Origin of the sequence: Enterococcus sp. AZ170 (assembly GCF_050545135.1) — a bacterium.
GTDB lineage: Bacteria > Bacillota > Bacilli > Lactobacillales > Enterococcaceae > Enterococcus_L > Enterococcus_L ureilyticus.
The window spans coordinates 173,015-230,685 of the sequence record NZ_CP172947.1; the positions used below are offsets into that span (position 1 = coordinate 173,015).

Consider the following 57,671-nt stretch of genomic DNA (forward strand, 5'->3'; position numbering starts at 1 on the left):
ACGGTCTGCAAGGGAAGATGAGGGAGTAATCGAACGCCGCCGTAAAACCGCTCGATCATCTTTTTCTTTTCTAAAAACAATAAATCACGTCTGATTGTGACTGTAGAAACGTTAAAAAAATCTGCCAACTCGTTAATGGTTAAGTACTCTGCTTCTTTTAACCGTTCGAGCAAATTTTCTCTTCTTCTAAACACATCGCCCTGACTTGTTTTCATAATTAGCCTCCCAATTTAAAAGGTTTTATCTTTGAAATTACTCATAGTATAGACAATGTGGCGGTAAAAGTACAACCTGGTTCAAGTAAGAGTTAGCGTTCCATTTTCTTGAAAACTATTGCTTAAAAAGGGGCCCGCATTAATGCAATAGCCCAGTCACCAATTTCTATACAAAAAGATATAAATGAAAAGAAGAAAAACGGTCATGCTCCCTTCCGTCCTTCTTCCTTTTTTATTATTGATTGATCAATTGTTCTATCCTTAACTCAGTCATCGATGCAACGTGTAAGTCAGCATCGTTTAAGGTTTCGGTTGTGGAAATTCCTACAGCATACATTCCAGCTGCTTTGATTCCGTCAATTCCTGCTTGAGCATCTTCAAAACCAATTGCATCCTGTGGTTCAACATGGATACTTTCTGCTGCTTTTACGAAAATTTCAGGATCAGGTTTTCCTTTTTTTAGCGTTTCTGGATCAACGATATGTCCGAAGAAATCGAGTACGCCTAATTTTTCTAGAATCATTGGAGCGTTTTTAGAAGCAGAAGCAATTGCACAAGGAATTGCTTCTGCTTTCGCTTGGACGAGAAAATCATGAACGCCAGGTAATAAGTCTTTTTCTGAAAGATCTGCTAAAAGCTGAACATATGCGTCATTTTTCTTTTGAGCTAGAACTTCTTTTTCTTCTATGCTGAACTCATCGTCCCGCTGTCCGTAAGCTAAAATTTTATCCAACGAATCCATACGGCTAATGCCTTTTAACGTTTCGTTGAATGTTTCATCAATTGTAATACCTAAATCCATTGCTAAGTCTTTCCAAGCAATATAATGAAATTTTGCCGTATCTGTAATGACGCCGTCTAAGTCAAAAATAAACCCTTTTTTCATGGGAATTCTCCTATCTTGTGATTAGTAAGGGATCGTTGTTTTTGTGTCTGCTTGAATATGGTAAGGCTGGTTTTTGATAATGATCATTGTATCTTGTGATGCATAAATTTGAACAGAATGGTTTGAAATAGTCAGTTGATAATGGATACCCTTGTGCTCCACAGTAAAGGTCATATCCGTCCAGTTTTTTGGTAAATTGGGCTGAATCATTAGGTTTTTCTTCTTGATATCGATCCCAGCATACGTGGTCAGTGTGACATAAATCGTCGCAGCCATTACGCCGGTGTGAATACCTTCAGCAGTTGTTCCGCCCTGGATGTCACGATAGTCAGAGTAAAGTGCTTCTTGGTATAGCTCCCAAGACAAGTCATGAAAAGCAACTTCTTCAGCAAGTTGGGCATGGACGATTCTTGAAAGGGTAGAACCATGAGAGGTTCTATTTAAGTAATATAAAAGATTTTTTTCAAGATAATCTGTAGGTAGCGTATAGCCGAGTTCTTCGAAAATTTCATCGATCTTTTCTTTATTTAAATTATAAAAGAGCATCAACGTATCAGCTTGCTTAGACACTTTGTACTCATCAGGTGAGCGGCCTTCCGCTTTTAAGATACGGTCCATTCGATAAATGTTTCCGTATTTGGCTTTTGCTTGCGCCCAATCAATTTCTTTTAAGTTAAAATACCCTTCATATTGAGCAATGATTCCATCTTCGTTGATTTCGATCGACAGGCGCTTACGCATATCGTTCATTTGCTCAAGATTTTCTTTCGTGATTCCTGTTTTATTAAATAATATATCTCGTTCTTGCGTATTTAAAAGTGAGAGGATATTTTCTAGTTCTTCAAATAGCCAAACGACCATTAGATTGGTGTAAGCATTATTTTTCAAACCACTCTCTGAACAGTTAGGATAGCCTTCATGGAATTCATCTGGCCCCATGACTTTATCTATAGAATAGCGATTGCTAATTGGATCAAAGGTTGCTGCACTGCGCCAAAAATTGGCGATTTCTAAAAGCATTTCAGCACCATATTCTTTGATAAATTGGTCATCGTTAGAGTTATTCCAGTACATCCAGATATTATATGCAATCGCTAATGAAACATGCCGTTGCAAAATACTGTGATCTTCTCCCCATTCCCCATTTAAGGGATTTAAGTGAAGCTTTTGTGTATCTTCGCTGCCGTCTAAGCCAGATTGCCAAGGATACATTGCACCTTCGTAGTGATTTTCTTTCGCATTTTCTTTTGCTTTACCCAAACGATTATAACGATACATCAATAGCTGTTTGGCTGTTTCAGGAAAATGAATAATATAAAACGGTAAGATGAAAATTTCATCCCAGAAAATATGACCGCGATAAGCTTCACCATGTAAGCCACGAGCTGTGACTGAAACATCTAATTCATTGTTATTAAAAGGTGAAGCAGAGACAAACAAATGATAGGTATGGATTCTTAGTAATTTTTGTGACATTAAATCACCTGTCACTTGAATATCCGCTTTTTTCCAAAGGGCAGCCCAAGCTTTTTTACTTTCAGAAAATTCTGTTTCAAAGGAAATCGCTGGAACAGATGGACTTGCCCAATTTTTTTCGGCAATAGAGGTTTTGACTTGAACCTGTTTTTCCATAGTATAGGTGTTATTTTGTTTAGCATTAAACGTTATTTTTTGTTCAATAAGTTCTTCACTAATCGAATTTTTGACAACATTTGCTTCAAAAAAATCACCTGTAATCGTCGTGTTTTGTTGAATAGTGATGTTTGATTGGTTGGTTTGGACTTCAATCATTGTTTTATTTTTATCTGCAATCAGCTGAGTTACGTGGAAATGCTTAGCGGTTAAATTGCGATAACGTTCCACGTTAAAGTTGTAAACGGAGCCGTCTGTTGCTGTTTTTACGGTTATTGATTTAGAAAAGTTCAAGGGTGTGATCGAATACTTAATGCAGTAATTATTCATTTGCGCCATGTTGACTATTTTTTGCGCTGTTATTTTTATTTGGTGCTGCTTGCTGTCTTCAATAATCACATGAGAAGTAAATAGCCCTGACTTTAAGTCGAGATTTCTGTGCAAGTAATGCAAAGTGGACTGTTCAAGCGATAGCCACTTATCTGTTCCTGCTACTTGGATGTTGATATATTGGTTGTTTGGTGTGTTAACGAAATCTTCATTTTCCACAATTTGGCCTGCGACTTCTGATTGCTCTTCATTGTAGAGTCCAGCAATGTAAGTAGCTGGGTAATGGTCTTTTGTCAGTGTCATTTCAGGTATCGTACCACGTAAGCCCATAAAGCCATTTCCAATTGTTAACAAGGATTCAGTGGAATACTCTTCCTTACCTGGAGTGTAGCCAAAATAGTCTAGATTCCATGTTAAATATTCAGCTTTTTTCTTAAAAGCTGCTATTAAATCAGAGGTTGCGTTTGCTTCAAACGAGGTTAGAATCGGTAAGTTTAGAATTTCTGAAAACTGCTTAATTAGATTTTCTACATTGACGTTCAAAGGTGTTACTTTGGTGTTTTCAGTGTAAAAATCAGTAGGAATATCGTTAAAAATAGCACCGTTAGCAGCAGAGAATTGCTCTTTTATTTGGTTGGCTAAAGCGTCAACGGTTTTCGGAAACTCAAAGTCTGAGAAGGTGAATGTCTGCTCTGCGATTAGGTTTTGTTGCTCTTTTTCTTGGATATGTAGGGTATTTTTAGTAATGGTGAGAGATAGGAATTTCATGATAACGGCTCCTGACTAATAGTTATTTTGAAACTTGTATAGACATGTTGTGTTTTCGGTTTCATTATAGTATGGATTGCTTGTAAATACAAGTGTAATCACTGAAAAGAATTCTTTTGGGTTATGGTTTTACTTATTGAGAATGCTATTTTTTTAGGGGAGAATGTGCTATCATTTTCTTTGAGTATCCTAAGGTGGAGGGATGGACATGAATAAATTTCATGATATATTTTTGGAACTTGAAAAAGGTATTTTAGAAGGGGATTATCAACCAGGAACACTGTTGCCAAGTGAAAACCAATTGGTTGAGCAATATTCAGTATCAAGAGAAACGATACGTAAAGCACTGAATTTATTGATCAATGCTGGATACATCCAGAAGAAACAAGGTAAAGGATCAATTGTTCTGAATGTTAGAAAATTTGATTTACCAATTTCTGGTGTCATCAGCTATAAAGAACTGCAAAGCGCCCAACAAATACATAGTATAACGAGAGTTGTGGAGCTTGAAGAAGAACGTGTCAGTGAATCCTTGGCACGATTGACTGGCTGGAAAAAAGATGCAGCAGTTTGGCGCTTAGTTCGCCAAAGAGAAATCGATGGAGAGGTAGTTATTATCGATATCGACTATTTGTTAAAAGAAATCATTCATGAATTGCCAAAAGAACGAGCAGCCGACTCTATTTACGATTATTTTGAAAACGATTTAGGTCTGGCGATTAGCTATGCTCAAAAAGAGATCACCGTTGAGGCGGTAACAGATGCGGACCAGAAATTGATGACTATTCAGGATGATACACATGTAGTAGTGGTCCGTAGTGTGGTAAGTTTGGAAGATACGCGTTGTTTTGAATACACAGAGTCCAGACATAGATTAGATAAATTCAAGTTTGTCGATTTTGCCAGAAGAAGAAAAGTATAGAGCAAAAGCGGTTATTTTGAGGAGATGAAAACTGTGTATATAGGAATCATTTATTTTATTGTGATTATTTTAGCAAATACAGTTGGTGCAATTTCAGGAATGGGCGGCGGAGTGATCATTAAACCGGTACTGGATACACTACATTTTCATCCATTAGCGGCGATCTCATTTTATTCTAGTGTGGCTGTGTTTACCATGTCGATCGTTTCAACGTTGAGGCAGATGAGGAATGGGTTAAAATTACGAGTACCGATCGCAGTCTTTGTGTCTTTAGGTTCGGTGATCGGTGGAGTTTTAGGGAATACTGTATTTGAATTATTATTAAGACTATTTTCAGATGAAAAATATGTACAGTTGCTCCAGATTGTATTAACGATTGTCACATTATTATTTGCGTATTTTTATACAAAAGTTGGGAATGAACGCTCCATTGATTTATCTCATCCTGTTTGGTATGTGGTGGTTGGACTATTTTTGGGCTTCATTTCCACATTGTTGGGAATTGGTGGTGGACCAATCAACGTGGCCTTATTGATGCTGTGTTTTGGGATTCCGATCAAAGAGGCAACAGTTTACTCGATCATTACGATTTTCTTTTCACAAGCAGCAAAATTAGTGACGATTGCACAAACTACTGGCTTTGGGCGTTTTGATCTGTCTATTTTGGTGTATGTGATTCCAGCCGCTATTGTTGGTGGCTTTGTAGGAGCTTTAATCAGCGGGAAAATTTCTTCTGAACGAGTAACTCAGGTATATCAAGTAGTCATTCTTTTAGTCTTGCTACTGAATCTTTGGAATGGTGTCCAATTATTTATTTGATCTGTATAAACTGCTAAGACGTGGCAAAATTGTAGGAGTAGATGCTTTCATTTGTGCTATAATAAAAGCTTTAAATGGAGAAAAAGGAGAATAAAATGAAAAAAATAGTGTCAGTTGGGTTATTGGTTATATTCAGTGTATTGCTTGTCAGTTGTGCGTCTAGTACAGCTGCAGAAATTGAAATCAATGAGGATAAGGTTCCGTCGATTTATTCCGTCATTGGCGAGAAAAAAATTGTTGGTACGAGTAGTGAAATAAAAAATAAAGTTCGATCAACAACCTTGACGTATAAAGCTGGTAGCATCAGTGAAAAAGATATACATAAATATATTGACTACTTACAAGAAGAAGAGTTTATTCATACTCTTGATTCCAAACAAACATCAGACGGAACGCTAGTTCAATTAGGGAAAGACTCTGTGACAACAGGTGATATCGTGCTGGTCGATTTGATCTATCCGACAATGGATAGTGAAAGTGTGAAAATCATGTATCGTTCTGGTCCTGGCACGCTGAAAATGAAGTAAGCGAAAATTTTTATTCGCATTTGTTTTATTGAGGAGGGCGATAAAATGGACTATCATATTAAAAAATTGACAGAGCTGACGACGAAAGAGTTTCTTGAAATCGTAAAACTGCGAATTGCTGTATTCGTAGTGGAACAGAATTGTCCTTATCAAGAAGTCGATGATGCAGATGAAGTTGCTTGGCATACTTGGCTGCAGGAGGGAACAGATATTGTTGGCTATACTCGAATCATCGATCAAGGCGATACGGTAACGTTTGGTAGAGTGTTGATCAATCCTAAGTACCGTAACCAAAAATTAGGGAATAAGCTTTTAAAAGAGACATTAAAAGTAGTCGAGGAGAACTATCCAAATCGCCCAATCGTGATTGGTGCTCAAGCACATCTTACTAAATTTTATGGTGCTTTTGGATTCGAAGCTGTTTCAGAAGTTTATTTAGAAGATGATATTCCTCATGTTCAGATGAGAAGAAACTAAATGGAAAGTTGGTAGGCATTTTGGTGTTTACCAACTTTTTAGGAGTAGAACTGAGCATCAAGAATGATTAAACTAGAAAGCTTAAGGATTCAGAAAATCAAAAGTTAGAGTTAGTTATTCTCACTGTTCGATTCTTCGATTTCTGAAGAAGATGTGAAGGATACCATTGAAATTTCAGCAACTAATGATCAACGATTAGTAAAAGAACGAAAGCTGTGATACTATTTTACTATAGAAATTTTGATAGAATAGAGGTGGTCTGATGGATGAAAAAGAACAGCAAAAAGAACAAATACGTAAGCTAGGACAGGAAGCTGTTGCACAAAGTAAACAAAAGCAACTAGAAGTAGAAGAAAAAGTCAGCCAAAGGTTAGCAAATATTCAAGAAATAATGCTAGAAACACAAAAACTAGTAGAACAATGGACAAAAAAAATGCCCGCTGAGCCACCAGTAAAAGAGAATCATTTAAAGCTAGTTCCTCCAATCAAAAAAAGAGAAGAAGAGGAAACTACATCAAAGAGTTCACTTGATAAACCAGACGAGATTAGAGAATAAACATATTCAGCAATGAGTGTGCTGTCTAATCTCGTCTGGTTTTGTTATGAAAATCAAAATTGAGGATTGTTAAACCCGGTTACATAATATAAAAATAAGTATAAAAACCAAAGCACACCTAATGCAAAAATAATTCGAGCGATCCAACTTTGCTTTATTTTAAGTTGCCAACCACCAACGATAAGCGCAAGCCCCAAAGCACAATTGAAAACAAGCGTTCCTAGGCGAGGATCGATTATCCCGGCAAGAAACCCAAAAATTAATATGTAAGCACTAGCTACAGTCCATTTTCTTCTCATCCTATTTCCTCCCTGATATGGTACAGACTGTCTTTAGTATAGCGCAATCACTGGTAAAATGTTGTTTTTTTAAGAATTGTTCATCAATCAAAAAAACTTTTCCAACAAATGGAGAGCCATTTGTTGGAAAAGTTTTCAGGTGACTAAATAGTTATTATTGCTAATTATTCTTTATGATTCTCAGCATGATCTTTCGTAGCATTCAGTGTTGTCGCAGTATTTTGTGCTGCTAACAAATCACGGATTTGTTCTAATAAATCATCTGTTGTAGGACCCGCAACTTCTTCTTCCTCAGGTTGTGGTTTCTTTTTCATCTTATTGACAGCTTTTACGATTAGGAATAAAACAAAGGCTGTAATTAAAAAGGTAATAAGAGCACTGATCACATCCCCAATGTTGAATGCCACGCCTTTAATGTTAAAAACAAGTGCGCCTAACGCGTCATCTGCACTTTTTTCTCCAGTGGTCAGCACGAAAACTAAGCTAACGAGCGGCGTAATCAATCCATTGACGATTTGTGTCACAATCGCAGTAAAAGCAGAACCAATAACAACCCCAACAGCTAAATCAAGGACATTGCCACGCATAATAAATTCTTTAAATTCTTTGATCATAAGTTTAACCTCCCTTTCTCAAATTTAGTATACAGAAAAAATGAAAAAAATTGAAATGAAAGACTCTTCCAGCAAGGAAAGACTGATGAGCTGTGCTATAATTAAATGGATGTAGAAAATCTTAAAAAAACATTTAAAAACGTCCAGATGATTGTATTTCAGACTGGGCTTTATTATGATGAAAAGCAAAGAGGAGCTGACAAGATGCCGATCACATTAGCACAAGGGGTCAATTTACATGTTGTACCAACAGAAAAATATAAAACGGTGCGTATTTTAGTTCGTTTTAATACGCGTTTGAATAAAGAAACAATAACGAAGCGGACGCTGCTATCTAGCTTACTTGAAACAAATAGTTTAAATTACCCAGATCAAGTGAAACTAAGTGAGAAATTAGCAGAATTATATGGTGCTAGCTTTGGCATCAATGTTAACAAAAAAGGCAATTTGCATTGGTTGAATCTCTCAATCAATTTGGTCAATGATAAGTACTTGGAGCATAGTCATGTTTTGGCGGATGCAGTTGATTTTGTCAAAGAAATCTTATTTTATCCCAATATCATTGATGGGAAATTTGAGGAAGAAACATTCCAGCGTGAAAAAGAAAATTTAAAAGCCTACTATGAAAGCATTTCTGAAGATAAGCAAGTCTATTCTTCTTTGGCATTACAAAACCTATATTTTAGTCAGTCAGAAGATCAAAAAATCCCAAGTTTCGGCAATAGTACCGATTTGGAAAAGGAAACGTCAACTAGTATTGCTGCATATCATCAACAAATGTTACGTGAAGACCAAGTGGATATTTTTGTCCTTGGAGATGTCGAAGCAGCAGCAGTTACTGCGCTATTCAGTAAATTGCCCTTTGAAGACCGCGCATCAGGAATCGCTGATATTTTTTATGCACAACCCTCAAGAAATGTCATTGAAGAACGTTCTGAACAAGAGCCATTAGCGCAATCTAAGTTGAATTTAGGCTATCATACTGATGTTTATTATGGTGATGAGAATTATTTTGCCTTGCAAATATTTAATGGAGTTTTCGGTGGATTTCCGCATTCTAAATTATTTATGAACGTCCGGGAGAAAGAAAATCTAGCGTATTATGCGTCTAGTAGTATTGATACATTCCGCGGCTTCCTAAGTGTTCAGACAGGAATTGACGGAAGTAATCGTAATCAAGTGCTGCATTTGATTGCAACGGAATTAGAAAATATCCGTCAAGGAAAAGTCACAGATTTAGAAATCAAACAAACCAAAGCAATGTTAAAAAATCAATATTTACTTTCTTTAGATAATGCGGGAGCAGTTTTAGAAAATGAATACTTGAATGATTTGATTCCCCACCTACGTTTAAAAGATGATGAGTGGCTTCGTCGGATGGAGGCTGTCACAGTGGCAGATGTTCAACGAGTAGCTAAATTGGTCCAATTACAAGCCATTTTCTTTTTGGAAGGAGAAAAAATCGATGAATAAAAAAGAATATCCACAAATCAACGAAGTTCTCTATACAGAAGTCCTAGAAAATGGATTGACTGTTTATTTATTGCCGAAAGAAGACTATAACAAGACCTATGGCTTGTTCACTACAAACTACGGTTCGATCGATAATGAATTTGTACCAATCGGTGAAAAAGATTTTATTAAGGTGCCTGATGGAATCGCTCATTTCCTAGAACATAAAATGTTTGAAAAAGAAGACGGCGATGTTTTTCAACAATTCGGACGTCAAGGTGCTTCTGCTAATGCATTTACAAGTTTTACAAAAACAAGCTATCTTTTTTCAACAACAGATCAAGTGGAACAAAATTTAGAAACCTTATTAGATTTTGTTCAAGATCCGTATTTTACAAAAGAAACAGTTGAGAAAGAAAAAGGAATCATTGGACAAGAGATTCAAATGTATTTGGATGATTCAAACTGGCGCTTATTTTTTGGCACGTTGGGCAACCTTTATCCAAAGCATCCGCTACACATTGATATTGCTGGGACAGTTGAAAGTATTGGGGAAATTACCGCAGAAGATCTGTATACCTGCTACAACACATTTTATCATCCGAGCAATATGACATTATTTGTTGTTGGAAAAATGAAACCAGAAGAAATGATGACGTTTATCCGAAATAATCAATCGGCCAAAACATTTACGAAAGCAATGCCGATCAAACGCCATTTTCCAAAAGAAACAGCAGCAGATATCATTAAAGAAAGTTCAATCGAGATGCCAATCAGCCGTTCTAAAGTGATCGTGGGCTTGAAGGGTCTGGATGAAGTGCCAACAGATGGGAAAGAATTACTTAAATATAAAACGACTGCCAATCTTTTATTGCAATTATTATTCGGTAACACCTCTCAAAATTATTTGAATTTGTATAATGAAGGGTTATTGGATGATAGTTTTGGTTATGAATTTAATTTAGATCGCAGTTTTCATTTTGCAGATTTTGGCGGTGACAGTGATCAGCCGGAACTATTGGCACAACGGATTGAAGAAATTCTTCTAACGGTAGATGGAAACCCTGAATTGACAGAAGCCAACTTATCTTTATTGAAGAAAAAAATGATTGGCAAATACTTCCAATCTTTAAATTCACTAGAATATATCGCCAATCAATTTTCACAATCACTTTTTGGGGAAACAACGTTGTTTGATACACCAGAAGTAATCGAGAGTGTTCAATTAGCGGACGTGAAAAACGTAGCAAAAGTATTCATCAATCAAGAAGGATTGAGTCGCTTTTATATGTATCCTAAAAAATAAGGATCGAACTAGTGAGAGAGCAAGCCTTTGAAGTATGTTGTATGTGATGTAGCCAAGATGATAAGGCTTGCTTGAACTCTGAATAGCAGAAACAAAAAAAGTCCGAAATTTAGTTGAAAACTTTCAAAAATGTTACCCTCATCAGTAATTTTTTATGGTATGCTTAGATAAGTAGAGTAAAGTAAATCTATCAGCTCTTTGAATAGCTTAATCTAAGGATTTACCCAAAGATTTTACAGAGCACTGTGAGATAGGAATCGATACAAAGATAGACTATCTAACTCTTACAGAGACAGATGCGAGAACGGATTACTGAATGAAAGCCTGCTTTAAATAGGCAAAATTGATAAATTAGAGAGACTGGAGAAGATGGACGAGTGGCCAGCGTAAATATAGGAAAAAAATTAAGAGATGCACGACTGCAGCAAAACATGTCATTAGACGAATTGCAGCAAATTACTAAGACACAAAAGCGTTATTTGATCGCTATCGAAGAGAATGACTTTGATTCTATGCCGGGAACTTTTTATGTGCGTGCGTTTATTCGTCAATACGCAAGTGCAGTAGGACTAGATGGCAATGAATTAGTGGAAATTTATGATGGGATCGAGGAACCAGAAGATATAGAAACAGCGATCCAATACCAAACATTAGATGAATCACGAACGCAAATGTATGATGAAAACAGTCAGGGCAAACGTTTCATGCAAAGTTTACCTGCGGTTATTTTTTCTTTGATTGGATTAGCCATTGCAATTGTTGTTTTTTATATTACATGGCAAGATCGTCAAGCAAATCCAATCATTCAAACGCCAGCCTCTGAGATAATCAGAGAATCAGATTCGACGCCTAGTTCTGAATCAAGTCAATCGTTGGCTTCAAGTACAAGCACGACAGAATCGTCAACATCAAGTTCTTCATCAGAGCCTAAAGCACCAACTGAAGTGAATTTTGTTAGTGAATCAGGTGTGACAGTGAATATGAATGCAATCAATGTTTCAGAGCCTGCTAAGCTTGAATTTAGTGCTGTAACTGGGCCTTGTTGGGTTGGTGTTTATATTGCGACAGCTGCTAATAATGATAATGGCTATTTTTATCAAGAGACGATTCAGCCAGGGCAACCTAAATCTGTTGAAATTCCAGCAGGTACAACGCAGATTGTTGTTAGTCTAGGTGCATCTGAGTACATGGAATTTAAATTAGATGGTCAAAAAGCGGAATTCAATCCGAATGGTACAGGAATTGGACCGAGAAATATCAATATGTCATTAGCTTATGCACAAACACAACAATCTGAGCACTCACAACCAGCACAATAAAGATCCGCAATTAAGGACACAAGAAATAAGCGAAGGACAACGAAACACTGTTCATCGCTTATTTTTTGAGAACTTACGTGAGTATTCCATTTTTGAATAAAAAAAATATCATTTTTCGTGACACCTTCTATAAGATAACGTAAAATAGGTAAATAGAAGAGAGGGGCAACAGGCATTGAACTTACCAAATAAATTAACAGTTATTAGAATATTCATGATTCCAATTTTTATCGCTGTCGTTAGCATACCGATGGATTGGGGTACACTTACCATAGCGGGTACATCTCTAGCAGTTACGCAATTAGTTGGAGCGATCATTTTTGCAGTAGCAAGTATTACCGACTGGTTGGACGGAAAAATTGCTCGTGCACGTGGTTTAGTAACAAATTTCGGTAAATTCGCTGATCCATTGGCAGATAAAATGTTGGTGATGACTGCTTTTATCATTTTAGTAGGACAACAAAAAGCACCAACTTGGGTCGTTGCGATTATTGTATGTAGAGAACTAGCTGTAACTGGATTACGCTTGTTATTAGTTGAAGGCGGCGAAGTAATGGCTGCTGCTTGGCCAGGAAAAGTAAAAACGGCAACGCAGATGGTGGCAATCATCTTATTGTTTATCAATAATATTCCGTTTACAGCAATTGGTTTTCCTGTTGATCAAATCATGTTGTATATTTGTCTGCTGTTTACGATCTATTCAGGAGTCGATTATTTTGTGAAAAATGCAGATGTATTTAAAGGCTCAATGTAACGATTATTTCCTCTAATGATGAAAAAAATATCCTTTTTACTTGATCTCATGTAAAAAGGGTATTTTTTTAACCTTTTTTATTTAAAAAAAAGAGCATAAATCCTTGATATAACAGTCTTTTTAAACTTTTTCGATCAAAGTGGAAATAATCAACACTACTATTTATAAAATAATAGTTTACTTTTTTTGAAACAGTGGGTATAATCTGTGTATCGGGACTATTATCATATAAACAGTAGTATTCGAACAAAAAAATAAATTGGAGGAATTTAGAATGAACAAATTTGTAAAAGGTGCAGTAGTTGCTGGTTTAGCTTTATCAATCGGAGGAACAGGATTTTTAGCAAGTGCGACTCAAGTACAGGCAAACTCAACTCAATTTGTAGATAATACTGAAAAAATCAATGAGTTGATTCAAGAAAAACAAGAAGCGATCAATAAGAAAAAAGTTAGTCGTGATTGGCAAGAACAAAAAGCTTTAGGCATCCGTATCGGTGAAATCGAACGTGAAATCCAAGCATTAAAAATAGGCGGATCAACAGGCGGTTCAACTGGAAATACAACACCACCACCAACGTCAGGCGAAGATACAACTTCAAAAATCAATGCCTTGATCCAAGAAAAACAGGAAGCAATCAACAAGAAAAAAGTTAGTCGTGATCCGAAAGAGCAAAAAGCCTTGGGTATCCGTATTGGTGAAATCGAACGCGAAATTCAAGCGTTGAAAAATGGTAGCACAACAGGCGGTTCAACAGAAGAGGCGACAACACCATCTACATCAGTAGAAGATAATACAGCTAAAATCAATGCCTTGATCCAAGAAAAACAAGAATTGATCAATAAGAAAAAAGTTTCACGTGATAAAAATGAACAAAAAACTTTAGGTAAACAAATTAGCCAAATCGAAAAAGAAATCAAACAACTAAAGAAAAATAAATAATTCCCTACTATCTAAATACTAATTTTTAATATTCTGACCCAATTTCTTACCCAAATTTGTGTGAATCTTATAAAGTATAGATTTGCCAAGTCATGTTGGCAAAGCAAATAAAAACAGTGAAGAAGCGATTCTTCACTGTTTTTCGTTATCAATATCATTAAAAATATAATCAAATTAAAGGTCCAAAAATCACTGTATAAATACTGAGACCAATTCCGGCAAGAATAAATAAAATCCCTATGGTTAATAACAGATTGAATTTTTTCGCCTTGTTTGCATCTGTTGCTTCTTTTTTAAACAGCTTTGATAAGACCGCAAACAAGAGACCTAGAATAATCAACAAGCCGTTAAGGAAAAAGGTTGAAAAACTATTCTTCTTCTTTGTATTTTTAAGGAGAGGCGAGTTTTGTAATGCTTTTAGCTTTTTAGCGTATTTAAATTCAGCACTTGGCGCTTTGATCGTAGGGGAGACTTGAGCAAGGCCATTATTCATTGTTAATGTATTAGCAGATAGTGTAAAAACTGGTTCGGTATTTTTTTGAATAACACCATAAAAATCTTGATCTAAGATTACTTCTTCTTTATTGATGGTCTGATTTCCTTTAGAAAGCAATTGTTTATACTCATAGGTGGCAAAAGCCTTGTCGAAAAGGGCATTACCAAATGCGTGGCGTTGAAGTTCACCTTCTTGATCTTCCCAATTTCCAACACCTAATACAATTTCGATCAAACGCGTATTTTCACGTTTAGCAGTTGCTGCATAGTTGAAACCACCAGTAGGACTGGATCCTGTTTTTAACCCATCAGCCCCTTCATAGCCATACGCTAAGCCAGGTAAAGAATAGTTATGATTTTCCAAAATCTCAGCGTAGGGTGTATTTTCCATAATGGTGATTTGGGTTGGACTAGTATACATGACTGTATCTGGATAATTTTTTAATAAGTGATAAGATAAGATCGCCAAATCTCGAGCAGTTGTTATGTTATCAGCGTTAGGATCGATTCCTTCTGGTTTGTAGTAACCGTTGAAAGAACCTGTTTCAGCACCGCTGCAATTATAAAATGTTGAATTTGTCATACCGAGTTCTTTGGCTTTATCATTCATCATATGGATAAACTTTGCTTCATCGTTTGCTGTGACTAAATTAGCTAGCATCACAGTTGCCACATTAGATGACTGAACAAGAGTTGCATAAAGCAAATCACGAACAGGATAATCGACACCTGCAACGATCGAATTGTTACTTAACTCGTAAATTTGAGAAATTGCTTGGTCGCTATCTGTCGCTTTAACTGTGGTATCCAACGTAAATTTACCTTGTTTCATCGCTTCAAAAACAAGATAAACGGACATTAACTTGGCGATACTGGCTGGATTCCATTTTAAGTCGGGATTATCTTCCCAAAGGACTTGCCCAGTTTGAGCTTCAATCACGATTGAGGCCTGAGGTTTGTATACTTCGTTTGTTTGATAGCCGGCATTTTGAGTGATCGTTAAAATATCTTCTTGGGCATAAGCGTCAGCAGCCGTAAAAATGCCTGAAAAATAACCTATAACTAATATAAGTGAGCAAATTTTCAATAAAACGTTTCTTTTCTTCATATAAACATCCTTTGTCATTAATCAGGTTCTTCTAGTAAAATCGGGATATTTTTGAAAGCTTCTCGATTAGAATAATGAATCATTTCCTCGACAACTTCTTCCCAGTTAGGTCTAAAAACGTGCGCTAATCTACCTTGTTCATCAAATGTACGTATCAATTTTTCTTCTTGGTCATTATCTTAATCAGAAACAATAAATTTTATTTGAGGTTGTTTCACGAGATATAGAGACTCTTTTGTCAATTTTAAGAAATAGGGGATTCAATTTATTTTCTATAACAGTATTCATATTTTCTGAAAGGTAGTCAGTGTATTCTAACAGATTTTGCTGTTGATTGTCAGAAAATAGGAATTTTTTTAGAATAATAGTAGTTAGACTTTCTGAATTTAGTTCAATTGATCGTAGCAAGCATTAAAATTTTTTAGGGACTCATAACCATAATCCTTTTTCTAGCTCATCTAGTTGTTGGGTGATTTCGGCCGCAGTTCGTTTCGTTAAAATTTCTTCTTGTTTTTCTAGGACATCTCTGAAATGAAAGAGTAGTAATTGAACTTGTTCTCTCATGGCTCCTGTTGTTTCTGCATAGAGACGTTCTAAACGTGCTAGTAATAAACGATTTTCAGCGCGATCTCGTGGATGAACTTTTAGTGCGTTTAATTTTGCTAAACTTTCCTGCATTTGTTTTTGTGTTAGTTTTCCAGGAGAGCTTTCAATGATCAATTGTTTAGAACGACCACTTTGATCGGTGACGAGTACTTCCAAAAGGCCATTAGAATCATAGGTGAACCGACAATCAATGGGACTATTTTCTGGTGCAGGAGGAATCTTAATATCCAATTCACCGATTTTTAAATTATCTTTTGCCATTGGATTTTCTCCTTGGTAAATTGCGAAATGAACATGATCTTGGTTATCTCTCAGTGTATAAAAAGTTTTCATTTTACTGACAGGGATCGTGGTATTTCGTTCAATAATCGGGGAAAAGACACCATCGATATAGCCTGTACTAGTTTGATTAACAGAGTCGACACCTAGGGTATGCCCGCAAACGTCTGTTAAGATCATTTCACTGACCATCGAGCGGTCTTGTTTTAAAGCAGCTTGAAGTCCTGCTCCACGACCCACTGCTTCATCCGGATTGATTTGCGTGTAAGGGATCGTTTTTAACAAACGGGCAAAATAGTTGCGAACAATCGGATTTTTTGTAGCTCCACCGATCAAAATGACTTGATCGACCTCCTGAATACTGATTCGGCCATCATTTAAAACACGACTGATCGGTTGACGCATTTTAGCAAGTAACGGCTCACAAAGTTCTTTGTAATGTTCTTGCGATAGCTGGTAAGAGTAGGTAGTATCTTCCCATTCAAAATCAAATGAGTCTAATAATTGTGTTGTTAATGTATGCTTCAATAGCTCTGCTTTTTGGTATAACACAGATTGTGTTATTGCAGGTAAAACAGTACCGGTTAATTTAAGCTCGCTTATGCAGTCTCTGACGATCACCTGAGTGAAGTCTTCTCCGCCTAAGTGGTTATCTCCAGAAATAGCTTCTACTTGCATGATACCGTCGAACATCTCCAATAAAGACACGTCAAAGGTTCCACCACCTAAATCAACGACTAAGATCGATTGATCGGCTTCTTTGTGGAAACCATAAGCTATAGCAGCTGCTGTAGGTTCGCTAATCAGATTTTGCACAGTCAAGCCTGCTAACTTCGCCGCTTCTATAGTTGCTTCACGTTGCGCATTATTAAAATAAGCTGGTACACTGATCACAACATCATTACATGGTTGCTGTAAAACTGTTTCAGCATCTTCTTTCAAACTGCGCAAAATGAAAGAAGACAATTCGATAGGTGTAAAGGAATGTCCGCCTAAATCATATGTTTTATCCGTTCCCATAAATCGTTTAAAGGTAGCTGCCGTTAATTGTGGATGACTGATCAGCCGTTCTTTAGCAATCGCTCCAATCAAAATATCACCGTTATCATCCACGCCGACGACTGACGGTGTGAGTGTTTGTCCAAATTGATTCTTAATCAGTTGAACGGTCGTGCCATCCCAAAAAGACACTAAACTATTTGATGTCCCTAAATCAATTCCGATTATCCCCATAATATTCTCCTTTTTTTACCAACTTCTATATTCTCCTATAAAAATAGGTCTATTTCATTTTACGTGAAACAAGAGTAAAAAAGTATGCTTTTTGGCTTTTTTTAATAAAAAGTAATTTTTGGATTATTTTGGTATACTTTAACTGATGGAGGTGTTTGTAATGAGAAGTGAGCAAATGGTTGCTTCAGAATGGCCGAATTTTGCTGAACGAGTAACAAGAAGTATTCAGCTACTGCCTTTTTATGAGACACACACTTTGGCGAGACAAGTATTTAGTAAAAAGGTACGAGAGAATTCTGGGGCTGGATATGTCATTTACAAAGGGAAAACCCCTTATTTATTTATGACCGTGGAAGCGGGGAGAGTCACAAATTTATTGATGCAAGAAAATCTGAAAAACAGCTGGACAGCAATTTTTTTAGCTATAGAGCGCTTATTCAAACAAACCTTTCAACCAAAAATCACCTTTTTGTTTCCGCAGTCGCTAACCCTTCATTTGCAAGAAGTGTTTTTAAACTATGGTTATGTAGTAGAATCAAATCGAGTAGTTGTCAAAGAGTTGCAGTATCATACGAGCTTGATTTTAGGTGGCGGCGGCGCAAGAGGTGCGTATCAAATTGGCGTTTGGCAAGCATTGAAAGAGCTAGAAATTCCTATTAAAATCATTACTGGGACCTCAGTAGGTGCGCTTAATGGTGCTCTGATCTTGCAAGATGATTTTGAAGCGGCTAAAAATATGTGGGAAAAAATTGAAACGAATCAAATTCTCTCTTTTCCTACACCTGACGTAACAAGTGATACGTTAGGTGGTATGATGAGTCAAATCGGCTTGTTTACTTTGAGCGCGATTCAATCCAAAGGAGTCTCGACAAAACCTTTGCAAAAGTTGATTCATGATACTTTTTCAAAAGAGCGGATACAGCAAGTCACCGCAGATTTTTACTTGGTTACGACAGAGTTGCCAACTATGCAAGAAAAGAATATTCATTTTAATGACTGTCACAGTGATCAATGGCAAAGATGGCTGTTAGCTTCGGCGTCATTTTTTCCAGCTATGGCTGCAACGAAAATCGCTGATAACTATTATATAGACGGTGGTTATCGCAATAATATACCAGTAGATATTGCGTTGCGCAAGGGTGCAACAGAATGCATTATCGTGGATGTGAAAGGTCCAGGAATCACAAAGCCTGTAAAAATACCTGCAACAACCAGTTGTCTGACCTTGCAAACACCGTGGTCGATGGGAGCAGTCCTTTTATTTGATGGGGTTCGTTCAACCCAAAATATCCAATTAGGTTATCTAGAAACGATCAAGGCAATCCGGAGAAATTATTTTGGCTACTGGTACACAGTGGATGAAACAATCGCTCGTTTAGAGAACTTTCAGCAAGATTTTTTCACTTTTATCAAAGAGACCTATCAAATAAAACTATGGACTTCTTTAGAACAACAAAATAAAATCTGCAAGAAATTGCGTAAAGTTTATAAAGACAGGGTGTATACCGAAAATCTTGGACTGGTTTTGGTAGAATTATTAGCCAAGAGTCAAGAAATCTCTGCATCGAAGTTATATACAATCCAAGAGCTAGCAGAGATGCTACAAAAAACTGGTCAAATGAAGACCGATTTTATAGAATCTAGAGGAATGATCTCGGTTCAAGAATGGTTGCTGCGGTACTATGAAGATTACTTTTTACTTTCTGATAAACAACAGTTATCATTAATGAATAATTTACTGAATGCAGATGAAAAAGAAAAAACACAGCGTGTTATCTTTTTGCTTGATAAATTACCAGCTCAAGTGTTACAAATCTTAATGAAAGAATTTATACTAAAAGGAGCGGATGAAGAATGAAACAAGAGTTTTCATATGAAATCGTAGAAGAAATTGCCATCTTATCAGAAAATACACAAGGTTGGCGGAAAGAATTTAATTTAGTAAGTTGGAATGGACGACCACCGAAATTTGACTTAAGAGACTGGTCGGCAGATCATGAAAAAATGGGCAAAGGCATTACTTTGACCAACGAAGAATTTGAAGTGTTAGCTAAAGCGATAAAATCCATGTAGAGAGGACACCCTGTCAATGAAAAGTATGACTGGTTTTGGAAAAGAAACATTCTTAAATGACACGTACCAAATTGATGTAGAAATCAAGAGTGTCAATCAACGGTTTTTAGATATTCAATTGCGGATACCAAAAGAGATCAACCCTTACGAGATGGCTATTCGTCAATTGATGAAAGAAACGTTACAGCGAGGACGAATTGAAGCGTACATCAATATTAAGCAAACCGGTAGTGGGAATAAAGAGGTATTAGTTCATTGGGATTTGATTCATCAATTGTTGGGTGAAGTCCAACAAGAGCTGACAGCCCATTATCCTGAGACGGTCTTTGATCCAGCCCAAACAACCAATCAGTTATTGAATAACTCTGATTATGTTGAGGTTACAGAAAAACAAGAAGTGGATGAAACATTTGGCTTGTTGGTTTTAGAAACTGTCAAAAAAGCAGTAGAACGAATTGATGCCAGTCGTCTACAAGAAGGCCAAAAAATCCAACAAGTTTTGACCATATATTGTCAAGATTTTATCAATCTAGTTCATGAATTAACAGACTTTGTAACGGTTTATGAGAAAGAGTATCGTGAGAAATTTGAAACAAAACTAAATGATTGGTTGGGCAGTCAAGTAGATGAAACACGATTATTGACAGAACTGGCAATTTTACTGGAAAAAGGCGACATCCACGAAGAATTAGACCGTTTGGCGATTCATGTGATTAAGCTACAGGAATTATTGTGTCAAGCTGAACCTGTTGGTCGTGAGTTAGATTTTCTGATCCAAGAGATGAATCGTGAAGTCAACACGGTGGGTTCTAAATCAAGTTCTATTGAGATTAAAAACATTGTTGTCCAATTGAAAACCATTCTTGAAAAAATTCGTGAGCAAATCCAAAATGTTGAATAATGAAAAATAGTTTGTGATTCTATTTTTTAACGTTATAATTGAACAGAAGAAAGCAAAGAGGTGAATAAGAATGTCAAACTATTATGATGTAACGTTCCATGAATTGAGTGGGAAATCTGTAGTGAAAAGAGAAGTCATTTCTGACAGAGAACCATTTGAGGTCTGGGAAGATGCTTGCGTATCATTTACCAAGGATGAACTAAATATCCGCGTGAACGAAGAGGCTTTTGTGACGTTGAATCGTCGTTTTGTTGTGCGTGTGGATGTAGAAGAAGTAGATGGTCCGGTAGATAAAAAAATCAAACGCCATGATGAAATTATGGGTGTTGTGAATACATTATCGAATATGGGCTTTTAGGCTAGTGAATAAAAACCGCACATTGCGCTTTATGCATTGTGCGGTTTTTAGTCCAATTGTTTTTTATAGAAGAAATAGGCTACCTGCTAAAAGCAGTAAAAGAATACCTAGCGTAAAGAATAGCCAAGTCATTGGTGTGGCGATTTTACGGCTACCTCGTTTAACGCCAGCGACTCGTTTTCTAAAGACGCTTGAAAAGATCAGTAACAACAAACCAAATCCAGCAAGAAGGCTGCTGGTTAAGTGTTTTTGTCCCTTTTTTAGGCGAACTGGAGTATTACTCTTTTTGTCTGATTTAGCAGGTTGAGTCTCTGTTTTTGTGGCTTCAGACTCTTGGTAGTTGACACTTTTAACAGGGATTTTTGGTGAAACTTGACCGTATTCGCTAGCCAAAGAAAGTTGTCCGTCTTCTAATGTAAAGCTTGGCTCGGTGCCCTTTTTTACAAATCCATAAAAATCTCGTTCTATATTGATTTCTTTTTGATTGATTTTGTTTGACCCTTTGGAGAGTAATTTTTGATACTCATAGGTAGTAAAGGCGTGATCTAAAATGGCGTTTCCTGCTAAATGTCGTTCATATTCACCTTCTTGATCCGACCAATCCCCTACACCTAAAATAACTTCGATTAGTCGTATATTGTCTTTTTTAGCTGTAGCAATGTAATTGAAGGCTCCTGTTGGGCTAGAACCTGTTTTTAACCCATCAACGCCTTCATAACCATATTTTGCCCCAGGTAATGAGTAGTTGTAGGTTTCAAACGTTTCTTCTTGCGGTGTATTTGCCATGGTAGTAACGACTGGTTGGTTGGTAAATTGCAGTGCTTCTGGATATTTTTTGACCAAGTTGTAAGTCAGAATAGCTAGGTCTCTCGCTGTGGACTTGTTTTCTCCGTTAGGATCGATGCCAGTAGCTTCATATAGTCCGTCAAAGGCTGCGATTTGTGCTCCGCTACAATTAAAATAAGTGGTGTTGGTCATGCCTAATTCAGCTGCTTTATCATTCATTTTACGAATAAAAGCAGCACCATCATGATCAGAAACCAGATTTGCTAACATCAAAGTAGCGACGTTTGACGACGGAACAGCGACCATAGTGAATAAGTCACTTACGGGATAATCGATTCCTAAGCTAATTTTATTGTTACTCAATGCGTAGATTTGTGAAATACGAACATCATTTTCAGTTGCTTGGACAGTTGTATCTAGCGTGAATTTCCCTTGTTCGATCGCTTCAAAGGCTAAGTACATGGTCATAACTTTAGCGATACTCGCAGGACTCCAAGACAAATCGGGCTGATCTGCCCACAAAATTTGCCCAGAATCAGCATCAATCACGATAGATGCTTTAGGGCGATAGGCTTCTTTGACAGGGAAACCAGATGTTTCTGCAAAGTCCATCAAATTTTCTTCTGCATAACTTTTTTGAATAAAACTCCCGAGAGAAAGACATGCAATTAGTAGAAGGCTACTAATTAATTTAGACAGTATGTGACCTTTTATCATAAGTTTGAGTCCCTTCATTTTTAGTACTTTTTTAAAATAAACAGGTAGTTGACCTTGTTTGAAAATAAGCAATCACTTTATTCTACTTGAAAAATAGGCGTGCTGTATACGTTTTTCGAGAATGTTTTTGTAAATAGAAGTGACAATTTTGATTGTTCAGGAAAAAAGCTAGCTATTTTAGAGGACTAGTATAAGTGAACAAATACTTCATTGACTTTTAGTGAAATAAACAGGTTTCTGAGTATCTGACTAAAAAGTATCTTATTTTCAAAGATATTAATGATAAAGTCTTGAAAGTTACAGAAAAAAAGTGCATTATAGAACTAATACTGTAATCACTTATGGTTGTTCAGACGAGTCAGTCTGTTCAGCTTTTAAATTATCTAGCTTCATGAACCAGTTCTTTGGTAAAAAGATGAAAGTTGCCTAGCGCCAAAGAGCAGCACAATCTACTTTCCCTATTTTTCAGTCAGAACTAATCAGGTTCATTCAGCTTTCAACGAAAGGAAGTCATCATGTCAGAGCGTGGATTATTAATTGTACTATCAGGTCCTTCTGGAGTTGGTAAAGGAACAGTACGAAAAGCAATTTTTGATAGTGAAGAGAATGATTTTCAGTACTCAATTTCTATGACTACCCGTAAGATGCGGGAAGGCGAAGTAGAAGGAGTCGATTACTACTTTCGCACAAAAGAAGAATTTGAAGCAATGATCGAAGCTGGTGAAATGTTAGAATATGCACAGTACGTAGGGAATTACTACGGAACGCCGCTTTCTTACGTTAACCAAACGCTTGATAAGGGAAAAGATGTCTTTTTAGAAATCGAAGTTCAAGGTGCGGAACAAGTCAAAGAGCAGGTGCCAGATGGCGTCTTCATTTTTCTAACCCCACCAGATCTAGCTGAGTTAAAATCACGAATCGTAGGGCGCGGTACAGATGATCATGAAGTGATCGAAGAACGGATGCGTGTGGCTCGCGAAGAGATCGAAATGATGGCATTATATGATTATGCGGTTGTGAATGATGAAGTTCCCTTAGCTGTGAAGAGAATCAAGGAAATTATCGCGAGTGAACATTTTCGCGTTGATCGAGTAATTGGCAACTATATTAAAATGTTGAAGGAGATGTAGCCTTATGATGCTAAAACCATCTATTGACTCATTATTAAAAGAAGTACCATCAAAATATTCACTTGTTATACTAGCAAGCAAACGCGCACACGAATTAGATGAAGGCGCGCAACCAACTCTTGAAAGCTTTGAATCTGTAAAAAGCGTGGGTCAAGCATTGGAAGAAATCGATGCAGCGACAGTCATCAATGATCCTAGACCAGAAGAAAAGCGTGAAAGAATGCGTATGGCAAAAGAAGAGAAAAAAATGAGACATGAACAAGAACAAAAAGAACTTGAAAATCGTATCCGCGACGAAAAAGGACTATAAAATAAAAAACTGGGATGAAACCATTAAGAGCTTTCATCTCAGTTTTTATGTGCTATGAAAAGAAACACGAGACGTACAGCTTAATTTTTTACAACAGAAATCAGAGGAACAAGACAAATACCTGATTCTTTAGTACAATAAGCAAAGAAAAGCTGGATGAATCCGTTTGGCATCAAAAGAAAATTTTTACAGAATGGAGGAATGTTTATGAGAAAAGCGGCACAAGTAATTGTTGATGTACCTACAATGCAGACAGACCAACCGTTTACTTATTTGATTCCTTTTAACTTAGAACAACAATTAGCAGTTGGCATGCGGGTAGAAGTCCCTTTTGGAAATGGGAATCGGCATCTGCAAGGCTTTGTCTTGGAGATTGATGAAGTAACTGATGATGTGATTGCTGCTCAAAAATTTGAATGGAAAGAGATTCTTTCTGTTTTAGATTTAAAACCAGTTTTAAACACAGAATTGCTGGAACTAGCTGATTATATGAAAGAAAAAACGTTTGCCTTTAAGATCACTTGTTTGCAAACGATGCTGCCAAGTGTGATGCGTGCAGATTATAGCAAGTACATATATTTAACAGATGAACTAGAAGCAACCGTTCAAGATGAGTTATTTTATGGATTAGACGAAATCGCTTGGGACGACGCGTTGGCTCGCAATATTTTGCCTCAGTTGATGCAGTTGAGAAAACAACAAAAAGTCGATATTCGTTATGAAGTCAATACACGAAATAGAGTCAAAACGATTCGCTATATACAAGCGCTAAAAGACTTCCAGCAATTGGAAGAAGCGCGGATGGAGCTTAGAAAAGGGTCTCAGAAAAAAGAACAATTGATTCACTATCTACAACAACTTGGCTTAGAAAAAATGACTACCGTAAAAGAAATGAAAGAGCTAGGCTTTAGTACGGCTGTTTTAAATGATGGGGCGAATAGACAGTGGTTGACGTTTGTTGAGGCAGAAGCGTATCGTGATCCATTTGCAGATCAGACCTTTGAAAAGACGACGGCTTTAGCTTTGAATAATGAACAACAAATCGCTGTGGATAACATTTTAGAATCCGTTGATCAAAAGTTGAGCCAAACCTATTTACTAGAGGGAATCACGGGAAGCGGAAAAACAGAAGTTTATCTTCAAGTAATCGCAGAAGTCTTGAATCAAGGAAAAACCGCTATGATGCTTGTGCCGGAGATTTCACTAACACCGCAGATGGTCCATCGCTTTAAGAGTCGTTTTGGTGAGCAAGTTGCAGTAATGCACAGTGCTTTATCGCAAGGGGAAAAATATGATGAGTGGCGAAAAATCGAACGTGGTGAAGCACAAGTTGTGGTTGGGGTTCGTTCTGCTATTTTTGCACCATTGGAAAATCTAGGTGTTGTGATCATCGATGAAGAGCATGAAGCGAGTTACAAGCAAGAGGAAACACCACGCTATCATGCACGTGACCTCGCTATTTGGCGAGGAGCCTACCATCATTGTCCTGTGGTTTTAGGGAGTGCGACGCCTTCATTGGAAACTAGAGCGCGAGCGCAAAAAAAGGTGTACGAACGATTAGTCCTATCTAAACGAGCTAATCAGACAGCGACGTTACCGACAATTGATGTAGTCGATATGCGTGAAGAAATTCAAAATAAAAATACCTCTTCATTTTCACTGGCGCTGCAAGAAAAAATACGAGATCGTCTAGCGAAGAAAGAACAAAGTGTTTTGATGTTAAATCGTCGCGGTTATTCCTCTTTTGTGATGTGTCGGGATTGTGGCTATGTGTTACCTTGTCCAAACTGTGATATTTCCCTAACGCTGCATATGGATACTAAAACGATGAAATGCCATTATTGTGGCCACGAAGAACGAATTCCTTATCACTGTCCTAATTGTGGTGGAGATAAGATCCGTTATTATGGAACTGGAACCCAAAAAGTCGAAGAAGAACTCAAAGCCTTGTTCCCAGAAAGCCGTGTGTTGCGGATGGACGTAGATACAACTAGACGAAAAGGGGCCCATGAGAAAATTCTGACGGCCTTTGGTCATCATGAAGCAGATATTTTACTTGGTACACAAATGATTGCTAAAGGGTTAGATTTCCCTAATGTGACACTAGTAGGTGTGTTGAATGCAGATACAGCACTTAATCTGCCTGATTTTCGTTCGAGTGAACGAACATTTCAATTGTTGACCCAAGTTAGCGGCCGAGCAGGTCGAGCAGAAAAACCTGGTGAGGTCATCATTCAGTCTTTTAATCCAGAACATTATGCAATTCAGTTAGCAAAAGCTCAGGATTATGAAGACTTTTATCAAAAGGAAATGTACGTCCGCCATCGAGGGGACTATCCGCCATTTTACTTTACGGTTCAAATTACGGCCAGCCATCCAGAGGAAAATCAAGCCGCTAAGCAAATGTTTGAAATCGTCAAAGAACTAAAAGAAGGGTTATCCGACCAAAGTATTTTACTAGGACCTACGCCAAATGCGATCATGAGGGTGAACAATCGGTACTTCTATCAAGTGATCATCAAATATAAAAACGAACCTAACTTACAAACTATCTTAAAAAAAATACTGACCGACACTCAAAGGGCCACGGCACAGGGATTGAAATTATCGATCGATGCTGAACCAATGAATTTTATTTGACTTGAAACATACCAAGAAATCACAGTGAGAGAAGAAACTGATGATGATTGGTCCAAAGAAAGGAAACCGAATGCGCTATCCTATAGTGATACACCCTAATGAACGTCTGAAACAAAAAGCAAAGCCTGTAACCATGATCACCGATGAAACCATCTCTCTTTTAGAAGATATGTATGAAACAATGGTTGCCCACGATGGGATCGGCTTAGCTGCCCCGCAAATTGGTAAAAATTTTCAGCTCGCTGTAATTGAAATAGATGACGAAACAGGCCTGTTTGAACTGATCAATCCTGAAATCATCGAACGTAAAGGCTCAGATATTGATGTAGAAGGTTGCTTAAGTATTCCAGAAACTTATGGAACGGTCGAAAGAGCAGATGAAGTGACTGTACGTTATTTTGATCGTGAAGGGGACGAGATCGAAGTTACCGCTTATGGCTATCTTGCTAGAGCGTTCCAACACGAAATCGATCATCTCAATGGTGAGCTATTTATCGATAAAATCATTGAACCAATCAAACCAGAAGATTTAGAGGCATATATGGAGGAACATTTAGATGACTAAACTAATTTTTATGGGAACACCCGCTTTTTCAGTACCTATTTTAGAAGGGCTGATCGAACATGGCTATGAAATTCAAGCAGTCGTGACGCAACCAGATCGTCCAGTTGGGCGAAAAAAAATAATCACACCAACACCTGTCAAAGAAGCTGCGATGAAACATGAGTTGCTTGTTTTACAACCTGAAAAAATTTCAGGCTCACCAGAAATGGACAAAATCATCGAGCTTGCACCGGACTTGATTGTGACAGCGGCTTTTGGCCAATTTTTACCTGAGAAAATCTTAAATGTCCCAAAATTCGGTGCGGTTAACGTCCACGCTTCATTACTGCCAAAATACCGTGGTGGTGCTCCCGTTCATTATTCGATAATCGAGGGAGAAAAAGAAACAGGTGTGACGATCATGGAAATGGTGAAAAAAATGGATGCTGGCGATATTCTTTCTCAAAAAGCAATTCCGATCACTAAAACAGATGATGTCGGTTCAATGTTCGACAAGTTAAGTATTGTCGGCAAAGAATTGTTGCTAGAGACAGTGCCTAAAATTTTAGCCAATGACATCACACCGATGCCTCAAGATGAAACGCAAGTCACCTTTTCTCCCAATATTACTAGAGAACAGGAAAAAATCGATTGGCATAAAACTGCGGAACAGGTGGACAATCAGGTCCGTGGTATGCGTCCGTGGCCAACTGCGTTCACCACCTATAACGAAACGACTTGGAAGTTATGGGATGTTACACCTTTGAGTGAAACAACAACAGCCGAAGCGGGAACGATCATTAAGCGTAGCAAAAAAGAATTATGGATTGCTTGTGGGAACGGAACCGTTCTTTCTGTGAACGTGATTCAGCCGTCCGGCAAAGGGAAATTATTGATTCAAGACTTCTTAAACGGGGTTGGCAAAACAGTTACACAAGCAGATAGGGTGGGTTAATCAATATGGGAAAAAAAATACCAGCAAGAGTGAAGAGTTCTGTTCGTTATGTCGCGTTGAGAACGATCGAACGTGTAGATAACGGTGGAGCATACTCCAATCTCTTATTAAATGAAATGATCAATAAATCCGCATTAGGAGAAAAAGATAGTCGCTTATTTACAGAACTTGTTTACGGAACAATCAGCCGTAAGTTGCTATTGGAATACTATCTAACACCATTTATCACCAATCCTAAAAAAGTGGACAGCTGGGTAAAAAATTTACTTAGCTTATCGATTTATCAATTAGTCTTTTTAGATAAAATCCCTGATCATGCAATCATTAATGAAGCCGTGGAAATAGGGAAGCACCGTGGAAATGTCGGCATCGGTAAATTTGTCAACGGCGTACTGCGGGCTTATCAACGTGAAGGTGCACCTAGTTTAGACAACATCAAAGATCCGGTGGAACGTCTTTCAGTAGAAATCAGCATGCCAAAATGGTTGACTGAAAAGCTGATCTGTCAAATGGGGATGGAAGAGACAAGAAAATTAGGGTTGTCACTTTTTGAAAAAAGTCACGTTAGCGGTCGTGTAGACACACGTGAAATCAGTATTTCTGATGCGTTAGACGTGTTACATGAAGACCATATCGAAGCAAGAGCGAGTAACGTTTCGCCTTATGGTGTAGTGGCAGATAAGGGGTTTATGGCCGGGAATTATTTATTTGATGCAGGAAAATTAACTATTCAAGATGAAAGTTCTATGCTCGTTGCACCAGCGATGCAAATCGAAAAAAATCATGTTGTATTAGATGCCTGTGCAGCTCCTGGTGGCAAAACTACTCATATCGCAACATTTCTTGATGCAGCACAAGGTGGACGTGTGAAATCTTTAGATATCCACGATCATAAAATAAAATTGATCAAACAAAATGCGGCACGCCTGCATGTAAAAGATGTTGTCGACACTGAAAAATTAGATGCACGTAAAGTAGGAGAAGAATTTCCTGCCGAATACTTCGATCGAATCTTAGTAGATGCACCTTGCTCAGGCCTGGGTTTGATGCGTCGAAAACCCGATATAAAATACAATAAATCAGCGCAAGATTTTGAGCAATTACCAGAAATTCAATTAGAAATTCTAGAAAGTGTTGCACAAACCTTGAAACAATCGGGTATAATGGTCTATAGCACATGTACAATTGCCGAAGAAGAAAATCAAGAAGTTATTGCAACATTTTTAGAAAAGCATCCAGAATTTAAAAAAATCGATGTGTGTGTCAGTGAGGCGGTCCAACCGTCTGTACAGGATCAAATGCTTACGTTATACCCACATCAGTTAGGAACGGATGGATTTTTTATTTGCTGTATGCAAAAAGTTTGTTAAACGAGGTGAAGCATAGTGGAAATCAATTTTCAAACAGATGTCGGTCGAAAACGCAATACAAATCAAGATTATGCTGGTCTATTTGAGAACCAGTCAGGTGTTTCTTTAGCTATTTTAGCCGATGGAATGGGTGGGCACCAAGCAGGAGACGTTGCCAGTCAGATGGCAGTCAATAATTTAGGTGAACGTTGGCGTGAAAGTCAAATCGACACGTCGGAAAAGGCAGCCCAATGGTTGATCAAAGAAATTCAAGATGAAAATGAAATGATTTATGACAAAGGTCAGTCTCAACCTGAATATTTAGGCATGGGAACAACGATCGTTAGTGCGGTATTGTTGGATCAGGCCTTCGTCTTAGCGAATATTGGCGATAGCCGAGCTTATTTAGTACGCAATAATCAACTGCGTCAATTGACGGAAGATCACTCTTTAGTTAATGAATTAGTAAAATCTGGCGAAATTACGCGAGAAATGGCTGCGAATCATCCACGGAAAAATGTATTGACACGTTCGCTAGGTATGCCAAGAATGGTTGAAGTCGATGTAGCAAATCATCTTTGGGTACCTGATGACTATATTTTATTATGTTCAGATGGATTAACAAACATGGTCTCAGAAGAGGATATTTTGGCTACGTTACTTTCAGAAAAAACCTTAAATGAAAAAGTTACAACACTGATCTCAGCTGCCAATGAAGCTGGTGGTGCCGATAACATCACTGTTTTAGTAATACATTTTGACGAACAGAAGGAGGAAAACCAATGATTGAAATCGGCAGAAAATTAAATGGTCGATATCATATTATTGGCAATATCGGCAGCGGCGGCATGGCAAATGTTTTTTTAGCGCATGATTTGATTTTGGATCGTGATGTTGCTGTTAAAGTGCTGCGCTTTGACTTTCAAAATGATCAAGCAGCAATTCGCCGCTTTCAAAGAGAAGCGTTAGCCGCAACTGAATTGGTTCATCCGAATATCGTCAGTGTCTATGATGTAGGGGAAGAAGACGGGTTACAATACTTAGTAATGGAGTATGTGAAAGGGATGGATCTAAAACGATTTATTCAAACACAATACCCAATTCCATATGCAAAAACAGTTGATATCATGGAACAAATTTTATCAGCAGTGTCACTTGCGCATGAACATAGAATCATTCATAGAGACTTAAAGCCGCAAAACATCCTGATGGACGAAAGCGGTGTTGTCAAAATCACTGATTTTGGGATCGCTATTGCGCTAACTGAGACATCAATCACACAAACCAATACAATGTTAGGTTCAGTTCATTATCTCTCGCCAGAACAAGCACGTGGCAGTATGGCAACCAATCAGTCAGATGTTTATGCCGTGGGAATCATTTTATACGAAATGTTGACAGGCAATGTACCATTTGATGGAGAATCAGCAGTAACGATTGCATTGAAGCATTTCCAAGAAGAAATGCCTTCTGTGAAAAACTTTGATCCGAATATTCCTCAATCATTAGAAAATGTGGTGCTACATGCAACTACGAAGGATCCAGCGGACCGTTATAAAACAGCGGAGGAAATGTCACGGGATTTATATACAGTTTTAGCTGCAAATCGTTTAAATGAACCTAAATGGCAGCCGACAGGACTAATGGGTGAAACCAAAATCTTAACACCGATCACAGATGATATGACCATGCCATCGTCTTTTAATTCAATGGAAACGCCAACGGAAGAACGAAATGAGCATGAGGAGATCGAACAACAAGAAGCAGAAGCTAAGAAGAAAAAGAAGAAAAAGAAGCCGCTGATTATTTTTTTGAGTTTATTAGCACTCGCTTTAATTATTGGTGGGATTTTCTACTTTGCAGGTCGCGGCAGCAGTGAAGTCAAGATTCCTAATGTGGAGGACCAAACAGAAGCGCAAGCACGTAAAATGCTGGAAGATGCCGGTTTGGAAGTGAAAACGGAGACCAAACAAGTACAAAGCGACACGATCGAAGAAGGAAAAGTAGTGAAGACCAATCCTGAAATAGGTTCTACTGTAAAGAAAAATCGTGAAATCGAGTTATATATTAGTTCTGGAAATAAAAAAATCAAACTACCTAAAGTGACAGGGAAAAGCTATAAAGATGCAATCGAGGAGTTAGGTGACTTAGGCTTTAAAGAAAGCCAAATCAAGATTACCAAAGAGACCGATCCTAAGGTGGATGAAGATAAAGTCATCAGTCAAACGCCAGAATCTGGTGAAGAAGTAGATCCAAAAACAGATGAAATCAGTTTGGTTGTAAGTGAAGGGCCAGAAGATGTGTATCTTGCTGACTATGCAAGCTTAGGATATAGCTACGATGATGCAGTAAACGAATTACTAAGTTACGGCATTAAAGAAGATCAAATTACGCGCGTGAATAAACCGAGTGATACAGTAGGGAAGGACCTAGTTATTGGTCAAAATCCCGCAGCAGGCAATCCATTTAATCCTAAAAAAGGGAAAATTACATTAACAGTCAGCTCTGGGCCTGAGAAAACAACAGAGACTAGTTCTGACTCAACTAAAATCTCTTTAGGTAATTATGTAGGACGTTCATATGAAAATGTCGTAACTGACTTAGTTGCACTAGGGATTAAATATGAACAAGTGGATGAAGCAAGCGATACAGTCAGTAAGGGAACCGTTATTTCTCAGGAACCTAAAGAAGGGGCGACATTTGATACTAAAACTGGCAAGGTCATCTTACGAGTTAGTTCAGGCCCTAAAGAAGTAGCCGTTCCAGACGTTACAGGGTTAACTCAAGCAGAAGCAAAGGCTAAATTAGAAAGTAGTGGCTTTACTTACGCTGCAGGTTCTGGTGACGTATCTAAAGGTACCGCCTCAAGCACTTCTCCAAGTGCAGGAAGTATGCTTGCTAAAGGGGAACCAGTTACTGTAAACTTCTCAAACGCAACAGCTCCAACAAATGGAGAAAATAATTAATAAATGAAAAAGTGATGAAGCTGTGAAATCGAGTATTCATCACTTTTTTTGTACCAAAAAAGGGTTTGCGCTATCTTCCGTTTAGCTTTCTCCCAACCTATGGTAAAATGAAACCAATAGAACGAGGAGGTGGCATTTCTGAAAGGTCAAATCAGAAAAGCATTAAGTGGGTTTTACTACATCTATGCAGAGGGTGCAACATTTCAAACGAGAGCCCGCGGCAATTTCCGTAATCGAAAAATCACCCCATTGGTTGGGGATGAAGTGATGTTTGAAAGTGATAATCCGACGGACGGTTATTTACTTGAAGTTTTCCCTAGACACAATGAACTAGTTCGTCCACCGGTTGCAAATGTCGATCAAGGCGTGGTCGTCATGAGCATGGTGGAACCGAACTTTTCCTACAATTTACTGGATCGTTTTTTAGTTACATTGGAAGAGAAAGAAATTGCTCCGATCATTTATTTGACGAAGATCGATTTATTGACTGGAACAGAAGCCGTTAGTGTGACTCAGGTAAAAAAAGTCTATGAAGAAATCGGGTATCCTGTAATTGCTGCAACAAAAGCAGATGACGATGCAGCGGTGCGTGCTTTAGAACAGTACTTCCCCGAACAGTTAACTGTTTTTATGGGTCAGTCTGGTGCAGGAAAATCGACCTTACTAAACAAGATTTCTCCGGAATTACAATTAGCGACTGATAAAATTTCTGAATCACTAGGACGAGGAAAACATACTACGCGTCACGTAGAGCTACTACCCCTGTATGAGGGATTAGTCGCAGATACACCAGGGTTTAGTTCAATCGACTTTTTAGAGATGGAAACAACAGAGCTGCCAAAACAATTTCCAGAATTTGTAGAAGCATCCTCAGCGTGTAAGTTTCGTGAGTGTATGCATCGCAAAGAACCTGGTTGCGAAGTGAAACAGCGCGTCGAGGCTGGAACAATTGCTCAAACACGTTATGATAATTATCTGCAGTTTTTACTAGAAATAGAAAATCGCAGACCAATTTATAAGAAAAAATAAAGGAGTGTCTTTAATGAAACTAGCCCCATCGATTTTAAGTGCCGATTTTGCCAATTTAGAAAGAGATATTAAATTAGTCGAAAAACTAGGAGCGGATTATATCCACGTAGATGTGATGGATGGTCAATTTGTCCCTAATATTACATTAGGACCGAATGTGGTTTCAGCAATTAGACCGGTGACTAAGCTGCCACTAGATGTTCATTTAATGATCGTTCAGCCAGAAAACTATATCGAAGCATTTGCTAAAGCTGGTGCGGACATTATCACCGTTCATGAAGAGTCTACACCGCATATCCATCGTGCTGTGCAAATGATCAAAGCATCTGGTGTAAAAGCCGGTGTGGTGATTAATCCCGGTACACCGTTATCAGCGATTGAGTATGTCTTAGATTTAGTCGATCAAGTTTTGATCATGACCGTTAATCCAGGATTTGGCGGACAATCATTTATCGAAAGTTCGTTGGATAAAATTGCCCAGTTAAAAGAGTGGAAAGAGTCCAAAGGCTATACGTACGATATCGAAGTAGACGGTGGCATTGTTCCAGAGACAGCGAAGCGTTGTAAAGAAGCTGGTGCAAATGTATTTGTAGCTGGTTCCTATATCTATAATGCAGAAAGTCCAAAAAATCAGATCGACTCGTTGAGAGCTGTGTTGGACTAATGAATATTCTTCTTGTGGCTGGCGGTTCACCAGATAAGTGGCCGCAATTAAACGCTAAAGATTTTGATTATTTTGTAGGAATTGACCGCGGAAGTTTATATATTGTGGAGCAAGATTGGTCATTAGATATAGCCGTAGGGGATTTTGATTCATTAACGATTGAAGAGCAACAGTTGATTCAAAAACACGCAAAAGAAGTAAAAAAAGCACAAGCAGAAAAAGATGATACGGATACACAACTTGCTTTGGCACTGACGCTTAAAAAGTTTCCAGAGGCTGAGATAACCATTATTGGTGCAACAGGCGGGCGTTTGGATCATTTTTTAGCCAATCTATGGCTGCCGTTGGAACCTCGTTTTCAAGCATTTGTTCAACAAATTAAATTAAAAGATCAACAAAATAGCATTTCTTATTATATGCCAGGGAAGTACAGAGTAGAAAAAGAAGCTGAGATGAACTATCTTGCTTATTGTTGTTTAACGCCAGTTGAACAACTGACGTTACTTGATAGCAAGTATACCTTGGATCATGTAGATGTAGTTGTCCCAACTTCTTATGCAAGTAATGAGTTTGTTGGAACAACGGCAACGTTCTCTTTTGCTTCAGGAATGGTCGCTGTGATTCAAAGTACAGACAAATAAGCAAGAAAAAAAGCTGAGCGGCATGCCGTTCAGCTTTTTGATGACGTTCTATTAAACACGCTCGATTTTACCAGATTTCAAAGCACGAGTTGACACCCAAACTTTTTTAGGTTTACCGTCTATTAATACACGAACTTTTTGCAAGTTAGGTTTAACAGTACGTTTAGTAGCGTTCAATGCATGTGAGCGGTTATTGCCGCTGCTTGTCTTACGACCAGTAAAGTAACATACTTTTGCCATTTTTAGTTTCCTCCTTTGCTTTGATCTCGGAGCGATAGTTTTCAGCTCATACTAAATTAATTTATCATAGAAAGTTCTTTTTTGCAAGAAGAATTTCAAATCTGTTTGACATTTTCCGTCAAACGATGTAAATTATACAATTATTGGTAAATTCGATGAGACGCTCTATAATAATCTGGCTAAGTTCCTTTTCATTAAGGTATGGCTATGTTAAAATATTATAGAAGAAAATAGGGCAATTGTGCTCTTTAAGGAGGCTTTCATCAATGGCTGTAAAAATCAAAACACCAGCAGGCACCATTGAGATTACCAATGAGGTTATCGCCACGGTTGTTGGCGGTGCTGCGACAGATATCTATGGAATCGTCGGTATGGCTAGTAAAAACCAAATCAAAGATAATTTAAATGGCATTTTGCGTAAAGAAAATTATTCTAAAGGTGTTGTCGTACGTCAAGAAGAAAATGGCGTTGCGGTCGACGTATATACAATCGTAAGTTATGGAACAAAAATTTCAGAAGTTTCTCGAAATGTACAAGAAAAAGTAAAATATAACCTTGAAACATTGCTTGGCGTAACGGCAAATTCCGTCAATGTATTTGTGCAAGGTGTTCGTGTGTTGCCTGACTAGGTAGCCAGCTGTTAAATAGATGAATGATCATTTATTTGCAGGAATCTCAAAGGAGGATTTTTTAGGTGAATGTAACAGAAATCAGTGCAAGTCAGTTCCAAGAGATGGTTCAGGCTGGTGCGAGTCGTCTGCATGTAAATGCAGAGTATGTCAACTCATTGAACGTTTTCCCTGTGCCAGATGGCGATACAGGAACAAATATGAACTTATCTATGACGAGTGGAGCGAAAGCTGTAGCAGATTCTCGTTCTGAAAAAGTTGGAGAATTAACAACCATTCTTTCAAAGGGATTGTTGATGGGCGCTAGAGGAAATTCTGGTGTTATCTTATCACAATTATTCCGTGGTTTTTCTAAACAAATTCCAGATGTTGTGACGTTGAATGCAAAAGATTTAGCCGCAGCATTTACACATGGTGTAGAAACAGCTTATAAAGCAGTAATGAAACCTGTAGAAGGTACAATTTTGACTGTTTCCCGTGAAGCTGCTCGTTCTGGAGAGCGTAAAGCCAAAGAAACCGATGACTGTATCGAAGTAATGGAAGCCGTTGTGAAAGGTGCAAAACGCGCTTTAGCGAAAACACCAGATCTTTTACCTGTATTAAAAGAGGTCGGTGTAGTCGATAGTGGTGGTCAAGGGTTGTTATTTATTTACGAAGGTTTTTTAGAAGCTTTGTCAGGTGAATTTTTAGCAACCGAAGTTTATGAGCCAAGTCCTGGTGAAATGGATGAGATGGTCAATGCTGAACATCACCGTGGAGTGAGTGGACACGTAGCAACCGAAGATATCAAGTTTGGTTATTGTACAGAAATCATGGTTCAAATCGGAGAAGGTCCAACTGTTGATAGTGACTTCGATTATGAAACATTTAGAAACTACTTAAATGAATTAGGTGATTCTTTACTTGTCGTAAATGACGATGAAATCATCAAAGTTCACGTGCATACAGAACATCCCGGTGAGGTAATGAACTATGGTCAAAAATTTGGCTCATTAGTGAAAATCAAAGTGGATAATATGCGTTTACAGCATGAGACGTTAGTTGAACATGATGCCAAAGCAGCTGTTACTAAAAAAGCGCGTGTTCCGTACGCTGTGATTGCAATTGCAGCAGGCCAAGGAGTTCAAGAATTGTTCCGTAGTCTTGGTGCAAGTTATATCATCAGCGGCGGTCAAACGATGAACCCTAGTACAGAAGATATTTTGAAAGCTGTGAAAGAAGTCAATGCTGATCAAGTAATTATCTTACCTAACAACAAAAATATCTTCATGGCCGCGGATCAAGCAGCCGAAGTGGCAGATATTCCAGTAGCGGTTGTTCCAACCAAAACAATTTCTCAAGGAATGACAGCAATGCTTGCTTACAATGATCAACAAAGCCTTGAAGAAAACAAAACGATGATGACAGAAATGATCGAAAGTGTTGTGAGTGGGCAGGTAACAACGGCTGTACGTGACACAACGATTGATAATGTTGAAATCAAAAAAGATGACTATCTAGGAATGATTGACGGCAAAATCGTAGTATCTGAACCAGATATGTTCAAAGCATCATTGGATACACTAAAACGCATGATCGATGAAGATACAGAAATCGTAACAATCATTGTCGGTGAAGGTGGCACAATGAAAGAAGCTGAAAAATTTGTAGAAGCCTTGACTGCTGAATATGAAGATCTAGAAACCGAGATTCATGAAGGTGGACAACCAGTGTATCCATACCTATTTTCAGCGGAATAACAAATGATTTATTGAAGAGGCTGGGACAGAAGCGTTTAATCCCGAGAAATAAGAAGGAATTCACGAAAATGACAAGAAACACAAAATGGTCAATTTCGATGTTGAATGATGCCTAATTAGTGTTTTTCAAATTTTAGTGACCAAGTAGGTACTGTGCAACATCAACTCATTCCTTGTTGTGTTTTACAGCAATTTCAGCTTATTTCCGAAGCTTTCAAAGCTTAGTGCTTTAGCACTTAGAATTTGATGTAATCGAAGCGAAGCGTAGTGATTGCTTCTGCTTCACCGTTTATTCGTATTTAGGGTGTGATACAAAAGTAATTTTTACTTTTGTCCCACACCCTTTTTCTTTAGAAAATAAACAAATGAAGAGTAAAACACGTATCTATTTAATGAGAGGAGGAAGAGTGGTGAACTTAGCGGATGATATCGGTGTCTTGACCGGCGTGGGTCCAAAACGTGCTGAGAATTTAAAAGAGTTAGGCATTGGTACAATCGAAGAGCTGTTGTCCTACTATCCTTTTCGCTATGATGATATCCAAGAAAAGGAATTAAATGAAATCCAAGATCAAGAAAAAGTTACGCTAAAAGGTTTAGTTGTATCTGAACCAGTCGTGAGTCGTTACGGCTATAAAAAAAGTCGCATGATGTTTCGGATGATGCAAGACCACGCGGTGATCAATGTGTCCTTCTTTAATCAACCGTATTTAAAAGACAAAATCGTGATGTCTGAAGAAATCGCAGTTTATGGGAAATGGGACGCTAAACGAAAATCGTTGAATGGTATGAAAATTTTAGCAGCCAAAAATGATGGTGAGGATTTTGCTCCGATTTATCATGTGAATAAAAAAGTTCGACAAAGCAGCTTGATTCAGCTGATTCGAACGGGCTTTGAAAAATATGGAGAACTTATTCCCGAAATTTTGCCGCAAGACTTGTTGGAGAAGTATCGTTTGATGCCGAGAAAAGAAGCGATGTTTGCGATGCATTTTCCTAGCGGTCCAGAAGACGGTCATCAAGCTAAGCGGCGTGTTGTTTTTGAAGAATTTTTCTTGTTTCAATTAAAAATGCAAGGTTTGAAAAGACAAGAAAAAGCAGAAAAAAATGGGTTGAGCATCCAATATGATGTGGAGCGCCTAAAATTATTTACACAAAAGCTTCCATTTGAACTGACAGCGGCTCAAAAGAAAGTGACGAATGAAATCTGCCGAGACTTGATGAGCCAAAACCATATGCAGCGTTTGTTACAAGGGGATGTTGGGAGCGGTAAAACAGTTGTGGCAGCAATTGCTCTTTATGCCACGATGACAGCTGGCTTTCAAGGCGCTTTAATGGTACCAACAGAGATTTTAGCACAACAGCATATGGAAAGTCTCCAGCAACTTTATGATCCTCTGGAAGTTAGGACAGCACTCTTAACGGGATCAACTAAAACAAAAGAGCGCCGAGAACTGCTTCAACAATTAGCGACAGGAGAAATCGATATTATTATCGGAACACATGCTTTGATCCAAGAAGATGTTATTTTTCATAAATTGGGCTTGGTTATTACAGATGAGCAGCATCGGTTTGGTGTGAACCAACGGCGAATTTTAAGAGAAAAAGGGTTGAAGCCAGATGTCTTATTTATGACAGCTACACCTATCCCAAGAACGTTAGCCATTACAGCGTTTGGTGAGATGGATGTCTCGATCATTGATGAAATGCCAGCTGGTCGGATTCCGATAGAAACACGCTGGATTCGGCCACCGCAATTAGATACAGTTCTAGAATGGATGGGAAAAGAGCTGGCTCGTGGACATCAAGCCTATGTGATCTGTCCGTTGATCGAAGAATCTGAAGCCTTAGATGTTAAAAATGCTACGGAGATTTTTGAGCATATGTCTGCTTTCTTTAATCCTACTTATCAGGTCGGGTTACTTCATGGCAAAATGAAAAATCAGGAAAAAGAAGAAATCATGCAGGAATTTAAAGAGAATAACTTGCAGCTTTTAGTTTCGACTACAGTAATCGAAGTAGGTGTCAATGTCCCCAATGCCACTGTTATGCTGATCATGGATGCTGATCGTTTTGGTTTAGCTCAGCTGCATCAACTACGTGGTCGTGTTGGGCGAGGATCAGAAGCCTCTTATTGTATTTTAGTCGCTAATCCCAAAAATGAAATGGGTGTAGAGCGGATGAAAATCATGACGGAAACGAATAATGGTTTTGTACTAAGTGAAAAAGATCTGGAATTGCGTGGGCCTGGTGAGGTATTTGGTGCTAGGCAATCTGGTGTTCCGCAATTTGCTGTGGGTGATATTGTAACAGATTTCAATATACTTGAAGTAGCTCGTCAAGAAGCTAGTATTATTTGGAAAAAAGAGCAGTGGTGGGTTTTACCAGAGTATCGTGGTGTTGCGGATAAAATTAAACCCAATGATGATGAGCAACAGTTTTTTGACTAATCGTATTGAGACGGTGTGAGGAGTTGAAATGAGAGTTAAACGCTTCGTTCTGCTTTTCGTGATCCAGCTACACAAAGCAACTCTCAAGGAAAATAGATAATCTGTCTATGAAACAAAAGAGCGTTTCCTAGTCAGAGTCCTAATTTTCATGAGAGCTAAACGCTTCGTTCCGCTTTTCGATGATCCAGCTGCACGAAGCAACTCTCAAGGAAAATAGATAATCTGTCTATGAAACAAAAGAGCGTTTCCTAGTCAGAGTCCTAATTTTCATGAGAGCTAAACGCTTCGTTCCGCTTTTCGATATGTTATACTATTTATTGTAATTTACCTAGGAGGGACTATTTTATGAAGATTGCAGTTGATGCAATGGGTGGCGATCATGCACCGCAGGCGATTATTGAAGGTGTGATGCTAGCCAAGCAGGATTTTCCTGAGATTGAGTTTTTACTTTATGGAAAAGAAGATGAAATTAAAAAGTATGTAACCGATGAAACGAATATTACGATTATTCATACAGATGAGAAAATCAATAGTGACGATGAGCCGGTTAAGGCGATTCGTCGTAAGAAAACCGCTTCGATGGTTCTAGCTGCTCAAGCGGTTAAGAATGGTGAGGCGGACGCGATTTTTTCTGCTGGGAATACTGGAGCATTATTAGCAGCAGGTTTGTTTATCGTGGGACGAATCAAGAATGTTGAGCGTCCTGGTTTGATGTCTACTTTGCCAGTTATCGGTCAACCAGATGGCGGCTTTGACATGTTGGATTTAGGTGCGAATGCTGATAATAAACCGGAACATCTTGTTCAGTATGCTGTGTTAGGTTCTTTTTATGCTGAAAAAGTGAGAAATATCGCGACACCTCGTGTTGCTCTTTTGAACAATGGTTCTGAAGAAACGAAGGGGAGCGAATTAACGAAAAAAGCATTTGAGTTGCTATCAGAAGAAGACAGTATCAATTTTATTGGAAACGTAGAAGCGCGTGATTTATTAAGTGGCGCTGCTGATGTTGTTGTGACCGACGGCTTTACAGGCAATGCCGTGCTAAAATCGATCGAAGGAACAGCGCTAAATATGATGGGACTCTTAAAGTCCTCGATTCTTGCAGAAGGATTTAAAGGCAAAATGGGCGCCTTACTTTTAAAAAATGCCTTACGTGGTATGAAAGATGAGATGGACTATTCTAAGCACGGTGGAGCCGTTTTATTTGGGTTGAAAGCGCCTGTTATCAAAACACACGGATCAACAGGACCAGAAGCTGTTCGCTATACTATTCGTCAAATTCAGACAATGTTAAAAACCGAAGTTGTACCCCAGCTTGTCAGCTATTATGAAACAAAAGAATAACCATTTTCGCAACCTGTTTGCAACCGTATTGTAATGTTTTTGCAAAAAAAGATGGACAAATCGATTATTTGTGAGTACAATGTATCATAGCGTTTAACTCAATCGTGAGGAACGCTTTTCAAAAGCAGTGGAGGTGAATACAGTTGAGTCGTGAAGAAGTACTTGAAAAAGTAGCGAAGATTATCTCAAACCACTTTGATATTGAAGCTGAGAAAGTGACAGATCAATTAAACATTAAAGATGACTTGAATGCAGATTCGATTAGTGTAATGGAATTTGTTTTAGAACTTGAAGACGAGTTTGGTACAGAAATTTCTGATGAAGATGCAGAACAAATTGAAACAGTTGGTGCTGCTGTAGATTATATTATGAATCACTTATAATTTAAAAAATGCAAAATGAGGTTGTGCCAAAGGTTGAGTAGGTTATTTTCAAAAACTCGACTTTTTTCACATTATCACAAAAGAGGCTGGGACAGAAGTGTTTAACTCCGAGAAATAAGAGGGATTTTACGAAAATTGCTCTTCAAATTTTTGTGGATTTCAACTTATTTCCGAAGGAGTTGCTTTTGCTCCCGCCGTTTATTCGGATTCTTTGAGTCTGAGATATAACGGCTCTTTGTCAACTAATGTTGGTGAAGAAAATCTAAAGAATTAAATCGATTAATATGATTCCTAGAGGAAATTTCCTCTAGGTTTTTCTATTTTCTTGAAAAAGAATAGTGCCAAAACATAAAGAAATTCTCAACTTAAAATTGTAAAAATTACGAAACCCATAAGCATTTCTCTTCAACACTTTAATAGGGTTGTTTAAACATTCCAATGGTCCATTAGAATAAGGCAATTCTAGCGCATTTTTAATTTCATTTTTGTACTTCTTAAAAGTACCAATAGTCGTTTGATAATAGGTAGGAAGACGACAAAAATCTTCGTCTAATAGTGCACAAAACCGAGCAAAATCTCTTGTCTGTACGGCATAAAGAAAGTCCTGATAACAGGTGTAGCCACTTTTCAATTCGTCATCATACGCAAGTAAACGATCCACGACTTCTGTTTCAGTTAAATAGGTGCGGAAGGAAGAACGCCAAAGGCGTTTTTCAAAATCAAGCTTCGACTGATTTTTTTGAAGAAGTTTCCAGTATTTCTTCAAGTGTCGATATTTTTTTGCTTCTGTATTTCCCTGATGAAGAAATGTATTCATTCTCTGAATACGGTGCTTTAAAAAGGTTCGGCTGATGAGTTGGACAATATGAAAGCGATCAAGAATAATCTGAGCCGTCGGAAATAACTTTTTAACGAGAGAAAAATAAGGAGCATACATATCGCAAACAATATACTTAACCGTTTTACGAACAGCCAAAGGAAAATGTGAAAAATACCGCTCTAGAAAAGGGAGCTGACGATTTTCAACGACATCAATTAACTGCTTTGTTTGACCATCCATCATGATAAAACTCATAGAAGCGGTGACTTGCTTAACTGATTTAAATTCATCAAAACAAAGGACTTCAGGTAAAGTGAGTCGGTTGATTTTTTTAGGTTCATAAAATCGTTTTAGGACACGATAAACAGAAGAGACAGAGACCTTCTTTTGACGCGCAATCTCACTCATAGAAGTGGTTTTTCTGAGTCTATCGGCAATGGATAGCTTCACTTTAGTTGAAATCGAACAATGTTTTTCAACAAGACTCGTTTTAGCAACGAACGATCGATTACAGGAGTAACAGAAGAAACGGCGTTTCTTCAAGCGTAAATACGTTTGATACTCCGAAACATCATTCAGTAAAATCAGACAAGTTGTAAAGCCCCAACGTATAATGGCGGCATTCTCTTTCGATTCACAATGAGGACAAACATGAGCAGCATAATCGAGCGTACCTGAGAAGACCTGACAGATTCTACCTTTGATTCGTTCTTTTTTTAAGCCATTTTCATTAAAAGTAATGTTTAAGTCTAGAATATCTAAGGTTTCTTTGATAAGATTGGTGTAGGACATCTTGATTTCCTCCTTTTTGAATGGTTTTAGACGACTTAATTCTAAAGGATATCAGGGTGTCTTTTCTATTATTTTGCATTAAAAAGATGCCGGTGATTTCTCACCAACATCAGAAAGTATAGAGCCGATATAACTCGTAGAGTTATGTCTCAGACTTTTTTTGTGTGTTTCGAAATAAATATACTTTTACCAAAATGTTGCATTTTTTGTAAATCTTATATACAATTGCATAAAAAAGATTACAATAAGGTTGTTGAAGCGTTTTTTATGTAATGGATTAGCAATTTTATTCTATGATAAATAGTTTTTAGTATGACGAACTGTAAAGTCGATAATAAGGGGTGGATTAATGTGAGTGATGGCAGTCAATTATTGGATATTCAACATCTTCACACTGGATTTAGAATCAAAGATGAGTATTATGATGCAGTAGATGATGTGTCATTTGAGCTAGAAAATAATGAAATTTTCGCAATCGTTGGTGAATCGGGTTGTGGCAAAAGCACATTAGCAACAACGATTATGGGATTACATGATGCAAACTATAGTCGTGTAACTGGGGAAATATTCTATAAAGAGCTAAACTTAACTACGTTTAACGAAGAGCTATACAACAAAATACGTGGGAATGACATTGGTATGATTTTTCAAGATCCATTGTCAGCACTCAATCCTTTAATGCGGATTGATGATCAAATCAAGGAAAGCTTAACCTATCATACTGATATGAATGCAGAACAAATGCAAGTAAGGGTAATGGAGTTGTTGCAGCAAGTTGGCATTCCAAATCCAGAACGAGTGGGCAGACAGTATCCTCATGAGTTGTCTGGAGGAATGCGTCAACGTGTCATTATCGCGATAGCAATTGCCTGTAAACCTGCTATCATCATTGCCGATGAACCCACAACGGCACTAGATGTAACGATTCAAGCACAAATTTTGGATTTACTTAAGGATCTACAAGAAGAAACGGGTTCAGGAATTATTTTGATTACTCATGATTTAGGTGTGGTAGCAGAAATGGCAGATAAGGTAGCGGTGATGTATGCGGGACAATTTGTTGAGGTTGCGACAGCTGAAGAATTATTCAGCAATCCTAAACATCCATACACACGTTCTTTACTACAATCAATTCCGCAAGAAAATTCAGATGATAGTCAATTACATGTGATCGAAGGCGTAGTCCCTTCATTGAGTAAATTACCAAGAGAAGGGTGTCGTTTTGCGCCAAGAATTCCTTGGATTCCAGAGGATGCTCATGAAGCAGAACCAACTTTGCATGAAGTGTCAGAGGGCCATTTTGTCCGCTGTACCTGTTATCAGCATTTCCATTTTAGAGACGATCAGGAGGAAGTATAATGGCAGAAATTATTCAAATCAAAGACTTGAAAGTTCATTATCCGATCCGTAGTGGTTTCTTTAACAGAGTGACTGATCATGTATTAGCCGTTGATGGAGTTGATTTTATCATTGAAAAAGGCAAAACATATGGTTTAGTCGGTGAATCAGGTTCTGGTAAATCCACTACTGGAAAAGCAATCATTGGCTTAGAGAAAGTAACGAGCGGTAGCATTTCCTATCAAGACAAGGACGTGACAAAAGCGCACAATCGAAAAGCGTTGCACTATAACAAAGACGTGCAGATGATTTTTCAAGATTCTATGTCTAGTTTAAATCCTAAAAAAAGAGTATTGGATATTATCGCAGAACCAATTCGCAATTTTGAACGTTTAAGTATTCAAGAGGAGAAGAATAAGGTTCAGGGGCTTTTAGATATCGTAGGAATGCCGGAAGATGCGTTGTACAAATATCCGCATGAGTTTTCTGGAGGTCAGCGTCAACGTTTAGGTGTTGCTCGAGCAGTCGCAACGAATCCTAAATTGATCATTGCGGATGAACCCGTGTCAGCTTTAGACCTATCTGTCCAAGCACAAGTATTGAATTTTATGAAAAATATTCAGGAAGAGTATGGATTGAGTTATTTGTTTATCTCCCATGACCTCGGAGTTGTCAAACATATGTGTGATAATATCGCGATTATGTACAAAGGTCGTTTTGTAGAAATCGGTTCCCGAAAAGATATTTACACGAACCCTCAGCATATATATACAAAACGATTACTGTCAGCTATTCCTAAAATCGATGTGGCTCATCGAGAAGAACATAAAGCGGAGCGGCGCCGAATTGAACAAGAGTATCATGCGTATCAAGAAGAGTATTATGATCAAAATGGTCGTGTCTATGATTTACATAAAATCAGTGAGACACATCAAGTGGCATTAAAAGACGGAGGTGCAAGCGAATGTGGAAAACGATTTTGCGACGAATCCTGTTGATGATTCCTCAAGTGCTGATTTTGAGCGTATTGATTTTTATTTTAGCCAAAATGATGCCAGGAGACCCTTTTTCAGGGTTGATTCAACCGGGAACAGATCCTGCCCAAATTGAAATGTTGCGGGAGAAAGCTGGATTATATGATCCTTGGTATACACAATATTTTCGTTGGTTAGTCAATGCTCTGCAAGGTGATTTTGGTGCCAGCTATCAATATAAAATTCCAGTAGCAAATTTAATTAGTGAACGGGCGATGAATACGATTTGGCTATCGCTGTTGACAGTTATTTTGACCTATGCGATTGCGTTGCCTTTAGGTGTATTATCAGGAAGATATCAAAATTCTAAATTTGATAAAGCGGTCGTGGTGTATAACTTTTTTAGTTTTGCCGTCCCTAGTTTTGTTTTTGCTTTAATTATTCTTTTCTTTTTCGGTTATCGACTAGGTTGGTTTCCAACACTAGGTTCCGTATCACCTGATGTTGAACCGGGAACGATTGCTTACTTATGGAGTCGTGCATACCACTTGATTTTACCGGCGATTACATCTGCATTATTGGCAACGGCGGTTACGATTCAATACTTAAGAAGTGAAGTGATTGACTTAAAATCGAGTGATTTTGTAAGGACAGCGCGAGCAAAAGGAGTGCCAACGAAAAAGATTTTTACACGACATATTTTTAGGAACGCATCTTTGCCGATTGCTTCGATGGCTGGCTATGAAATTACTGGTTTACTGGGTGGGTCAGTTGTGATTGAACGTATTTTTGGTTTTCCAGGAATGGGAAATTTATTTATCACTTCAATCACACAAAGAGATTATAGTGTAGTGACCGCTCTTATTTTAATTTATGGACTAGCAACCTTATTTGGGACACTTATTTCCGATATTATCATGAGCGCTATAGACCCTAGGATCAGAGTACAGTGAATGGAGAGGTGATTACATTATGATGAACAACGAGTCGATGGAAGAAATTGGCGAATCACAGGAATATACCGAAATCAGTACACCACCAATGGGGTTAAAGATGATTGCTAGGGAGTTTAAAAAAGATAAGCTAGCTCTGCTTTCACTAGTGATTTTATTGCTGATCATAGCTGTTACCTTTATAGGTGCGTTGATTATTGACCAAAACAACGTCATGACAATCGACATATTTGAAAAATATTCTCCGCCAGGAGGCAAGTTCTTTTTAGGTGCGGATGAAGGTGGTAGAGATGTTTTTGGGCAACTAATTATAGGTGCGAGAAACTCCATTGTTATTGGATTTGCGATTACGATCATTACTTCCGTTATTGGTGTTGGTATAGGGATATTAGCGGGTTATTATGGCGGAAAAGTAGATAATTTTATTATGCGCATCGTTGATTTTACGATGATCTTGCCAATGATGATGATTATTATTGTTTTTGTCACGATTATTCCTAAGTATAATGTTTGGTCATTTATTTTGATCATGAGTCTATTTTACTGGGTAGCAAAAGCAAGATTATTCAGAAGCAAAACATTATCAGAAGGACGTCGAGATTATGTAAATGCGTCCAAAACAATGGGGACGAGTAATATTAAAATCATGTTTCGAGAAATTATGCCTAATCTAAGCTCATTGATCATCACCAATTTGACAATGAATTTTGCTGGTAATATCGGTATTGAAACGACCTTAACGTTCTTAGGTTTTGGACTGCCTGCCAATGTGCCAAGCTTAGGGACATTGATCAGCTTTGCCAGTAGCGGCGATGTGTTAGTCAATAAACAATGGGTTTGGTTACCTGCGTCACTACTGATTTTAGTGCTGATGCTAAGTATAAATTATGTCGGACAAGCTTTCAAACGTACGGCAGATGCAAAACAACGATTAGGGTAAACAAAAAAATGAGGAGGATATTTTATGAAAAAGAAAATGGTCAGTGGTGTGATGTTGTTAATGTCTGTAACATTAGGACTAGCAGCCTGTGGAGGCGGCAAAAAGGAAGAGAGTACATCGTCTAATGAGGATGCAACAAAATTTGCACGAGCAGTAAAAAATGAAGAGAAAGCAATTGATGGAGGAACGCTAAAAGTAGCAATTGCAGCAGATACACAATTTCCAGGAGTATTTGATGCTAACTTTTCTTCAAATGCATTGGATACAAAAATCATGTCAGGTGCTTATGAGTCACTAATTAAATATGATGATGAGGGCAAATTGATTGATGGTGGTCCTGCGGATCTTGAAATTGACGTAGATGGTAAAAAAGCTATCATCAAGTTGCGTGAGGATTTAAAATGGAGCGATGGCAAAGCAGTCACAACAGAGGATGTTATTTTCCCATACGAAATCATAGGGCATAAAGACTATCCTGGTGTCCGCTATGGTAGTAAATTTGAATCAATTGTCGGAATGAAAGAATACCATGAAGGAAAAGCAGAAACGATTTCTGGTATCAAAGCAATCGATGATCGTTCAGTAGAAATATCCTATATTGAAATGAATCCTGCAATCAAGTTGGCTGGTGGCGTCATTTGGGGTACGGCGACACCTAAACGTCTTTTTGAAGGAATTGCTGTTAAGGATATGGAAACCAGTGATCCGGTTCGGAAAAATCCTGTAACTTTGGGTGCGTTTAAGTTAGATAAGTTTGTCAATGGAGAGTCAGCAACGTTCGTAGCAAATGAACATTATTATGGCGGCAAGCCAAAACTAGCTAAAATTGTTAAAACAATTGTCCCAACCGCAAGTGTTGTAGAGAGTATGAAGGCAAAGGAATATGATACTTTTGTGGATATGCCTGCGGATAGTTATGATACGTATAAGGATTTAGAAGGATACCAAATATTAGGTGATGTGGATAATTCTTATACGTATCTAGGGTTTAAAATGGGGAAATGGAATGCTGAACAAGAGGGAGTAGCCTATGATGAAAAGTCAAAAATGGCAAACAAAAACTTACGTCAAGCAATGGGCTATGCCATTAATACAGAAGCAATTGCCGATAAATTTTATCATGGTTTGAGAAGCACGAGTAATTCATTGATCATTCCATTTTTCAAGAGTGTCCATAATCCTGACCAAAAAGGTTACTCGTATGATCATAAAAAAGCGAAGAAATTGTTAGAAGATGCAGGCTACAAAGATACGGATGATGATGGTATCCGTGAAGATCCAAATGGGGACAAGTTAGTCATTAACTTTGCTTGCCGTAAGAATGAAGAAATCTCTCAAGCATTAGCAGACTACATGATTCAAGAGTGGGAAAAAATTGGCTTGAAAGTTGAATTATCTGGTGGTCGATTGATGGACAGTCAAGCATTTTACAAAAAATTACAAGAAGATGATCCAGAAATCGATGTTTACAACGCAGCTTGGGTAACAGGTTTAGATCCAGCACCAACAGGCTTGTATGGTCGAAACTCCGAATTCAACTATACTCGTTTTGCTTCAGAAGAAAATGATAAGTTATTAAAAGCGCTTGAATCAGAAAAAACATTCGACGATAAAGAACGTAAAAAAGCTTTTTACGCGTGGCAAGAGTATGCCAAAGAGGAGGCTTTTGCGATTCCAACGACAAATTATTATGTTATCCAACCAGTAAACAATCGTGTGAAAAATTATCTATTAAGTAATAAAGAGATGGATTGGTCTAAAGTGGAACTAACAGCAGATAAACCTAAATAAAGAATAGTATTAGAAAGAGGAGACTGAGACTAAGGTAGCTCGTGGCGAGCTGTCCCAGTCTCTCTTTTTTAAGTAGTCTATCAAAAAGGACAATGCCCAACTTTTTTTTGTCACTTATACACTAGACAGACTATGGTAAGCATGGTAACCTTCTTTTTAAGCGCTTACAAAAAAGTGGGGATTAAGGAGAGAAATCAAATGGAGCAAACATTAATCATCATCAAGCCAGACGGAGTTACTCGTAAATTAGTTGGAGAAATCATTCAGCGATTTGAAAAGAAGCAATTAAACATTCGTCGATTAAAAATAGCAAAAATGTCTCGAGAATTAGCGGAAGAACATTATGCGCATGTGAAGAAATTTGATTTTTTTGAAGACATGTTGGCCTATATGACCTCATCAGAAGTCGTTTACCTCGTTTTAGAAGGAACAAGTGTCATTAAAACTGTTCGAAAAATGATTGGCGCAACGAATTGCTTAGAAGCGGAACCTGGGACGATTCGTGGAGATTATGGTGCGAATAGTTATCAAAATATTATCCATGCCTCAGATTCATCAGAAGCAGCTGCAATTGAGATTAAACGATTTTTTACTGAAACAGATTAAACGAAAAGCGTATCGAGATTTTAAACGATCTTGAACGCTTTTTGTCTTTTGAATCAGAACGAATGCTCGAATCTTTAGAGTTTATTATAAAAAGTCTCATTCTACAAGCCGAAATCATTAGTAAAACTTGCAAATACGTTGAAACAGGCAGTCATTTTAAGTCAATTCCGCCCTAACCATTTAAAAATCCCGTAAAAAAAAGTATAATGGAGAAGGTTGTAAATAAACTTAAAGGAATGTAGCAAATGGACAATCAGTTAACTACCGAATTAAAAGAACGTTACGGCATTGTATTCCATGATGTCAACCTATTAGAACAAGCTTTTACCCATTCATCCTATGTGAATGAGCATCGATACTTAAAGCTATCTGACAATGAACGATTAGAATTTTTAGGAGATGCCGTTTTAGAATTATTGGTTTCTCAATATCTGTATAAACAATTCCCAGAAATGCCGGAAGGCAAGCTGACGAAGATGCGGGCGGCGATCGTTCGAGAAGATAGTTTATCCAAATTTGCGAAAGAATGTCATTTTGACCAATATATTCTCCTAGGAAAAGGAGAAGAAAATTCAGGCGGACGTACTAGACCAGCGTTACTGTGTGATTTATTCGAAGCATTTTTAGGTGCTTTATTCTTAGATCAAAAAGTGGATGCAGTCAAAAAATTCATTGCAGAAGTCATTTTTCCAAAAATCGATGCCGGTGCTTTTTCACATGAGATGGATCACAAAACACATTTACAAGAAGTATTACAACGACAAGGAGACGTCCATATTGACTATCGTTTAGTCAATGAAGAAGGCCCCGCTCATGATCGGATCTTTTTTGTAGAAGTCTTTGTTAACGAAAAAATGATTGGAACAGGTCAGGGGAAATCAAAGAAATTAGCAGAACAGGATGCCGCTGAACGAGCGCTGAAAAAGAATCCTGAGTAAGCTTGGAAGGAGCCGTTTTATTCGTGTATTTAAAACGAATTGAGATCGCGGGATTTAAATCCTTTGCGGATCGAACCGTAATAGAGTTTGAAAATGGCGTGACGGCTGTTGTCGGACCAAATGGCAGTGGAAAAAGTAATATCACCGAAGCGATTCGCTGGGTTTTAGGTGAGCAGTCAGCTAAAAGCCTTCGCGGAGGCAAGATGCCGGATATTATTTTTGCGGGCTCTGAAGGTCGTAAAGCGTTGAATATTGCCGAAGTAACGGTTGTCTTAGATAATAGTGATCATTTTTTACCGTTAGATTTTACTGAAATCAGCGTGACACGTCGCTATCGTCGAACAGGTGAAAGTGATTTTTATATCAATAAACAAGCTTGTCGCTTGAAAGATATCCACGATTTATTTATGGATTCTGGTTTGGGTAAAGAATCGTTTTCGATCATTTCTCAAGGGAAAGTCGAAGCGATTTTTAATAGTAAACCAGAAGACCGTCGCGGGATTTTTGAAGAAGCAGCAGGTGTGTTGAAATACAAACAACGAAAGAAAAAAGCAGAACAAAAACTGTTTGAAACAGAAGATAATTTAAGTCGTGTGCAAGATATCATCTATGAATTAGAAGATCAACTGACTCCTCTAGCTGCACAAAGCGAAGCAGCCAAGGAGTTTTTGAAGCTTAAAGAGAGCTTGACTGAAATCGATGTTAGCTTGACCGTCACAGAAATCGAAACAGCCAAAGAAGTCTGGGAGATAAAAGCGACCGAACTTGTAGCAATCGAAGAAAAATTGCAGGTGGCAAGCAAGAAAATACGTGATTCAGAAGATGAGCTATTCCAACTACGCGGTAAACGCAATAAATTAGATGAGCAGATCGAGACACAACAGCAGCAATTATTACAAATCACCGAAGCGTTAAAACAAACTGAAGGACAAAAAAACGTCTTAGTTGAACGTTCAAAACACACGATGCAAACAACTAGTGAATATCAGCAATCATTAACAGAGAATGCTGAGAAAATCACTCGATATCGTGAAGAAGTGCAAGACTTACAAGCAAAGGTCACTGAGAAAAAAGCGCAACGTGAATCATTAGTTGAAGCAATCAAATCCTCAGAACTAGAAGTTGAAAAATATAGTAAATCTTCTAAAGAATTATTAGAAGAACTACGTAGCCAATACGTTGAGGTCATGCAAGAACAAGCCAATACGAGCAATGACTTAAAGTACTTAGAGCGACAATATCAACAAGAAACAGCTAAAAATCAACAGTCTATTCAAAAGCATGAAGCACTAGAAAAACAAATGACGGATGCCTTAATCGAAAAAGAACAACTAGAAGCAAATGTCTTTGAATCAGAACAATCTTTAATAGAGCAAAGAAAACAATATACCCAATTCAAACAGCAACTAGATCAAAAACAAGGACAATTAGCGACCAAACAAAAGCAAATGTACCAAGCGATGAACCAAGTTCAACAAGCAAAAGCACGTCAAAAAAGCTTACAAGAAATCCAAGAAAACTACTCTGGCTTTTATCAAGGTGTTCGTTCAGTCTTAAAACACAAAGAACAATTGACTGGAATCGTCGGTGCAGTTGCGGAATTAATCGATGTTCCCAAAGAGTATACAGTAGCGATTGAGACAGCTTTAGGCGGAGCTGCACAACATGTAGTCGTGGAGACCGAAAAAGATGGTCGAGCAGGTATTACGTTCCTAAAACAACAACATAGCGGTCGGGCAACGTTCTTGCCATTGACGACGATCAAGCCCCGAAACGTGAGTAGTGCGGTGCGCGATCGTGTCAGTACTATTTCTGGATATTTAGGAGTCGCTAGCGAATTAGTTCATTTTTCATATGAAGTCAGCAATGTGATCCAAAACCTCTTAGGTGTAACCTTGTTAGCGGAAAGTTTAGAGAGCGCCAATCAACTAGCAAAAGCTGTGAATTATCAATATCGTGTTGTTTCTTTAGAGGGTGATGTCATGAACTCAGGTGGTTCGATGACGGGTGGTGCCAACAAGCGAGGCAACCAAGGCAGCTTATTTTCACAAACCCAAGAACTCCAAACATTGACTGAACAAATGGAGCGGGTCGAAAAACAATTGACGGTTACCGAAAAAGAAGTACAACAGCTGACAGAGGAAGTCAAAGAATTAAATGAAAAACTTGAGCAATTGCGTTCAACAGGTGAAACGAGCCGCTTGAAGCAACAAGAGCTGCAAAATAAATTAGCCAATCAAGAAGAAACGATCACTCGTTTAACGAAGGAACAACGCTTGTTTGAATTTGAAGCGCGAGAATTACATCAATTTTTAACTGAGTATCAAACAAGAAAAGCCGAATTAACAGAGCAACAGCAAGAGCTAAATCAAACGAAAAATCGTTTGGATCAGGAAATGAAACAAGTCGATCAAGAAGCCAGCCAAATGGAAACATTACGGGCAGAGGCGTTTGAACGGTTCAATCAAGTGCAAGCCGATCAAGCCGTTGTAACAGAACAACTAGCGCACCTAACCGAACAAGCGGCAGAAAAGCAAATCCAACTAGACGAATTTTTAGCTAGAGAGACTGCATTACGACAACAACTACAACAATTGAATGACAATTCAACCAATCATCAAGTGACGGAAGAAAGTTTAGCGGTTCAATTAGAACAATTAGCTGAGAAAAAAGAGCAACTCCAAACGAGTATTCAAGAAGCGAAAACTGCTCGTCAGCAATTACAAGCACAAGTCGACCAAATCGATGTCGGCTTAGCAGAAGAAAATAAACAGCAGCAACATTTATTAACAGAGCAAACAAAAATCGAAGTCGAAAAAAACCGTTCAGAAATCAAATTAGACAATTCGTTACAATATTTGCAAGAAGAGTACAGTTTGACCTTTGAGCGTGCAAGTGAGGACTACGAATTGACAATCGACAAAGAACAGGCAAAAATCGAAGTGAAACGCTTGAAACGTGATATCGAACGTTTAGGCCCCGTCAATCTTAACGCAATCGAACAGTATGAACAAGTCAATGAACGACATGAGTTTTTAGTGACGCAGCGTGATGACTTATTAGATGCCAAAGAGCAATTATTTGAAACGATGGGCGAAATGGATGAAGAAGTTAAAGCGCGGTTTAGTGAGGTTTTTGAAGCAATTAGAGCACAGTTTAACGTCGTATTTCCAAATATGTTTGGCGGCGGTCGGGCAGAATTGATTTTAACGAATCCAGAAGATTTATTGAATACTGGGGTCGAAATCGAAGCACAACCTCCAGGTAAAAAATTACAAAATCTAAGCTTACTTTCTGGAGGTGAGCGAGCATTAACGGCGATTGCCTTATTGTTCTCGATCATCCGTGTTAGACCAGTACCTTTTTGCGTCTTGGATGAAGTCGAAGCCGCTTTAGATGATGCGAACGTTTCTCGTTTTGGTCATTATTTGAGTGAGTTTGAAGATAATACACAATTTATTGTGGTGACACACCGTAAAGGGACTATGGAAGCCGCAGATGTGTTGTATGGAGTAACGATGCAGGAATCAGGTGTTTCGAAAATCGTTTCTGTTCGTTTGGAAGAAGTCAAAGAAGGCGGCGCAATCGTCGCTGAAAGCTAGTTGTATAGGATTGGAGGACAAGACAGGTTGATTAAATTGATCGCTATCGATTTAGATGGCACGTTATTAAATAGTAATAAGGAAATATCTGCAAGAAACAAAGAAGCCTTAGCGCAAGCAAAAGCTGCAGGTGTTAAAATCGTTATTTGTACAGGTCGACCATTAGCGGCAATCGGTATTTATTTGGACGATTTGAATTTGCGTGACAATGGGGACTACAGTATCACCTTCAATGGTGGTTTGGTTCAAAAAAATGATACAGGTGAAATCATCGAAAAAGCGTCTATGCCTGTAGAAAATATCCATGATTTGTTTGAGTTGGCTAAATCATTGAACGTACCATTGGATATTTTATCTGATGGGCTTGTATTGCAGTTGCCAACGACAAAGGATCATGAATCGTTGTATAGCCAGTTAAATAAATTACTGACATATGAGTCTTACGAATTAGCGCAATTGACCGCTGACAGAATCTATAATAAAGCTGTTATTGCAGTAGATCAAACGTATTTAGATGAGCAAATCAAAAAAATACCGCGTCCATTTTACGATCGGTATGAAATCATCAAAACGAGAAGTAATTTACTTGAATTTATGCCAAAAGGAATCACAAAAGCTTACGGTATTTCTCTATTAGCAAGAGATTTAGGTATTAAACAAGAAGAAATCATGACGCTCGGTGATGAAGAAAATGATTTACCAATGATCGAATATGCAGGTCTGGGGATCGCGATGGAAAATGCTGTTTCTCGAGTGAAAGATTTGGCAGACGTGATCACAGACACAAACGACAATGACGGTGTCGCACAAGCCGTTGAAAAATTTGTTTTAGAACCATTGAAAGGAGGGAATTAAATGGGATTTTTCGATAAAATAAAAAAAGCTTTCATGAACGAAAAAGAAACGCAGCCAGCTGAAATCGAAATAGATGAAACGCAGACAGAAGCTGAGGTAGAAGATAAAGTTTCAGAAACGCAACCAGTCGAACAAGAAATGACAGAACAAACACAAGAGGATTCTTTTGAAAATGAAGAAGAACCAAAAACCAATTTAGAAACGGAAAGTGATCCTTTGACCACGGTGACCCCTGTGATACATGCAGAAGAACGTGTTGATCCTGAAATTATGGAGGAACAAGCAGAAGAAATCATCGTACAAGAGAAATATGAAAAAGGGCTGGAGAAAACTCGCAAAACCTTTGGTGAACGTTTAAATGAATTATTTGCCAACTTCCGTTCAGTTGATGAAGACTTTTTTGAAGAATTAGAAGAAACGTTGATCGGTGCTGATGTTGGTTTTGATACAGCAATAAAAATTACAGAATCGCTCCGTCAAGAAGTAAAATTGCGTAATGTGAAGAAACCTGCTGCTGTGCAAAATACGATCATTGAAAAAATGGTTGATCTCTACGAAGCTGAAGGCATTGAAGAAAATAATGCGTTGAATATCCAAGAAAACGGATTGACTGTGATGTTATTTGTCGGTGTAAATGGTGTTGGTAAAACGACTAGTATCGGTAAACTTGCCCACGAATACAAACAAGATGGTAAAAAAGTCCTATTGGCAGCAGCTGATACCTTTCGAGCAGGGGCTATCGATCAATTAGTCGTCTGGGGTGAACGTGCTGGGGTAGAAGTTGTTCGAGGCAATGCTGGCGGTGATCCAGCAGCAGTTGTTTTTGATGCAGTAGAACGTGCCAAAGCGGAGAATGCAGATATCTTACTTGTTGATACAGCAGGACGTTTGCAAAATAAAGTCAATTTGATGAATGAACTTGAAAAAATCAAACGTATAATTCAGCGAGAACTACCAGATGCACCTCATGAAGTCCTGCTTGTAGTAGATGCCACAACTGGGCAAAACGCAATGTCACAAGCAAAACAATTTAAAGAAACAACGGATGTCACAGGCTTAGTACTAACAAAATTAGATGGTACAGCCAAAGGTGGAATCGTCCTGGCGATTCGTAATGAGTTGCATTTACCAGTGAAATTAGTCGGACTTGGGGAAGGTATTGATGATTTGGAAAGGTTTGATGCCAATGATTTTGCGATTGGTTTGTTCAAAGGATTACTAAAAGTCGAAGATTAAAGAAATAGAAAAAACTTTTGAGTGACTACAAAGTAGCCAGCCAAAAGTTTTTTTATTCGTTAAAATAACGTTGGCACTATGTTCGCTGTCCATTCAAATTGCTGAACTGCCGACAACTAAATTTCACCAAAAGTATAATATAATTTAAGTGAATGTAGTGAATAATGGGGAGAAATTTTTGATTTACTTTGTTTTTGGGGTGAGACACGCGTGGAGTATTTGATCGATAATGGTGAGGTGATAAGCTTGAATTGTGAGAATCAAGAGAGCTAATAAAGTAGTAATCAACGATTAAATAAACACACTAAGATCATTAGACAAACACAATGATCTTAGTATACTTATTTTTTTATAGTATAAAAATCTGATTGACTAGCAATATCTCCACCTAAAATGAGAATAATGCAGTAAGAGCAAAAAAGCGTATTTTAATATGTCGCCTATCCGCCAGTCCTGCGACTGAAAGGAGGTGTACCCATGCTTTTAGCATTTTTTTGCCCGCTTCTTGTAGGAATATTGAGCTCTGTATTTGAGTATTGGCTAAATACTAAAAAGAAGTAAAACAAAATATGGCGGCATTAGCCCACGAAAAACCCCTGAAGACTCACACTCTTCAGGGGTTTAGTGTACCACATGCTTTTTTTCTGCAAGTTAATTATAACATGAAAAATGAATTTCGTACATAATGGAATGGAAAAATTGGTCCTTTGGATTGCTAAGTGGCAAACTGTTTCATTCCGATTCTCTTGATCTAGCTACACAAAGCATTTTTCATGAGAGCTAAGGGCTTTATTTTACCGCTCTATCACAAATTATTCGTTTCAATCCCGTAATCCTCTGCGATTTTCTTCAAGCTAAACCCTCGACCAAAGACCTCACTCGCATTCATCGAAACAATAAAGGCTTCTTCATCGATTGCCATGATATTTTCTTTGATTTTAGCAAAGTCTTTTTCACTGATGACAGTCATCATCAACATACTTGGATTTTTTTGATAACCGCCTTCAATCGGTATCATCGTTAACCCTTTATCCATATCAACTAAGATTTTTTCTTTGATTTCTGCATATTTTGGTGAAATGATCAGAACATTCTTAGAACGAACAAAACCGACTTGGACCATATCCACCACACGTCCAATAAGGTATAAGCAAATCAGAGAGAAGAGAACTGTATCAGTATTGAAAACAAATAGGGCAGATAAAATCACGATACCGTCCACAAACAAAATCGACACGCCTAGGGAAATTTTAAAATATTTATTAACGATTTGAGAGATAATCGCCGTTCCGCCAGTTGACGCGTTTCCTCTAAATTCTAGTCCTAACCCAATCCCGGTTAAAAGACCACCAAAGATTGTTGCAAGAAAAATATTATGAGTAAGCACAGGTAAATGCGTTGTAATTCCCACAAAAAAAGGATAGATCAAACTACCATAAATTGT

Annotated in this window: 52 protein-coding genes (2 of these 52 running past the window's edge); 40 read left to right on the forward strand and 12 right to left on the reverse strand. The window is 38.0% G+C overall.

Annotated features, from left to right (window positions below; all coding sequences use genetic code 11):
- From IGJ55_RS00845 to IGJ55_RS00855, 3 genes are all read right to left on the reverse strand, one after another.
- On the reverse strand, nucleotides 1–215 hold the beginning of the coding sequence (locus IGJ55_RS00845) for a DeoR family transcriptional regulator (RefSeq protein ID WP_430607098.1). It extends 559 nt beyond the left edge of the window; 215 of the gene's 774 nt are visible here — the first part of the coding sequence; the start codon lies at nucleotides 213–215; its stop codon lies off the left edge, out of view.
- A 235-nt stretch (nucleotides 216–450) separates the two neighbouring features.
- Nucleotides 451–1,101, reverse strand: coding sequence for a beta-phosphoglucomutase (pgmB, locus tag IGJ55_RS00850; protein ID WP_429951265.1), 651 nt, complete (start codon nucleotides 1,099–1,101; stop codon nucleotides 451–453).
- A gap of 21 nt (nucleotides 1,102–1,122) precedes the next feature.
- Nucleotides 1,123–3,831: a glycoside hydrolase family 65 protein gene (locus tag IGJ55_RS00855; protein WP_430607101.1), complete on the reverse strand. Its 2,709-nt coding sequence runs from the start codon at nucleotides 3,829–3,831 to the stop codon at nucleotides 1,123–1,125.
- Nucleotides 3,832–4,039: 208 nt separating this feature from the next.
- On the opposite strand from IGJ55_RS00855, the gene treR reads away from it, so the two are divergent.
- The 5 genes from treR (at nucleotide 4,040) to IGJ55_RS00880 (ending at nucleotide 7,132) form a co-directional block, all read left to right on the forward strand.
- Nucleotides 4,040–4,753: a trehalose operon repressor gene (treR, locus tag IGJ55_RS00860; RefSeq protein WP_069639137.1), complete on the forward strand. Its 714-nt coding sequence runs from the start codon at nucleotides 4,040–4,042 to the stop codon at nucleotides 4,751–4,753.
- 24 nt (nucleotides 4,754–4,777) lie between these two features.
- Nucleotides 4,778–5,572 (forward strand): sulfite exporter TauE/SafE family protein, encoded by a 795-nt coding sequence (locus IGJ55_RS00865; protein ID WP_204638564.1) that lies wholly within the window; start codon nucleotides 4,778–4,780, stop codon nucleotides 5,570–5,572.
- Nucleotides 5,573–5,667: 95 nt separating this feature from the next.
- Nucleotides 5,668–6,099, forward strand: a complete 432-nt coding sequence (locus IGJ55_RS00870) for a hypothetical protein (RefSeq protein WP_429951261.1) — start codon at nucleotides 5,668–5,670, stop codon at nucleotides 6,097–6,099.
- Nucleotides 6,100–6,144: 45 nt separating this feature from the next.
- On the forward strand, nucleotides 6,145–6,576 hold the full coding sequence (locus tag IGJ55_RS00875) for a GNAT family N-acetyltransferase (RefSeq protein WP_429951259.1): 432 nt from the start codon (nucleotides 6,145–6,147) through the stop codon (nucleotides 6,574–6,576).
- Nucleotides 6,577–6,838: 262 nt separating this feature from the next.
- On the forward strand, nucleotides 6,839–7,132 hold the full coding sequence (locus tag IGJ55_RS00880; RefSeq protein WP_069639141.1) for a hypothetical protein: 294 nt from the start codon (nucleotides 6,839–6,841) through the stop codon (nucleotides 7,130–7,132).
- A gap of 53 nt (nucleotides 7,133–7,185) precedes the next feature.
- On the opposite strand, the gene IGJ55_RS00885 is transcribed toward IGJ55_RS00880, so the two are convergent.
- Nucleotides 7,186–7,431, reverse strand: coding sequence for a hypothetical protein (locus tag IGJ55_RS00885; RefSeq protein ID WP_429951255.1), 246 nt, complete (start codon nucleotides 7,429–7,431; stop codon nucleotides 7,186–7,188).
- 164 nt (nucleotides 7,432–7,595) lie between these two features.
- The gene (gene mscL / locus IGJ55_RS00890) at nucleotides 7,596–8,045 is read right to left on the reverse strand and encodes a large conductance mechanosensitive channel protein MscL (protein WP_069639143.1); all 450 of its coding nucleotides are present in this window, start codon (nucleotides 8,043–8,045) and stop codon (nucleotides 7,596–7,598) included.
- 204 nt (nucleotides 8,046–8,249) lie between these two features.
- On the opposite strand from mscL, the gene yfmF reads away from it, so the two are divergent.
- From yfmF to IGJ55_RS00915, 5 genes are all read left to right on the forward strand, one after another.
- The gene (yfmF, locus tag IGJ55_RS00895) at nucleotides 8,250–9,518 is read left to right on the forward strand and encodes an EF-P 5-aminopentanol modification-associated protein YfmF (RefSeq protein WP_069639226.1); all 1,269 of its coding nucleotides are present in this window, start codon (nucleotides 8,250–8,252) and stop codon (nucleotides 9,516–9,518) included.
- The gene (gene yfmH, locus IGJ55_RS00900) at nucleotides 9,511–10,803 is read left to right on the forward strand and encodes an EF-P 5-aminopentanol modification-associated protein YfmH (protein ID WP_430607105.1); all 1,293 of its coding nucleotides are present in this window, start codon (nucleotides 9,511–9,513) and stop codon (nucleotides 10,801–10,803) included. Before yfmF ends, yfmH begins: the two co-directional genes overlap by 8 nt.
- A gap of 377 nt (nucleotides 10,804–11,180) precedes the next feature.
- The gene (locus tag IGJ55_RS00905; RefSeq protein WP_429951250.1) at nucleotides 11,181–12,122 is read left to right on the forward strand and encodes a helix-turn-helix domain-containing protein; all 942 of its coding nucleotides are present in this window, start codon (nucleotides 11,181–11,183) and stop codon (nucleotides 12,120–12,122) included.
- Between the two features lie 175 nt (nucleotides 12,123–12,297).
- Complete coding sequence (gene pgsA / locus IGJ55_RS00910; protein ID WP_430607108.1) at nucleotides 12,298–12,876, forward strand: CDP-diacylglycerol--glycerol-3-phosphate 3-phosphatidyltransferase; 579 nt, start codon at nucleotides 12,298–12,300, stop codon at nucleotides 12,874–12,876.
- Between the two features lie 274 nt (nucleotides 12,877–13,150).
- Nucleotides 13,151–13,816 (forward strand): hypothetical protein, encoded by a 666-nt coding sequence (locus tag IGJ55_RS00915; RefSeq protein WP_069639147.1) that lies wholly within the window; start codon nucleotides 13,151–13,153, stop codon nucleotides 13,814–13,816.
- Between the two features lie 169 nt (nucleotides 13,817–13,985).
- Here IGJ55_RS00915 and IGJ55_RS00920 read toward each other — a convergent pair whose 3' ends face one another.
- The 3 genes from IGJ55_RS00920 to IGJ55_RS00930 all read right to left on the reverse strand — a co-directional run bounded on the left by IGJ55_RS00920 (nucleotide 13,986) and on the right by IGJ55_RS00930 (nucleotide 17,537).
- Nucleotides 13,986–15,419: a DUF1958 domain-containing protein gene (locus IGJ55_RS00920; RefSeq protein ID WP_429951247.1), complete on the reverse strand. Its 1,434-nt coding sequence runs from the start codon at nucleotides 15,417–15,419 to the stop codon at nucleotides 13,986–13,988.
- Between the two features lie 17 nt (nucleotides 15,420–15,436).
- On the reverse strand, nucleotides 15,437–15,577 hold the full coding sequence (locus tag IGJ55_RS00925) for a hypothetical protein (RefSeq protein ID WP_207121705.1): 141 nt from the start codon (nucleotides 15,575–15,577) through the stop codon (nucleotides 15,437–15,439).
- A gap of 271 nt (nucleotides 15,578–15,848) precedes the next feature.
- Nucleotides 15,849–17,537, reverse strand: a complete 1,689-nt coding sequence (locus IGJ55_RS00930; protein WP_430607112.1) for an Hsp70 family protein — start codon at nucleotides 17,535–17,537, stop codon at nucleotides 15,849–15,851.
- Nucleotides 17,538–17,697: 160 nt separating this feature from the next.
- Here IGJ55_RS00930 and IGJ55_RS00935 point away from each other — a divergent pair, with 160 nt between their 5' ends.
- From IGJ55_RS00935 to IGJ55_RS00950, 4 genes are all read left to right on the forward strand, one after another.
- Nucleotides 17,698–19,395, forward strand: a complete 1,698-nt coding sequence (locus IGJ55_RS00935; protein WP_430607114.1) for a patatin-like phospholipase family protein — start codon at nucleotides 17,698–17,700, stop codon at nucleotides 19,393–19,395.
- The gene (locus IGJ55_RS00940; protein WP_207121708.1) at nucleotides 19,392–19,610 is read left to right on the forward strand and encodes a YdbC family protein; all 219 of its coding nucleotides are present in this window, start codon (nucleotides 19,392–19,394) and stop codon (nucleotides 19,608–19,610) included. Before IGJ55_RS00935 ends, IGJ55_RS00940 begins: the two co-directional genes overlap by 4 nt.
- A 16-nt stretch (nucleotides 19,611–19,626) precedes the next feature.
- Nucleotides 19,627–20,511, forward strand: coding sequence for a YicC/YloC family endoribonuclease (locus tag IGJ55_RS00945; protein WP_207121709.1), 885 nt, complete (start codon nucleotides 19,627–19,629; stop codon nucleotides 20,509–20,511).
- A 70-nt stretch (nucleotides 20,512–20,581) separates the two neighbouring features.
- On the forward strand, nucleotides 20,582–20,869 hold the full coding sequence (locus IGJ55_RS00950) for a hypothetical protein (RefSeq protein ID WP_069639153.1): 288 nt from the start codon (nucleotides 20,582–20,584) through the stop codon (nucleotides 20,867–20,869).
- 63 nt (nucleotides 20,870–20,932) lie between these two features.
- On the opposite strand, the gene IGJ55_RS00955 is transcribed toward IGJ55_RS00950, so the two are convergent.
- Nucleotides 20,933–22,372 carry a DUF1958 domain-containing protein gene (locus IGJ55_RS00955; protein ID WP_207121710.1) on the reverse strand — a complete coding sequence of 480 codons (1,440 nt, stop codon included), beginning with the start codon at nucleotides 22,370–22,372 and terminating at the stop codon, nucleotides 20,933–20,935.
- A gap of 515 nt (nucleotides 22,373–22,887) precedes the next feature.
- Here IGJ55_RS00955 and gmk point away from each other — a divergent pair.
- The 11 genes from gmk to IGJ55_RS01010 all read left to right on the forward strand — a co-directional run bounded on the left by gmk (nucleotide 22,888) and on the right by IGJ55_RS01010 (nucleotide 34,600).
- Nucleotides 22,888–23,502, forward strand: coding sequence for a guanylate kinase (gmk, locus tag IGJ55_RS00960; RefSeq protein ID WP_069639155.1), 615 nt, complete (start codon nucleotides 22,888–22,890; stop codon nucleotides 23,500–23,502).
- Nucleotides 23,503–23,506: 4 nt separating this feature from the next.
- The gene (rpoZ, locus tag IGJ55_RS00965; protein ID WP_069639156.1) at nucleotides 23,507–23,812 is read left to right on the forward strand and encodes a DNA-directed RNA polymerase subunit omega; all 306 of its coding nucleotides are present in this window, start codon (nucleotides 23,507–23,509) and stop codon (nucleotides 23,810–23,812) included.
- Nucleotides 23,813–24,019: 207 nt separating this feature from the next.
- A complete protein-coding gene (gene priA, locus IGJ55_RS00970; RefSeq protein WP_069639157.1) occupies nucleotides 24,020–26,452 on the forward strand; it encodes a primosomal protein N' in 2,433 nt (810 codons plus the stop codon).
- Between the two features lie 70 nt (nucleotides 26,453–26,522).
- Nucleotides 26,523–27,017, forward strand: a complete 495-nt coding sequence (gene def, locus IGJ55_RS00975) for a peptide deformylase (protein WP_069639228.1) — start codon at nucleotides 26,523–26,525, stop codon at nucleotides 27,015–27,017.
- Nucleotides 27,010–27,951 carry a methionyl-tRNA formyltransferase gene (fmt, locus tag IGJ55_RS00980; RefSeq protein ID WP_207121711.1) on the forward strand — a complete coding sequence of 314 codons (942 nt, stop codon included), beginning with the start codon at nucleotides 27,010–27,012 and terminating at the stop codon, nucleotides 27,949–27,951. Before def ends, fmt begins: the two co-directional genes overlap by 8 nt.
- 5 nt (nucleotides 27,952–27,956) lie before the next feature.
- On the forward strand, nucleotides 27,957–29,321 hold the full coding sequence (gene rsmB, locus IGJ55_RS00985; protein WP_430607118.1) for a 16S rRNA (cytosine(967)-C(5))-methyltransferase RsmB: 1,365 nt from the start codon (nucleotides 27,957–27,959) through the stop codon (nucleotides 29,319–29,321).
- Nucleotides 29,322–29,336: 15 nt separating this feature from the next.
- On the forward strand, nucleotides 29,337–30,086 hold the full coding sequence (locus tag IGJ55_RS00990) for a Stp1/IreP family PP2C-type Ser/Thr phosphatase (RefSeq protein ID WP_069639160.1): 750 nt from the start codon (nucleotides 29,337–29,339) through the stop codon (nucleotides 30,084–30,086).
- On the forward strand, nucleotides 30,083–32,266 hold the full coding sequence (pknB, locus tag IGJ55_RS00995) for a Stk1 family PASTA domain-containing Ser/Thr kinase (protein ID WP_069639161.1): 2,184 nt from the start codon (nucleotides 30,083–30,085) through the stop codon (nucleotides 32,264–32,266). The genes IGJ55_RS00990 and pknB overlap by 4 nt, the downstream gene beginning before the upstream one ends.
- A 129-nt stretch (nucleotides 32,267–32,395) precedes the next feature.
- Nucleotides 32,396–33,295 carry a ribosome small subunit-dependent GTPase A gene (gene rsgA, locus IGJ55_RS01000; RefSeq protein WP_069639162.1) on the forward strand — a complete coding sequence of 300 codons (900 nt, stop codon included), beginning with the start codon at nucleotides 32,396–32,398 and terminating at the stop codon, nucleotides 33,293–33,295.
- Between the two features lie 13 nt (nucleotides 33,296–33,308).
- Nucleotides 33,309–33,959: a ribulose-phosphate 3-epimerase gene (rpe, locus tag IGJ55_RS01005; RefSeq protein WP_069639163.1), complete on the forward strand. Its 651-nt coding sequence runs from the start codon at nucleotides 33,309–33,311 to the stop codon at nucleotides 33,957–33,959.
- Complete coding sequence (locus IGJ55_RS01010) at nucleotides 33,959–34,600, forward strand: thiamine diphosphokinase (protein WP_430607120.1); 642 nt, start codon at nucleotides 33,959–33,961, stop codon at nucleotides 34,598–34,600. The genes rpe and IGJ55_RS01010 overlap by 1 nt, the downstream gene beginning before the upstream one ends.
- Before the next feature lie 51 nt (nucleotides 34,601–34,651).
- On the opposite strand, the gene rpmB is transcribed toward IGJ55_RS01010, so the two are convergent.
- A complete protein-coding gene (gene rpmB / locus IGJ55_RS01015) occupies nucleotides 34,652–34,840 on the reverse strand; it encodes a 50S ribosomal protein L28 (RefSeq protein WP_069639165.1) in 189 nt (62 codons plus the stop codon).
- Between the two features lie 266 nt (nucleotides 34,841–35,106).
- Between rpmB and IGJ55_RS01020 the strand changes: the two genes are divergently transcribed.
- The 5 genes from IGJ55_RS01020 to acpP all read left to right on the forward strand — a co-directional run bounded on the left by IGJ55_RS01020 (nucleotide 35,107) and on the right by acpP (nucleotide 41,382).
- Entirely contained in the window at nucleotides 35,107–35,469 is a 363-nt protein-coding gene (locus IGJ55_RS01020; RefSeq protein WP_010761897.1) for an Asp23/Gls24 family envelope stress response protein, read from the forward strand.
- A 65-nt stretch (nucleotides 35,470–35,534) separates the two neighbouring features.
- Nucleotides 35,535–37,208, forward strand: coding sequence for a DAK2 domain-containing protein (locus IGJ55_RS01025; protein ID WP_069639166.1), 1,674 nt, complete (start codon nucleotides 35,535–35,537; stop codon nucleotides 37,206–37,208).
- A 392-nt stretch (nucleotides 37,209–37,600) separates the two neighbouring features.
- Nucleotides 37,601–39,655, forward strand: a complete 2,055-nt coding sequence (recG, locus tag IGJ55_RS01030; protein WP_430608102.1) for an ATP-dependent DNA helicase RecG — start codon at nucleotides 37,601–37,603, stop codon at nucleotides 39,653–39,655.
- A gap of 345 nt (nucleotides 39,656–40,000) precedes the next feature.
- Nucleotides 40,001–40,999 carry a phosphate acyltransferase PlsX gene (gene plsX / locus IGJ55_RS01035; protein ID WP_069639167.1) on the forward strand — a complete coding sequence of 333 codons (999 nt, stop codon included), beginning with the start codon at nucleotides 40,001–40,003 and terminating at the stop codon, nucleotides 40,997–40,999.
- Between the two features lie 143 nt (nucleotides 41,000–41,142).
- The gene (gene acpP / locus IGJ55_RS01040) at nucleotides 41,143–41,382 is read left to right on the forward strand and encodes an acyl carrier protein (protein ID WP_069639168.1); all 240 of its coding nucleotides are present in this window, start codon (nucleotides 41,143–41,145) and stop codon (nucleotides 41,380–41,382) included.
- Between the two features lie 307 nt (nucleotides 41,383–41,689).
- On the opposite strand, the gene IGJ55_RS01045 is transcribed toward acpP, so the two are convergent.
- Nucleotides 41,690–42,994, reverse strand: a complete 1,305-nt coding sequence (locus IGJ55_RS01045) for an ISL3 family transposase (RefSeq protein WP_430607124.1) — start codon at nucleotides 42,992–42,994, stop codon at nucleotides 41,690–41,692.
- A gap of 351 nt (nucleotides 42,995–43,345) precedes the next feature.
- Between IGJ55_RS01045 and IGJ55_RS01050 the strand changes: the two genes are divergently transcribed.
- The 10 genes from IGJ55_RS01050 (at nucleotide 43,346) to ftsY (ending at nucleotide 56,227) form a co-directional block, all read left to right on the forward strand.
- On the forward strand, nucleotides 43,346–44,353 hold the full coding sequence (locus IGJ55_RS01050) for an ABC transporter ATP-binding protein (RefSeq protein ID WP_430607127.1): 1,008 nt from the start codon (nucleotides 43,346–43,348) through the stop codon (nucleotides 44,351–44,353).
- A complete protein-coding gene (locus IGJ55_RS01055) occupies nucleotides 44,353–45,330 on the forward strand; it encodes an ATP-binding cassette domain-containing protein (protein ID WP_430607129.1) in 978 nt (325 codons plus the stop codon). The genes IGJ55_RS01050 and IGJ55_RS01055 overlap by 1 nt, the downstream gene beginning before the upstream one ends.
- Nucleotides 45,297–46,259: an oligopeptide ABC transporter permease gene (opp4B, locus tag IGJ55_RS01060; RefSeq protein WP_069639171.1), complete on the forward strand. Its 963-nt coding sequence runs from the start codon at nucleotides 45,297–45,299 to the stop codon at nucleotides 46,257–46,259. Before IGJ55_RS01055 ends, opp4B begins: the two co-directional genes overlap by 34 nt.
- Nucleotides 46,260–46,296: 37 nt before the next feature.
- Complete coding sequence (locus IGJ55_RS01065; RefSeq protein ID WP_069639230.1) at nucleotides 46,297–47,199, forward strand: ABC transporter permease; 903 nt, start codon at nucleotides 46,297–46,299, stop codon at nucleotides 47,197–47,199.
- A 24-nt stretch (nucleotides 47,200–47,223) separates the two neighbouring features.
- A complete protein-coding gene (locus IGJ55_RS01070; protein WP_069639172.1) occupies nucleotides 47,224–48,990 on the forward strand; it encodes an oligopeptide ABC transporter substrate-binding protein in 1,767 nt (588 codons plus the stop codon).
- A gap of 198 nt (nucleotides 48,991–49,188) precedes the next feature.
- On the forward strand, nucleotides 49,189–49,596 hold the full coding sequence (gene ndk / locus IGJ55_RS01075) for a nucleoside-diphosphate kinase (protein ID WP_430607131.1): 408 nt from the start codon (nucleotides 49,189–49,191) through the stop codon (nucleotides 49,594–49,596).
- 245 nt (nucleotides 49,597–49,841) lie between these two features.
- A complete protein-coding gene (gene rnc, locus IGJ55_RS01080) occupies nucleotides 49,842–50,534 on the forward strand; it encodes a ribonuclease III (protein WP_069639174.1) in 693 nt (230 codons plus the stop codon).
- A 23-nt stretch (nucleotides 50,535–50,557) separates the two neighbouring features.
- The gene (smc, locus tag IGJ55_RS01085; protein ID WP_430607134.1) at nucleotides 50,558–54,136 is read left to right on the forward strand and encodes a chromosome segregation protein SMC; all 3,579 of its coding nucleotides are present in this window, start codon (nucleotides 50,558–50,560) and stop codon (nucleotides 54,134–54,136) included.
- Nucleotides 54,137–54,163: 27 nt separating this feature from the next.
- Nucleotides 54,164–54,991, forward strand: coding sequence for a Cof-type HAD-IIB family hydrolase (locus tag IGJ55_RS01090; RefSeq protein ID WP_069639176.1), 828 nt, complete (start codon nucleotides 54,164–54,166; stop codon nucleotides 54,989–54,991).
- Nucleotides 54,992–56,227, forward strand: a complete 1,236-nt coding sequence (gene ftsY, locus IGJ55_RS01095) for a signal recognition particle-docking protein FtsY (RefSeq protein WP_429951214.1) — start codon at nucleotides 54,992–54,994, stop codon at nucleotides 56,225–56,227. It abuts the gene before it with no gap.
- 805 nt (nucleotides 56,228–57,032) lie between these two features.
- On the opposite strand, the gene IGJ55_RS01100 is transcribed toward ftsY, so the two are convergent.
- Nucleotides 57,033–57,671 carry the 3' portion of a YitT family protein gene (locus IGJ55_RS01100; protein ID WP_430607137.1) on the reverse strand. The gene runs 240 nt beyond the window's last position, so 639 of the gene's 879 nt are visible here — the last part of the coding sequence; the start codon falls outside the window, past its right edge; its stop codon occupies nucleotides 57,033–57,035.

What these genes read in the sequence shown, in the direction of transcription:
- rpmB (WP_069639165.1), bottom strand. Translation starts at nt 34,840, where the DNA reads ATGGCAAAAGTATGTTACTTTACTGGTCGTAAGACAAGCAGCGGCAAT.
- IGJ55_RS00920 (WP_429951247.1), bottom strand. Translation starts at nt 15,419, where the DNA reads ATGAAGAAAAGAAACGTTTTATTGAAAATTTGCTCACTTATATTAGTT.
- IGJ55_RS01055 (WP_430607129.1), top strand. Translation starts at nt 44,353, where the DNA reads ATGGCAGAAATTATTCAAATCAAAGACTTGAAAGTTCATTATCCGATC.
- IGJ55_RS00955 (WP_207121710.1), bottom strand. Translation starts at nt 22,372, where the DNA reads ATGATAAAAGGTCACATACTGTCTAAATTAATTAGTAGCCTTCTACTA.
- fmt (WP_207121711.1), top strand. Translation starts at nt 27,010, where the DNA reads ATGACTAAACTAATTTTTATGGGAACACCCGCTTTTTCAGTACCTATT.
- treR (WP_069639137.1), top strand. Translation starts at nt 4,040, where the DNA reads ATGAATAAATTTCATGATATATTTTTGGAACTTGAAAAAGGTATTTTA.
- IGJ55_RS00950 (WP_069639153.1), top strand. Translation starts at nt 20,582, where the DNA reads ATGTCAAACTATTATGATGTAACGTTCCATGAATTGAGTGGGAAATCT.
- rnc (WP_069639174.1), top strand. Translation starts at nt 49,842, where the DNA reads ATGGACAATCAGTTAACTACCGAATTAAAAGAACGTTACGGCATTGTA.
- yfmH (WP_430607105.1), top strand. Translation starts at nt 9,511, where the DNA reads ATGAATAAAAAAGAATATCCACAAATCAACGAAGTTCTCTATACAGAA.
- IGJ55_RS00945 (WP_207121709.1), top strand. Translation starts at nt 19,627, where the DNA reads ATGAAAAGTATGACTGGTTTTGGAAAAGAAACATTCTTAAATGACACG.
- IGJ55_RS01010 (WP_430607120.1), top strand. Translation starts at nt 33,959, where the DNA reads ATGAATATTCTTCTTGTGGCTGGCGGTTCACCAGATAAGTGGCCGCAA.
- IGJ55_RS01070 (WP_069639172.1), top strand. Translation starts at nt 47,224, where the DNA reads ATGAAAAAGAAAATGGTCAGTGGTGTGATGTTGTTAATGTCTGTAACA.
- IGJ55_RS01020 (WP_010761897.1), top strand. Translation starts at nt 35,107, where the DNA reads ATGGCTGTAAAAATCAAAACACCAGCAGGCACCATTGAGATTACCAAT.
- IGJ55_RS00915 (WP_069639147.1), top strand. Translation starts at nt 13,151, where the DNA reads ATGAACAAATTTGTAAAAGGTGCAGTAGTTGCTGGTTTAGCTTTATCA.
- IGJ55_RS01065 (WP_069639230.1), top strand. Translation starts at nt 46,297, where the DNA reads ATGGAAGAAATTGGCGAATCACAGGAATATACCGAAATCAGTACACCA.
- rsmB (WP_430607118.1), top strand. Translation starts at nt 27,957, where the DNA reads ATGGGAAAAAAAATACCAGCAAGAGTGAAGAGTTCTGTTCGTTATGTC.
- rpe (WP_069639163.1), top strand. Translation starts at nt 33,309, where the DNA reads ATGAAACTAGCCCCATCGATTTTAAGTGCCGATTTTGCCAATTTAGAA.
- IGJ55_RS00855 (WP_430607101.1), bottom strand. Translation starts at nt 3,831, where the DNA reads ATGAAATTCCTATCTCTCACCATTACTAAAAATACCCTACATATCCAA.
- yfmF (WP_069639226.1), top strand. Translation starts at nt 8,250, where the DNA reads ATGCCGATCACATTAGCACAAGGGGTCAATTTACATGTTGTACCAACA.
- pgmB (WP_429951265.1), bottom strand. Translation starts at nt 1,101, where the DNA reads ATGAAAAAAGGGTTTATTTTTGACTTAGACGGCGTCATTACAGATACG.
- mscL (WP_069639143.1), bottom strand. Translation starts at nt 8,045, where the DNA reads ATGATCAAAGAATTTAAAGAATTTATTATGCGTGGCAATGTCCTTGAT.
- rpoZ (WP_069639156.1), top strand. Translation starts at nt 23,507, where the DNA reads ATGATGCTAAAACCATCTATTGACTCATTATTAAAAGAAGTACCATCA.
- IGJ55_RS00930 (WP_430607112.1), bottom strand. Translation starts at nt 17,537, where the DNA reads ATGGGGATAATCGGAATTGATTTAGGGACATCAAATAGTTTAGTGTCT.
- plsX (WP_069639167.1), top strand. Translation starts at nt 40,001, where the DNA reads ATGAAGATTGCAGTTGATGCAATGGGTGGCGATCATGCACCGCAGGCG.
- IGJ55_RS00865 (WP_204638564.1), top strand. Translation starts at nt 4,778, where the DNA reads ATGAAAACTGTGTATATAGGAATCATTTATTTTATTGTGATTATTTTA.
- priA (WP_069639157.1), top strand. Translation starts at nt 24,020, where the DNA reads ATGAGAAAAGCGGCACAAGTAATTGTTGATGTACCTACAATGCAGACA.
- opp4B (WP_069639171.1), top strand. Translation starts at nt 45,297, where the DNA reads ATGTGGAAAACGATTTTGCGACGAATCCTGTTGATGATTCCTCAAGTG.
- pknB (WP_069639161.1), top strand. Translation starts at nt 30,083, where the DNA reads ATGATTGAAATCGGCAGAAAATTAAATGGTCGATATCATATTATTGGC.
- IGJ55_RS00875 (WP_429951259.1), top strand. Translation starts at nt 6,145, where the DNA reads ATGGACTATCATATTAAAAAATTGACAGAGCTGACGACGAAAGAGTTT.
- IGJ55_RS00885 (WP_429951255.1), bottom strand. Translation starts at nt 7,431, where the DNA reads ATGAGAAGAAAATGGACTGTAGCTAGTGCTTACATATTAATTTTTGGG.
- IGJ55_RS00940 (WP_207121708.1), top strand. Translation starts at nt 19,392, where the DNA reads ATGAAACAAGAGTTTTCATATGAAATCGTAGAAGAAATTGCCATCTTA.
- IGJ55_RS00870 (WP_429951261.1), top strand. Translation starts at nt 5,668, where the DNA reads ATGAAAAAAATAGTGTCAGTTGGGTTATTGGTTATATTCAGTGTATTG.
- def (WP_069639228.1), top strand. Translation starts at nt 26,523, where the DNA reads ATGCGCTATCCTATAGTGATACACCCTAATGAACGTCTGAAACAAAAA.
- IGJ55_RS01045 (WP_430607124.1), bottom strand. Translation starts at nt 42,994, where the DNA reads ATGTCCTACACCAATCTTATCAAAGAAACCTTAGATATTCTAGACTTA.
- ndk (WP_430607131.1), top strand. Translation starts at nt 49,189, where the DNA reads ATGGAGCAAACATTAATCATCATCAAGCCAGACGGAGTTACTCGTAAA.
- ftsY (WP_429951214.1), top strand. Translation starts at nt 54,992, where the DNA reads ATGGGATTTTTCGATAAAATAAAAAAAGCTTTCATGAACGAAAAAGAA.
- recG (WP_430608102.1), top strand. Translation starts at nt 37,601, where the DNA reads ATGAGAGGAGGAAGAGTGGTGAACTTAGCGGATGATATCGGTGTCTTG.
- IGJ55_RS00880 (WP_069639141.1), top strand. Translation starts at nt 6,839, where the DNA reads ATGGATGAAAAAGAACAGCAAAAAGAACAAATACGTAAGCTAGGACAG.
- IGJ55_RS00935 (WP_430607114.1), top strand. Translation starts at nt 17,698, where the DNA reads ATGAGAAGTGAGCAAATGGTTGCTTCAGAATGGCCGAATTTTGCTGAA.
- gmk (WP_069639155.1), top strand. Translation starts at nt 22,888, where the DNA reads ATGTCAGAGCGTGGATTATTAATTGTACTATCAGGTCCTTCTGGAGTT.